We start from the raw sequence: 56,020 nt of genomic DNA on the forward strand, positions 1-56,020 counted from the left end.
CGAACCCCGGATAGTCCATCTTTCCACTTCCGTGGACGCCGCGCGGGCGTGAAAATGGGGCTGGGTGCCCGTGACGCCGGTGACACACTTTGGGACTGGAACCCGTCGGATAGTCTGGCGTTGGGCCTTGACCCTTCGGGTCGCGCACTGTTGCTACGAGCACGCCGGTTAGAGTTCAGCTTTTTACCTGACTTGGCCCCCTGGGCACCCGTTGTTGAGTGATTCGCTGCTGTTCAACGGAAGGGAGGGTGCGGCGATGATGGAGCCTGAGGAGTTCTCGGATGAGGATCATGAGCAGATCCTGGAGCGGGTGGCTGCTGTCGATGTTGGTAAGGCTTCGGGGATGGTGTGCCTACGGGTACCTGACCCGGTCAAACAGAAACGATCCAATCGCGTGTGGGAGGTGCCTGCCACGACCAACGCGGTGATCGAGATGTGTGACCGGTTGGTCCAGGAGCAGGTCATGAAGGTCACTTTGGAGGCCACCAGCGATTACTGGCGGATCTGGTTCTATCTGCTGGAGGCTGCCGGGTTGGATGTGCAGCTGGTCAGGGCCCATGACGTCAAACAGGCTCCTGGGCGTCCGAAGACCGACAAGTTGGACGCGGTGTGGTTAGCGAAGCTGACCGAGCGGGGAATGCTGAGGCCCTCGTTCGTGCCTCCTACTGAGATTCGGGTGCTGCGGGACTACTCCCGGATGCGGGTCGATCTGACCCATGAACGCACCCGCCACTATGCCCGGTTGGAGAAGTTGCTCGAGGATGCTCTGATCAAGGTATCGGCCGTGGCCAGTTCGATGGACACGCTCTCGGTACGCGACATGATTGAAGCGTTGATCGCTGGCGAGCGGGACCCGAAGGTGCTGGCTGGTTTGGCCAGGGGCCGGATGAAGGTCAAGCATGCTGAACTGGTCGAAGCTCTCACCGGCCGGTTCGATACCCATCATGGTGAACTTGCCCGGATCCTGCTCAACCAGATCGATTCCCTGACCCGTCAGATCGACCAGATCACCGGCCGGCTGACCGAGTTGATCGATCAGATCCCGGCAGCGCAGGGAACCGATCGAGATGGCGTCACCGGCCCGGGCATCGGCACCGGACCCGATGCCGTGGTCTCGCCTGCTGTTGAGCGTCTCAGCAAGATCCCTGGTATCGCCACTCGTAGCGCCCAGACCATCATCGCTGAGATCGGCCTCGACATGAGCCGGTTCCCCACTCCAGCCCATCTGGTGTCCTGGGCGAAACTGTCGCCTCGTACCATCCAATCCGGAGCGAAACGAACCAACGGTCGCACCGGCAAAGGTAACCCGTACCTCAAAGGGGTCCTCGGTGAAGCAGCCAGCTCGGCAGGTAGAACCCACACCTTCTACGGCCAACGGTACCGCCGTATTGTGAAACGCCGCGGCAAACTCAAAGCCCTGGTAGCGGTCGCCCGTTCGATCCTGGTCTCTATCTGGCACCTCCTGGCCAACCCCGAAACCCCGTACCAAGAACTCGGAGCAGACCACTACGCCACCCGCGTGGACGGTAACCGAAAGGTCCGAAACCACGTCAGAGACCTCCAAGCACTCGGCTACCAAGTCTCCCTACAACCCATGGCCTGACCCCTAACAACCCTCACACCCCGGAACCCACCCCCGGGGCGCAAGACCCTGCCCACCCCCAAGTCATTTTCCGGTTAGTGCTCATGGCTGAGCCAACCCCAGGACTCAGCCGTCCTCACCATCGTGCGTGTGGTAGGTGTCCTGTTCCTCGGTGAACTCCTTGACCGGCGCCACGAGGGCGATGCTCTGCCCGTCGTCGAACTCAAGCGTGCAGTTGAGTTCCTCCGAGCCCGCGGGCAACTCACGGGTCAGGTCCATCAGCATCACGTGCGGGCCGCCTGGGGCCAGGTGCTCGTGTTTGCCCGCCTTGACGGTGACGCCGTCCTCGGCCTTGCGCATCACCATCTGCCCGTCGACCTTGACCATCTCGTGGATCTCGACCTTGCCTGCGATATCGCCGCAATCGGCCGAGACCAGCACCCTGTCCTCGTCGCTGGGGTTGGTGAGGCTGACGAACAGGGCCGTCATCTCAGGCATCTTCGCCCCGTCGGTGGTGCGGACCCAGGGATCCGCGGCGAGCACTTTGGGAGCCTCAGCAGTGGAGGCTCCGGCGCATCCCGCCAGGGGCAGAAAGACGGCAAGCGCAACAGCATGTGGCAGTTTCACGCGACCGACCTTACCGCTGGACGACCCGCGCAGCAGCCGCCGAGCCTCCCGTGGACCCGGCTAGACTGACGCCCATGCCAACCTCACCCATCAGCCGCCGCGGCCTGTTCGGCTATGCCGGCGCTGCCGGGGTCGGTGGGGCAGCGGGGATCGTGGGCGGAAGGGCCTGGGGTCTTTCCGATGCCCCGACGCCGGAACCACCGAACCGGGTGCTCGGGCAGGACTACTCGCCCTACGGCGCACAGCAAGCAGGCATCTTCACACCACAGTCACAGGTCGCCGAACTCGTCGCGTTCGACCTGCTCCCCGCCACCGACGCTTCGGCCCTCGGACGTCTGATGCGCGTGTGGACAGGCGACATCGCGGCCCTGATGTCCGGTCGACCGGCCGCAGGCGACTTCGCCCCGGAACTGGCGCAGGCAAATGTCTCTTTGACGGCCCTGGTCGGCTTCGGCCCAGGCGTGTTCGAGCTGGAGGGGCTCGGCCCCAGCCTGCCTGCCGGGTTCCAGGAGATCCCGGCCATGACGCACGACCGCCTCGAAGACCGTTGGAACGGCGGCGACCTGCTGATCTGGGTGACGGCCGACGACGCCACCAGCGTCTCGCACGCCGTGCGTCGGCTCGTCTCCGACGCCCGCCCGTTCGCCTCGAGACGCTGGACCCAGCGAGGCTTCTGGCGCCCGACGGATGCCTCCGGCGCCGCGGTCACTGGTCGCAACCTGTTCGGCCAGGTCGACGGGTCGGCAAACCCGAAGGGGGACGTTCTCGAAGAGACGGTGCTCTCCACCGACGGTTGGCTCGCAGGCGGCACCCAACTGGTCGTGCGCCGCATCGAGATGAACCTCGACACCTGGGACGAAGCGACGCGCGACCGGCAGGAGGCGTCCATGGGGCGGCGGCTGAGCGACGGTGCCCCCCTGACCGGAGAATCCGAGGGAGACGATCTCGACCTTGCAGCCACCGCCGACGGCTCCACGGTGATCGCGCTGGACGCCCACGCCCGGCTCGCGCACCCCAGCCAGAACCGGGAGCGGCGGATGCTGCGCCGCGGCCTGAACTACACCCACGAGACCGTCGTTGACGGTGCCCCGGTGGACACCTCAGGCCTGATCTTCTGCGCGTTCCAGGCCAACATCGCCGACCAGTTCATCCCCGTCCAGCGCAGCCTCGACCAGGCCGACGCACTCAACGAGTGGACCACCGCGATCGGATCCGCGGTGTTCGTCATTCCCCCAGGTTTCTCCGAGGGCGGCTACGTCGGCGAGACGCTGCTCGGCTGACCGACGAGTTCAGCGATCGTCGAAGGCATCCTGGCCGACAACTCATCAGGCGTGTACGGCCCCGGGTTGCGCCCCGCGGTGATCGCCTGGATGCTCGCCCCCATGACGCCCGCCTTCCAGGCGGGCAGACCCGCCGCGAGCAGCGCGCCACAGATCCCCGCCAGCACGTCACCGGACCCGGCACGCGCCGTCCATGCCGGCCCCCGCACCGCCAGGGTCACCCGCCCCGACGGCTCTGCCACGTACTGGGTCGCCCCTTTCAGCAGCACAGCGGCGCCGCTCGTCCGGGAGACCTCACGCACGCAGGCGAGCGGCTCGGCCTCGACGTGGGCGCGGGTGCAACCCAGTAGCCGTGCCAGCTCACCGGCGTGCGGGGTCAGCAGCCAACCGTCGAGGCGACCACGCGGCAGGGAGTAGAGCGCGTCGGCGTCGACCACGGCCGGGAGGTTGTGGAGCTTGGCCCATTCGACTCTGGAAGCGGCGTTGTCGGTGTCACCCCAGCCGGAGCCGAGCACGGTCGCCTCGGCGCGGCCGTCCCCGATGACGACGCTCGGGAAGCGGGAGAGGATGAGCCCCGACGGCGCCCTACCGGTGTAGCGGACCATCCCTGCCCCCGCATGCAGCGCCCCCGCGCAGCTGAGCAGGGCGGCCCCTGGGTACGATTCAGAACCGGTGTCGAGGGTGACCACACCGCGCGAATACTTGTCCGACCCCTCGTCAGGAGACGGCCACCACCCCGCGATGTCGGCTTCCTCCGCGATCCGCTGGTTCGTCTCCTGGATGTCGAGGCCGATGTCTGCGATGTGGATCCGCCCGCAGCGCGCGGCGGCGGGCTGCTGCACATGGCATGGTTTCGGGGCGGCGAACGTGACCGTGTGCGTGGCTTGGAAGCTGGTCGAGACGCGACCGAGATCGGCGTCCAACCCGGACGGCAGGTCCACAGCTACCACCTGCACCGCCTGCGCCTCGCAGGCCGCCGCAAACGTCGCGACCTGGGGCGGCAGCCCCGGGCGGGAACCGAGACCGGTGAAAGCGTCGATCACCACCGCGCAGTCGGCCAGCGCACCGATGGCCGAGACAGCATCGACCTCCTGAGCACCGGCCACGACGGCGGCGATGAGGCCCTCCTCGTGCGCGCGTCCATTCACCAGCCACAGCAGCACCGGCCGGTGCTCCGCGAGCAGGGCTGCGGCGAACAGCCCATCTCCCCCGTTGTTGCCCGGCCCCACCGCCACGATCACCTTCCCCGTCGGCTCGACCAGATCGGTAACGCGGGCAACCTCCCGGGCTGCGAGGGACATGAGATCGACGTCGGGGCGGGTATCGAAGATGTGCCGTTCCGCGGCCCGCAACTGTGCCGAGGTGAGGATCTGCCTCATCTCTCGCACACCACCATGGTCGTGGCGAAACCACCGTCATGGCTGATGCTGAGATGGATCCGACCGATGCCGAGCTCCTCCACCCGCGACGCGACCGTGCCGACGTTGACGAATGAAGGGACACCACCTGCCGACTTGATTACCTCACAGTCGAGCCACCGCATCCCACCCGGGGAGCCGAGCGCCTTGGCCAGTGATTCCTTCGCGGAGAACCGCGCGGCCTGCGATTCCATGGAAAGCGCCAGCTCCCCCTCGGTCAGGAGCCGCTCCGCCAGGCCCGGTCGCCGTGCGAGCATCTCCCTGAACCGGTCGATGACCACCATGTCGGTACCGATGCCCACGATCATGGGGCCACACTACTGATTCAGGCGACTGCGGGGCACCGGTTCGCGATAGGTGGAGCTACTCGACGGTCACAGACTTCGCCAGGTTACGCGGCTGATCGACATCGTGGCCCTTCACCGTGGCCAGCTCGCAGGCGAAGAGTTGCAGGGGGATGATCGCCACCAGCGGCTGCAGCAGCGTTGACACCTTCGGCAGTTCGATCAGCGTCTCCGCGACTGCTCCGGCCTCCTCGTCATCTGCCTCGGCCAGCACGATCGTACGGGCGCCCCGTGCCCGCACTTCGGCGATGTTCGAGATCACCTTGTCCCGCAGCTGGTCACGCCCTTTCGGCGGCACCACGACAAAGACCGGCAGGTTCTCACTGATGAGCGCGATCGGGCCGTGCTTGAGCTCGCCCGCGGCGAACCCCTCCGCATGGATGTAGGCGAGTTCCTTCAGTTTGAGGGCACCTTCGAGCGCGCTGGGGTAGCCGACGTGGCGCCCCAGGAACAGCACCGAGTTGGCATCCACCAGATCCGCGGCAAGGTCGTAGACCGAAGCCTTTGCGTCGAGCATCCGCTGGATCGCTTCCGGCATTCGTTCAAGCTCGGAGAGCAGCGCAGCGATCTCATCGCCGTACTTCATGCCCCGAACCTGCGCCAGGTAGAGCCCCAGCAGGTAGCACGCGACCAACTGGGTGGTGAACCCCTTGGTCGAGGCGACCCCGATCTCGGGGCCTGCGTGGGTGTAGATGACGGCGTCCGATTCGCGCGGGATGGTGGCACCGTTGGTGTTGCAGATGGCGATCACCTTGGCGTGCTGTTCCCGTGCGTGCCGGATGGCCATCAGGGTGTCGGCCGTCTCCCCCGACTGTGAGATGGTGACCACCAACGTCATCGGATCGATGATCGGGTCCCGGTAGCGGAACTCGGAGGCCAACTCGACCTCGCACGGAATGCGGGTCCAATGCTCGATCGCATACTTGGCCACCAGCCCCGCATAGAACGCCGTGCCACAGGCGACCACCACGATCTTGTTCACGCGACGCAGCAGCTCGGGGCTCATCCGCAACTCGTCGAGCGTCAGTTCGCCCTTGTCGTTGAGGCGTCCAAGGAGCGTGTCTGCCACCGCCTTGGGCTGTTCGAAGATCTCCTTCCGCATGAACCAGTCGAACCCCTGCTTCTGCGCGGCCTCCAGGTCCCAGTCGACGTGGAACGGCTGCGTCTCTGCGGGGGCACCTTCGAAGGTCGTGACTGTGACGCCCTCGCGGCTGAGCTCGACGATCTGGTCCTGGCCGAGTTCGATGGCGTCGCGCGTGTACGCGATGAAGGCGGCGACGTCGGAGGCGAGGAAGTACTCGCCGTCGCCGACCCCTACGACCAGCGGCGAGTTGCGGCGGGCCGCGACGATCCGCCCGGGATCGGCCGCGTCGACCGCAACCAGCGTGAAGGCGCCTTCCAGCCGGGCGACGACGGCCCGTACCGCCTCGGTGAGCCCTTTGCCTGCCTCGACCTCGCGGCGCAGCAGGTGAGCGGCGACCTCAGAGTCGGTCTCGGAGGAGAACTCGTCCCCGGGCAGTTCGGCCCGCAGCTGGTCGTGGTTCTCGATGATGCCGTTGTGGACGATCGCGATCCGGCCTGCCACGTGGGGATGGGAGTTCCGATCCGTGGGGGCACCGTGGGTCGCCCACCTGGTGTGGCCGATGGCGATGTTGGTCGATGGCAAGGGTCGTGCCGCGATCTCAGCTTCGAGGTTGGCGATCTTCCCGGAGCGCTTGCGCCATTCGATCACGCCCCCGACGGGCATGGCCACACCTGCGGAGTCATATCCGCGGTACTCGAGCCGACGCAGCCCGGAGAGCACAACGTCGAGTCCGTCACGATTTCCTACATATCCAACGATTCCGCACACGGCAGGAAATGTACATCATGGATGAGCAGTTCTTGACATCGCCGCTCCGACGCCTCCGCATGTCGGGCGGGGCATGCAATCGCATCCGTTCATCATCGCACCGGCCACCGTCTCGGTTAGGCTTGCGCAGGTCAACGCACAGAAGGAGTCACGTGTCCGGACCTTACGTCACTCTGCAACGTCAGGCTTGGGCAGAGCTGTCCGATGCAACCGACATAGACCTGGACGAAGCGACCCTCACAAGATTGAGGGGCATCGGGGATCCCACCTCCGCCCAGGACATCGTCGAGGTCTACCGACCACTTTGCCAGTTGCTCCACCTCTACATGCTCAACACGGGAAGACTGCACGCGCAAAACAGCGACTTCCTGCGTCTGGACGTGAGACGCACCCCCTTCGTGATCGGTGTCGCCGGGTCCGTGGCCGTGGGAAAGTCGACGGTCTCACGAGTGCTTCAGGAGTTGCTGCGCAGGGCGCCGGGCCACCCGAAGGTGGACCTCATGACCACCGACGGCTTCCTGTACCCGAACGCCGAACTCGAACGGCGCGGGCTGCTGGGCAGAAAGGGATTCCCGGAGTCCTACAACCGCCGAGCTCTGCTCGGGTTCGTGATGGCGGTCAAGTCGGGTGAGGCGCACGTGTCTGCCCCCGTGTACAGCCATCTGGTCTACGACATCGTCGAGACCCAGCAGATCCTCGTGGAACGCCCGGACATCCTCATCGTCGAGGGACTCAACGTGCTGCAGCCCGCGCGCGTCGAGCCCGACGGCAGCCCGAGCCTAGCCGTGAGCGACTTCTTCGACTTCTCGGTGTTCGTCGACGCAGACGAGCAGCACGTCAAGAGGTGGTTCATCCACCGGTTCATGGAGTTGCGTCGCACCGCCTTCACCGACGAACGCAGCTACTTCAAGCCGTACACGTTGCTTTCCCACGACGATGCGCTGGCGATGGGGGCCCACGTCTGGGACACGATCAACGGTCCGAACCTGCGGCAGAACGTCGCCCCCACACGCGAGCGCGCCACGGCCATCCTCGCCAAGGGGCCCGACCACATCATCGACTCGATCCGGATCCGCAAGCTGTAGCCCCCGGAAACGCCGCCCACCCGGACCGACGCCGGTTCAGGGCCCGCGAATCCCGCGGCGTAGAGTTGCAGCCATGAGTGAGAAGCAGGACCGAAACGAGAACCGGCGAGACCCCTACTCGGAGGCTTTCAAGACCTTCATCGTCAGCGACTGGGCCCCCTACCCGGAGGCGTTGCCAGCACGCCTGCCTTCCGCACCGTACGCGGCCACCCGACGCGCCGCCCTTGGCGAGGCGTTCCCTGGCAAGACCCTTGTCATCCCCGCCGGTCCGCTCAAGACCCGCTCAAACGACACCGACTACCGGTTCCGCCCCCACAGCGCCTTCGCCTACTACACGGGTCTCGGAGAGGACCGCGAACCCGACGCGGTCCTGATCGTCCGCGACGACACCGCCAGCCTCTACTTCCGTCCCCGCGCCCCGCGCACCGACCGCGAGTTCTACGCCGACTCCCGCTACGGCGAGATGTGGGTGGGGCAGCGTGACTCCCTCGAAGAGATGTCGGCGGCCATCGACCTGCCGTGTCGAAGCATCCTCGACTTCGAGGCCGACCTGCCAACCTCCGACGTGCTGGTCATCCGCGAGGCGGACGACGACGTCACAGCACTGGTCGACAAGGCCCGGGGCGGCGAGAACAACGGGGATGGCGAACTCAGCCGCGCCGTGTCCGAGGCCCGGTTCTGCAAGGACGAGTTCGAGGTCGCAGAACTGCGCCGCGCCTGCGAGGCGACCAAGGTCGGCTTCGAGGCCGTCGTCGCCGAACTGCCAGCCGCGGTCAAGGCGGGCCGCGGTGAGCGTTGGGTCGAAGGCATCTTCGGACTGCACGCACGTCATCTCGGAAACGCCGTGGGCTACGACACCATCGCGGCCAGCGGCGATCACGCCAACACGCTGCACTGGGTCTTAAACGACGGCGCCCTGAACGACGGCGACCTGCTGCTGATGGACGCCGGCGTAGAGGTCAACTCGCTCTACACAGCGGATGTCACCCGCACGATGCCGATCAGCGGCCGGTTCACCCCGGCCCAGCGGCGCGTCTACGAGGTGGTGCTGGCCGCACAGAGCGCCGGCATCGAGGCCTGCCGCGCCGGCAACGCCTTCACAGACCCGCACCAGGCGGCCATCGCGGTGCTCGCAGACTTCTTCGAGGAACTCGGCATCCTCCCGGGCACCGCGGCCGAGTCGCTCGATCCCGAAATGGGCGGGTTCCACCGTCGATGGATGGTACACGGCACGTCGCACCACCTGGGCCTCGACGTACACGACTGCGCGCAGGCCCGTGCCGAGTTGTACCGCGAGGGCGCCCTCAAGGCGGGCATGGTGATCACCGTGGAACCGGGCATCTACTTCAAATCGACCGATCTTCTGGTGCCTGAGGAATACCGCGGCATCGGGATCCGGATCGAGGACGACATCCTGATCACCGACGGCGACCCGGTCAGCCTGTCCTCGTCGCTGCCCCGCGACCCCGACGAAGTAGAGTCGTGGATGGCCGACCTGATGGCCTGAACCTACTTCCTGTCCTCGCCGACCGGTCGGCGAGGACAGCAAGTAGTGGACGACCCGGCGACTAGTCGCTGGACTCGCTGACGACGCGGTTCCAACGTGGGCGCCCCAGCATCTGACGGATCAGCCCGGCCACCGCGACAGGGCGCATCACCGTCACCTGGTGCGCGGCCCCCTCGACGATGTGCAGCTCCCCGCGCGGGGCCGTCTCGGCCACGAGTTCGACGTTGGCGATCGGCGTCGAGGCGTCGCGCTCACCGGCGATCATCATGATCGGGGTCTGGATGTATGGCAGGTCGCCTCGCACGTCATGGATGGCCAAGGCGCGGCACAACTGAGCGTAGGAGTGGTCCTCGGTGGCGGAAAGGCCCTCCATGATGATGTCGACGGTGGCGCTCTGCTGCGCGCGGAAATCGGCGGTGAACCACCGCTTTACGGTCTCCTCGACCAACTGCTGGGTTCCGGTCGCCTCGACCTGGTCGGCGCGCACCAGCCATCTCGCAGGCTCCCCTACCGTCGCCGCCGAAGCCACCACCACCACCCCAGCGAACAGGTCATCGTAGTCGCGGGCCAGATGCAGGGCGATCGCTCCCGAGATCGACAGCCCCGCGAAGTAGACGGGTACGTCGCCGAGTTCCTCCTTCTGGCCGCGTGCGATGTCGGCGATGGCGGCCGCGACGGTGTCCAGGCTCGCCTCGTCGGCATCGTCCCAAGGCTCGCTCAGGCCAGAGCCCGGAAGGTCTACGAAGATCACCCGTGCCTCATCGATCAGCTCCGCGGCCACCTTGGTCCATTGATGCGCGGCGTTTCCGCCAAGGCTGGGGCCTACCAGCAGGACACGCTCCGCGGGGCGCGCACGGTTGTAGATCGTTGTGTTCAACTCCATGGGATGACTCCTCGGCTGACGGCTGTGACTCTGGGGAACCACTGAACCTCACGTCCTGGGCCCGGCCCGGCGAACCGGCCACGAACGACGACGATCAGCGCCTCTCTGGAAAACCTACCCGAAGCTCGCCGGGGTTGGGTCGACAGGTCGGCGCATTCCTATGGCCTGCACCACCGAACCGAGCCCCTGGTGTGCCATTCCCTCGAAGATCCTCCGCTCGACCAGCCGCACGTCGAGGTGCCATCCCCGCCATTCGGCCAGCAGGTCCTCGCGGGTAACCAGCACCTCCGGGTCCGTGGGGCCACCGCTGTGCAGCGCCGGCTGCGCCGGCGTGTAGGCCTCCAGGATGAGCTTCGCCCCGGGAGCGCACTGCCTCGTAGCGGTCTCCACAACGCGCCGCCGAAGCTGTGGTTCGAGGTGCACGAAGATCATCACCACCGCGTCCCATGGCCGGATGGGATCGGGTTCGTCCACCCAGTCGGCCAGATCGGCGAGTCTGGCCTCGATCGTGACACCGCGTTGCCCGGCCAGCGCCTCGGCCTTGGCCAGCGCGACCCGGGAGAAGTCGAGGCTGACCACGTCGTGCCCACGCTCGGCCAGCCACACCCCGTTCCTGCCTTCGCCGTCACCGAGGCACAGCACCCGGCCAGCCGACCTCAGAAACCCGGCCTGGGCCTTCAGGAAATCGTTGGGTCGGTAGCCGAACACGAAATTGGGGTGAGAGTAGCGCTCATCCCAGAACTCAGACGTCACTCGAACAACGCCGCCCGCGCGCCGGGTCGTTGGCTGAGCAGTTCACGGGCCTGGGCGGCGACCTTGTGCTCCGCAAGCACCTCGTAGCTCGTCGCGACGGTCTGCCTCGCCGAGTTGAAGTCGCGCTTACCCCCGCTGACCGCGTATCCGAGTCCCGAGGCGATCATGCCGAACACGATGCCGAGCCCGAGCCCGACGAACAGCATGTTCATGCCTCCCTCCGAAAAGAGCATCAGCATGAACCCGACGAGCATCCCGGTCGTGATGCCGGAGATCGCGCCCTGACCGAGGACGGTGCCCCAGGAGCGGCGACCCGTCACACGTTCGATCAGCTTGAGGTTCGTGCCGACGATCAGGAGATTCTGCACGGCGAACTTCTGGTCCGCGAGGTAGTCGACAGCGCCCTGCGCCTCCTCATAGGTACCGTACTCGGCCACGTGCTGGGGGTACTCCAGCCGGAACGACTTCGACGATGCGACGAACGGCTCACTCACGGATGCCTCCTGAACGGACGGGGACCGGGTCGTGGCAATTCTACGCTGACGGGAGCATACGACCGTCCGCGCCTGTAGCCGTTGCTCGGTCGATCCGGGTTAAATTGATCTCATGGTCGCGAAGGATTCTGAGGTCTTCATCTCCCGCATAATCGGGCTGCCCATCGTCGATGCGGTGGGCGACCAGATGGGTCGTGTGAAGGACGTGGTTTGCCACCTGCGCGCCGACGGGATGGCGCCACGGGTAAAGGGGCTGGTAGCGGAGCTGTTCGCCAGGGCCAGGATCTTCGTGCCGATGGTGCGGGTGCGCAGCATCTCCCCCTCGCAGGTCGCGATCCTCGGGCAGGTCGACACCAGACGTTTCCAACGGCGCGACACCGAACTTCTCGTCTCGGCTGACCTTCTCGACCGGAGCATCGGCCGTGAGCGGCGCACCCGGATCTTTGACATCTCCATGACACAGGTCCGAAACCGTGAATGGGAGCTCTCCTCGGTCGCGCTGCGCAGCTCGGGAGGGGCCGGCCGGTTCGGCTTCGGTGGCCGGAGCGAACCGCAGGTGGTGTCGTGGCGACAGATCCCGGATCTGATCCTCCGGACGGGCCGCACCCCCGCCCATCTGGTCGCCGAGTTCAGCGACATGTTGCCTGCCGACATCGCCCAGGAGTTGCACGACCTGGAACCGGACTCATTGGCCGCGGTGGTCCGGGCCCTCGACGACGAGACCTTGGCCGAGGCCATCGAGGAACTCCCCGAGGACGAGCAGATCGAACTGATCTCGGCGCTGGACACCGAACGCGCCGCGGATGTCCTCGCGGAGATGGACCCGGACGATGCCGCCGACCTGATCAAGGATCTGCCTGCCGAGGTGGCAGAGGACCTGCTGCAGCGGATGGAGCCGGACGAGGCGTCCGACGTGCGGCGCCTGCTGATGTATGAGGAGTTCACCGCTGGCGGCATGATGACGCCCGAGCCCGTCATCCTCGACACGGGCGCCAGCGTCGCGCAGGCCCTGGCAAACGTCCGCAACGAGTCCCTGACCCCCGCCCTCGCATCCATGGTTTTCGTGTGCCGTCCGCCGTTGGAGACACCGTCCGGTCGCTACGTCGGCGCGGTCCACACCCAGCGGCTGCTGCGGGAACCCCCGACGACGATGGTGGCCTCGTTGCTCGACGAGAACCTCGAACCGTTGACACCTGACGAACCGTTGACGCAGGTGAGCCGCTTTTTCGCGACCTACAATCTGGTGGTCGCCCCGGTGGTTGGCACCAAGGGCCAACTACTCGGGGCGGTGACGGTCGATGACGTGCTCGACCACATGCTGCCCGACGACTGGCGCGGAGATCAGATGGACGAGGCGGAGGCGATCGAGATGACAGATGCCTGAGCGTAACCCGCTCTCCGAGCCCGGAGAGCGCAGACGGCTGCCCAGAATCGCAGTTGACACCGAGACGTTCGGCCGCTTCGCCGAGGGCGTCGCCAACTTCATGGGCACCGCGAAGTTTCTCGTCTACATGACGGTGTTCGTGATCTTGTGGGTCACGTTCAACCTGGTCGGGATCTTCGGTTTCAAGTGGGACGAGTACCCGTTCATCCTGCTGAATCTGTTCTTCTCGACGCAGGCATCCTACTCGGCACCCCTGATCCTGCTCGCCCAGAACCGGCAGGAGATGCGCGACAAGCTGAGCTTCGATGAGGACCGCAGGATAGCCGCGCAGTCCCGGGCGGACATGGACTTCCTCGCCCGCGAGATCGCCGCGATCCGGATGCACCTCGGCGACCTCGCCACCCGTGACTTCGTGCGCGGCGAACTCCGCACCGAACTACGCGAACTCGGAGATCGCCTCGAACAGGTCGCAGGCGACGAGGAGAAGCCGTGAGCACACCCGAACCGGCGCCAACCGTGCGGCACCCCGGGTCCGAGAGCAGTGAAAGCGGTCTCCGCTGGTTCGCGGTAGCGCTGCTGATCGGCCACCTCTCGCTCCTGACGATCGGTGCCGTGGCGCTCTGGCGCATCGGGGACGGCTGGTGGCAGGGTGCAGTCGCTGCCGCCGCCGTCGCCCTGGCATATGCGGCGCTGTGGCGGTTCCTGCTCGCTCCGGGCGCCAAGCGCCATCTCGGCTACCGGGGACGTTTCACCGTGAACCTGGTCCTTGGGCCGATCATCGTCATTCTCGGCAGCCTCGCGGGGCTCTGGCTGCCGGGGCTCCTGGCCGCGAGCACCGTCCTGCTCTGCGACGCCCTGAACGAGCGAGGTTTGCACGGCTGAGTCGCGCGCGAGGGGAAGTCTGCGTCCCGGCCGGGGATCGTCGCGCACATTGGGTTCCTGGCAGAGGACGGTAGAGTCGGGAGCCGTGAGCGAACATCCCCTTCTGCCCCTCCTTCGCGCGGCCCTACATGAGGTCGAAGACCCCGAGATCCGCCGTCCCATCACCGACCTGGGCATGGTCGACGACCTGCGCGTCGACGACACCGGCGCGGTGTCCGTCCGGGTGCTGTTGACCGTCTCGGGCTGTCCCATGCGTTCCGAGATCACCACCAGGGTCACCGATGCGGTTGCGAAGGTCGAGGGCGTCACCGCTGTCGACGTCGAGCTAGGCGTGATGGACGATGAGCAGCGCCAGGCGATGCGCAACATGCTGCGCGGCGGCAAGGTCGAGCGCCTGATTCCGTTCGCACAGCCTGGCAACCTGACCCGGGTGATTGCGGTCGCCTCCGGCAAGGGAGGTGTCGGAAAGTCGTCTGTGACGGTGAACCTGGCGCTCGCGCTGGCGGCGCAGGGCCGTTCCGTCGGCATCCTGGACGCCGACATCTACGGCCACTCGGTCCCTGACCTGCTCGGTCTGGGCGATGCCCGCCCGACGGTCGTCGACGACATGATCCTCCCGGTGCCCGCCGCCCGCGGCCTCAAGGTGATCTCGGTCGGCATGCTGAAACCGTCCCGCGACCAGGTCGTGGCGTGGCGTGGCCCGATCCTGGACCGTGCACTGACCCAGCTGCTGGCCGACGTGTACTGGGGCGACCTCGACTATCTGCTGCTCGACCTTCCCCCCGGCACCGGCGACGTCGCAATGTCGCTCGGGCAGAAGATCCCCGACTCTGAGGTGATCGTCGTCACCACGCCGCAACCGGCCGCTTCAGAGGTGGCAGAACGCGCGGGCACCATGGCGCACATCCTTGAGCAGCGGGTGCTCGGCGTGGTCGAGAACATGAGCTGGCTCGAAAGCACCTGCCCGCACTGCGGCGGCACCCATCGCGTGGAGTTGTTCGGGGCGGGCGGTGGCCAGAGCGTCGCCGATGCACTCACCGACCGCCTGGTCTACGAAGTTCCGCTGCTGGCCCAGATCCCGTTCGACGAGGACCTCCTGGCTGGCGGCGACCGGGGAACACCGATCGTCGACGCACACCCGGAGCATCCCGCCTCCGAGGCCCTGACCGCTCTGGCGACGGAGGTCGCCGGGCGGAAGCGGGGCCTCGTCGGTCAGCGGCTGCCGCTGTCGACCCCCTGACGATGCTGGTGCTCGTCTGCTTCGTCCCGGCCAGCCACGCCGAAGCCGTCCGCGGGGCGCTGGCCGGGGCCGGGGCCGGCGCCGTCGGGGCGTACACCGCATGCAGTTTCACGGTCCCGGGAGAGGGCCGCTTCCGTCCCGGGGAGGGCGCCTCACCGTTTCTGGGGGAGGTAGGCGACCTGAGCGTGGTGCATGAGGTGCGCATCGAGTGCGTCTGCCCAAGGGGTGCCGCCCGCGCCGCCGTCGAAGCGATGCTGGCGGCGCATCCCTACGAGGAACCGGCCTGGCACTGTTACGAGGCGCTGACGTTGGACGACCTGACCTGACCGGTGCTCCGCTCAGGTTGCCTCGGGATCGAACGGGGAGTTCCTCGGTGAGGCCGGTTCCAGCGCCTCGGCGGTCGGCCTGTTCGTGTCCTTGAGGGCAGCCGTGGCCTCCTTGGTGGCCGAGGTGGCGTCCTTGATACCCGCTTTCGCCGTCTCCCCGGCCGCCTTGATCTCGCGTTTGGCTTCGTCGATCATCGCGACCTCGTTCTGCAACTGCTTCGCGATGAACGCCTTCGGATTCAGGTCCTTCAGCTCCAGGTCGGCATACTCCGGACCGAGTTCATTACCGAGGGTCGTCTTGGCGTTGTTTGCGATGTCGCGGAGGTAGACGAAGATGCGCGCGGCCTTCCTGGAGAACTGCGGGAGCTTCTCGGGGCCGAACATGATGACCCCGAGCACAAGCAGGAGGACAAGCTCTACCGCATCAATGCCGAACACAGGGACAGGTTACCCTCAAGGACGCCGGATCAGCGGACCGGGACCAACCGGTTGAGGCCGGCGGCCACCCGGTCGAGGAGCGATGAGGGGTATGGCGCCTCCTGTGGGAGTTCGTCCGCGATGTCGCAGAGCAACTCATATGAGCCGTTGGTCGTTGCCCAGACGACCGCTTCACCCGATTGCCAGTAGAGCGTTGGTAGGCCTGACGACTGGGCTGATGACACCGCCCCGTCCTCGGCCAGCAGCCCCTCGGTCCAGCCGACCACCGCCGACTCGAATCCGTCAGAGTAGACCAGCGTCATCGAACGGTGCGCCTCTCGGTTCGAGGAGGCGTATGCCACCAGCGGCAGCCCGCCGAGTTCCTGGGGGCATTCGGACAGCCCGACGCACCAGCCTTCGGTCTGACTTCCGGACGCGGGCTGCAAGGCGATCAACTGCGCGGCACCACCGTTCAGGTGCTGCTCCCCGAAGCTGAGCTGCTTGAACCCGGTCGCGATTGACACCGCGCCATACGCGTCGTAACGCTCCGCCCACAATTGGATGCCGGTCTCGGTGTCGAACCACCACCCGGCCACGGGACGCCCATCCTGGCTGGCCTGCAGCTGCGTTGCAGCGCGACCGCCCACCACCACCGGTTCCGATCCCTCGGCAAAGCTCCAACCCTCGGGAGCCGTCACTCGCTGGGGCGTCAGCGTCGGCAGGCTGGCCGACATGAAGCCGTCCCCACGTGAGTCGAGCACCTCCAGTTGGGTGCCCTCCCCGGGGCGCTTCGCAGTTCGGACCTGTGCGCTCCGGTAGCGTCCGGCATTGTCAGAAACCCAGACCCCTTGAACACCGCTGACGGTGACAGAAGCGTCGACCGCACGGGTCAGCAGATTTACCGCACGCTCGGCGGACACGGGTGTCAGCCCGACAACCTGATTGACCGGTTGATAGCTGACGGATTCGCCGAGGTCCGCGCCACGTTCGACGGCCAGCAGCACGGCGCCGATCGCCTCGTTGGTGCCGATCGACGCCGCCGACATCGAGAACTGCTGGCGGGCCGCACCAACCAGGTTTGTCAGGCGTGGCGGGTCTGGCGCGATCAGCACCGCAAGCACGACCACCGACACCATGGCGAGCAGTGTCACAACTGAGCCCTGTGCGACGCGTCGGCCCCTGTCCCGCCGGGCAGACGGCAGTTCCCCCTGCCCGCTGGCCATGTAGAGCGGCGCTTGTGCCTGCTCACCGGCGATGGCCTCGAGCCTGGCGGCCAGAGAGGTGGAAGGACCGCTGGCGCGGCACCTGTTGAGTTCGCCGCAGACGGCGTCGATGGCTGCCAGTTCCGCTCGGCAGTCGGCACATCCGGCGAGATGGTAGGAGACCTGCTCCCACCGTCGAGGTGTGAGAGTCTGGTCGGCGTAGGCCGACAGATCGGCGCGTATCCGGTCGCAGGGGGTAGCCGCCATCTAGTTGACCCCCGCGTAGCGGGTTCGACCGCCGGTCGGCGCCCGGTGCGCCAGCGCCTCACGGAGAGCGGCCCGTCCGCGGGCGATCCGGCTGCGGACCGTGCCGATCTTCACGTCCAGCACGCTGGCGATCTCCTCATAGGTAAGACCCTCGATGTCACACAGCACGACGGCGACCCGCTGCTCGGGGCTCAGTGCACGCAACGCGGCGGCGACATCGGCGTCCAGTTCAAGATCATCGTGCAGTTCCTCTGGCCCGGTCGAAGAGCCCCACACAGATTCGGGGGCCACGCTCAGCGCGTCCATCCTGATCCGCTGCCTGCGGCGCGCCTGATCGAGGAAGAGGTTCGTCGTGATGCGGTGCAGCCATCCTTCGAGGGTTCCTGGCTGGAAGGTGTGGATCGACCGGAAAACCTTCACGAAGACATCCTGCGTCAGGTCCTCAGCATCGTGCTGGTTGCCGGTCAGGCGGTAGGCCAGCCGGTACACCTGAGCGGAATGGTCACGGACGAGTTCCTGCCAGGTGGGCGCGGTCCAGGAGGTGTCCTGGGCGACCTTGGTCGCCCTGGTGCCTCGGAACATCGCTCGCCCTTCCATGTCGACAGCCTGCCAGGTCCCCCTGTGAGGAACCTGTGAACCCCAACATGGTTATAACGTCCGAGGGAACCGAAACGTTCCCGCCCGTCCGTCAGGCGGAGAATCCCAGGTTCTCCAGCAACTCGGCGAAGCGCTCGGCGACACCTTCGTGGACGCGTCCAAGTGGAGAGCGGCAGGGCCCCACGTCGAAGCCCCTCAGCGTGAGGGTCGCCTTGACCATCATGGCCCCCTGGGTCGCGAACACGCCCTTGAATGCGGGCAGGACGTGCCGGTTTGCCATGATCGCCTCCTCGGTACGACCCGCGAGGAAGTGTTCGACGATGTCGCGCACCGCCAGACCGGTGAAGTGTGTCGACGTACCGACGACCCCTACCCCTCCGACCGACAGCAGCGGCAGCAGCATCGCGTCGTCGCCCGCATAGTAGGCCAGTTCGGAGTTCGCCATCACGATCGAAGACGAGGCCACGTCTCCCTTTGCGTCCTTCACGGCACGGATGTTGGGGTGTGCCGACAGCGCGATGAGCATCTCCTCCGGGATGGCCGTACCCGTGCGGTGCGGAATGTCGTAGAGCATGACGGGAAGGTCGGTGGAGTCGGCCACCTCCACGAAGTGCGCCTCAAGTGAGTCCAGTGGGGGCCGGGAATAGTACGGCGTGACGACCAGCAGCCCGTCCACCCCGACCGACGCCGCTTGTCGGGCCAGCTCGACCGTGTGCCTGGTGGAGAAGGTTCCAACGCCCGCAACGATGCTGGCGCGGTCACCGACCGCGGTGACGACCGCGTCGAGCAGAGCCCGCTTCTCTTCATCGGTGGTGGTCGGGGACTCGCCCGTTGTGCCGTTCACGACCAAACCGTCGTGACCCAGATCGTCGACCAGGTGCGCGGCCAGGCGGGCGGCCTGCGCGTAGTCGACTCCTGAACCGTCGGGCGTCATTGGCGTAATCATGGCCGAGAGCACCCGTCCGAACACGGGCGACATATCGTCGTCGTTCATGCCCGACATCTTAGGTCAAGTCGGGGTTGGCGCTAGCCACATCTGGTGCGTGTACCGGATGTCCGCATCGGGTGCAGGTCGCCCGATCCGGTGCGCCGCAGCGAGGACATGATCGATCAGCGGTTCCTTGAGTAGGCTGGCCCATGTGAGTAACCCAGACCATTCCCCGAACGCGGCAACCCTGTCCTTCGCAGACGACTACGTCGCCCCCTCCCCCAATGTGGCAGAGGCCCGTGACGAAGCCACCGTAAACACCCTCATCCCGATCTCAAAAGGGGTGGCCGCCACTCTGAAGATGCTGACCCGTGCCATCGGCGCGAAGGCCGTCGTCGAGGTCGGCACCCTGATGGGCGCATCCGGCCTCACCTTCCTCGAAGGGATGGGCGGCGAAGGCGTACTGACCTCGATCGATGCCGAAGCGGACAATCAGATCGCGGCGAGGGAGCTGTTCCGACGCAGCGGCTTCACCTCATCCCGGTTCCGGTTGATCGCCGGCGCCCCGATCGAGATCATGCCGAAGCTGCGCGACGGCGCCTACGACATCGTCTTCATCAACGGCGACAAGCTCGAATACGTCGAATACGTTGCCAGCGCGCTTCGCCTGTTGCGCCACGGCGGCCTGCTGGTCGTCAATGACGTGCTCTGGCACAACCGGGTGGCCGATCCCGACGACGAGTCGGACGAGGCGATCATCATCCGGGAGGCCCTTGAGGCAATCAACTCCAGCGAGTCCTACACCCAGGCGCTGCTTCCCGTCGGTGACGGGATGCTGGTAGCCGTAAAGGACTGACGACGAGGGAGGACACTCCCCCCGGCTGCCCCGACCCGTGGGGATCGGGGCGCCGAAGGTTGCGGCATCAGTCCCGCGGGACGGTTACGCCCTTCCCGACCGTGACGATGCCACCGTCGGAGACGCTCAACCCCCGAGCCCGGTCGTGTTCGTGGTCTACGCCGATCTGGACACCGTCCGGAACAATGACGTTCTTGTCGAGGATCGCCCGCCGCACCACCGCGTCGCGGCCGATCGACACGTTGTCCATCAACACCGAATCGGAGACCTGCGCCCACTTCTCGACCCGGACATTCGGGCTCAGCACCGTCCGGTCGACCTCTCCGCCCGAGATGATGCATCCCGCCGTGACGATCGAATCCTCCGCGCGGCCACGCATCACGAACTTCGCACCGGGCGCCTGCACCTGGTCGGTGTAGATGGGCCAGTCCTTGTTGTACAGGTTGAACTCGGGTTCGACGCTGACGAGGTCCATGTGTGCCTCGTGGAACGCGTCGATGGTGCCCACGTCACGCCAGTAGTTGATGTCCTTCTCGGTGGCGCCCGGCACCCGGTTGTCCTTGAAGTCGTAGACCTGCGACTCGCCCTGCTCCGTGAACCACGGGATGATGTCCCCGCCCATGTCATGGCGTGCCGTCGGGTCGCTCGCGTCGGCACGCAGCGCCTCCAGGAGCGCGGCGCTGCTGAAGATGTAGTTACCCATGGATGCAAACGATTCGTCGGGGGAATCGGGCAGCCCCGGAGGGTCCGCAGGCTTCTCGAGGAAGCTCTTGATCCGGTGGTCGACCGCGGCGTCGATGATGCCGAACGCCGACGCTTCACTGCGCGGCACCCGGATCCCGGCGACGGTGGCCCCCAGACCGGAATCGATGTGGGCGTCCAGCATCTGGTCGATGTCCATGCGGTAGATGTTGTCCGCTCCGAACACGACGATGTAGTCGGGCTTCGCATCGATGATGAGATTCAGGCTCTGGTAGATCGCGTCGGCGCTTCCCTGGTACCACCTCGGCCCCAGGCGCTGCTGCGCCGGGACAGGAGCGACGTAGTTGCCGAGCATCGTCGAGAACCGCCACGTCTTTGAGATGTGCCGGTCGAGCGAATGCGACTTGTACTGGGTAAGGACCGCGATCTGACGAAGATTCGAGTTGGCCAGGTTGGATAACACGAAGTCGATCAGGCGGAAGGTGCCACCGAACGGCACCGCGGGCTTCGCCCGGTCCGCCGTAAGGGGCATCAGACGTTTACCCTCGCCACCGGCGAGGACGATGGATAGAATCTCGGGACGCTCGACCATAACCCGAACCTATTGCCTTTCGGGCTCGCGCATCAAGCAAATCCACGATTTCCCGGCACAACAACCGACCTTATTGTGCAACGATGCCGATATGACGATGAAACTGGCCCTCCTGACCCGCGAGTACCCACCGTCGATCTACGGTGGGGCAGGTGTCCATGTGGCACAACTCGTTCCCCAACTACGCAAGTTGATCGATGTCGAGGTGCACTGCATGGGTGAGGCGCGAGAAGGCGCCACCGCCCACGCCGAGGACTTCCCGCCCGGGGCCAACGCGGCGCTGCGGGTGCTCGGCGCGGACCTTTCGATGGCTGCCTCAGTCGGCAGTGATGTCGACATCGTCCATTCCCACACCTGGTACGCCAACATGGGTGGCCTGCTGGCCTCCCTGATGCTGGACGTGCCACACGTGGTCACCTCCCACTCTCTGGAACCGCACCGTCCCTGGAAGGCCGAACAGTTGGCTGGCGGGTACCGGGTGTCCTCCTGGGCGGAGAAGACCGCCTATGAGGCCGCTGACGCGGTGATCTCGGTCAGCGACGGGATGCGCCGCGACGTGCTGGCGAGCTATCCCGATCTGGACCCCGCCAAGGTGCACGTCGTCCGCAACGGGATCGACACCGAGGAGTTCCGCCCCGACCCGGGAACCGATGTGCTCCGTGGGCTGGGAGTCGACCTCGATCGCCCGTCGGTCGTGTTCGTCGGCCGGATCACGCGTCAGAAGGGCCTGGTTCACCTCGTGCGGGCCGCCAAGGACTTCGACCCGGACACACAGGTCGTGCTCCTCGCCGGGGCGCCAGACACCCCTGAGATCGCCGCCGAGTTCCAGGAGGCGTTCGCCGAGTTGGAGGCTCAGCGGAGTGCCCCGGTGATCTGGGTTCAGGAAATGCTGCCAAGGGCGTCGGTCCGGCAGGTCATGACCCAGGCGACGGTGTTCGCCTGCCCCTCGATCTACGAACCGCTCGGCATCGTGAACCTTGAGGCGATGGCCTGCGAGACACCCGTCGTCGCCAGCGCCGTCGGCGGGATCCCCGAGGTCGTCGTCGATGGTGAGACCGGATTCCTGGTCGCCTACGATCCCGCCCGGGCCGACGATCCGCAGTTCATCGCCGGCTTCGAGGCAGGGTTCGCCGAGAGAGTAAACGAGGTCACCCGCGACCCGGGATTGGCTCGCCGCTTCGGCCTCGCGGGCAGGCAGCGCTGCATCGACGAGTTCTCGTGGGAGAAGATCGCCCGGGAGACCGTAGCGGTCTACGAGGCCGCGATCGCGGCGCACGCGGCCCGCTGAGGGGGCTCTGGAGACGACTATGGGGCGGCCCTTGCAAGGGCCGCCCCATAGGGCTCAACAGATCCGAGCGGTCAGCCGACGACCTCGTTGAGCGCGTTGAGCAGGTCCGTGGCCTCGGTGGCGTTCATCTCGACGACCAGGCGACCCCCTCCGTCGACTGGAACGCGCATCACGATTCCGCGGCCCTCCTTTGTGACCTCCATCGGACCGTCACCCGTGCGGGGCTTCATCGCTGCCATCTGCCACCCTCAATCTTGATATCGCCGAACTGCGGTTGGCATCTATTATTGCCCATCGAGCCAACCACGACCTCTCCGGGCGGCGATTGGCTCGGTAAAACCGGGCCGTCAGAGGTCGTCCCCAGTCTCCGGATCGGCGTCTGAGACCACCGGTGGGGTTTCCTCCCGGGCAGATACCCGCTCGAGGATCTCGTCGACGACGGCCATGTTGTAGCCCCCGCGCACCACCGGGAATCTGACATCCCTGGAGGGCGGGGCCGTGCCCGCGACGACTGCGGCCAGGTGCTCGTCCACCCCGTCGGGCGCGTAACCGTTGAGTCTGGTCGGGATGATCAGACCCGCCAGGAAGGCCTCGTCCACCGCACCCTCGGGGACACGTCCCCTCGGGTCGTCAGTCACCGCCTCATCCGGCATCTCTCCCAGTCTCCCGGTCGCGGCATACGCCGCGATCCCGATGATGACGACGCCGACGGCCACGATCGCGATCCACATGGTTCAAACAGTATCGAACTGGCCGGGGATACCCATCGCCGCGACCGCCTCCTCGATGTCGTCGGTGATCGTGACGAGATCGAGGTCGGCCTCCCCGACGTAGCCGCTGCCCTGGGTCGAGGACCGCAGCCAGTCCACCAGCCCCGTCCAGTAGTCGCGGCCGAACAACACCACCGGGAAGTGCGTGACCTTCCCCGTCTGGATCAGAGTGAGTGCCTCGAACAACTCGTCGAGGGTGCCGAAACCTCCCGGCATCGTGATGAAACCCTGGCTGTACTTCAGGAACATCAGCTTACGGACGAAGAAGTAGCGGAAGTTGATCCCGATGGAGATGAAGTCGTTCATCCCCTGCTCATGCGGCAGTTCGATGCCGAGCCCAACGGAACAGCCATCCACTTCGAAGGCACCCTTGTTGCCCGCCTCCATGATGCCCGGCCCTCCACCGGTGATGACGGCGAAACCGCGATCGCCCAGGGAGCGGCCGATCTGCTCGGCTGCCTGATACATCGGGTCTTCCCGGCCGATTCTGGCCGAGCCGAAGATGGAGACGGCCGGGCTCAACTTGTGCAGAGCGTCGAATCCTTCTACGAACTCCGCTTGGATGCGCAGCACACGCCATGGATCGTGGTGGCTCCACTGGTCCGGTTCGCGCCGCTGGAGCAGGTTCTGGTCGGCCATCGGCTGGGCCTGTTCCCGGCCCCCGAGGACGACGGATCCCTGCGTCCGCTTCGGTGCTGGCATGTCGGATTCCTAACTCTGTTGGAAGAACCGGCGCAGCCCACCGGCACAGGTCTCAAGGTCTGCGACCGGGCAGAACTCGTCCGCCCGGTGGGCGTAACTCGGGTCGCCTGGCCCGAAGTTGACGGCGGGGACACCGAGTTCGCTGAATCTCGCGACGTCGGTCCAACCGTACTTGGGCCCTGCCCCCACCCCGACCGACGCGACGAACTCCCTCGCCAGGCTACGGTCCAGCCCGGGCCGGGCCGCTGGGGAGACGTCTGTGACCACCATCTCGAACCCATCGAACCAGTGGGCCAATCGGGCCAGCGCCTGCTCCGACGTCTTGTCGGGCGCGAAGCGGTAGTTGACGGTGAGCGTCGCCGAGGGCGGGATCATGTTGGTCGCCACTCCGCCGCTGACGCCGACCGCGTTCAGCCCCTCACGGAAGACGAGCCCCTCGACCTCAATCTCCTCCGAGGTGTAGCGGGCCAGCACGTCGAGCGCCGGCGCCAGATCGTGGATCGCGTTGTGCCCCATCCAGGCTCTCGCACTGTGTGCCGCTGTGCCCGAGGCGTGGAGCTCAACGCGGATCGTGCCCTGGCAACCACCCTCGATCCGGGCGGAGGTCGGCTCCATCAGGATCGCGAAGTCCGCCACGATCAACCCGGGGCGGTTGCGGGCGAGGCGACCCAACCCGTTGCGAGCCGCCTCAACCTCTTCATGGTCGTAGAAGATCCATGTGATGTCGCGGCTGGGGGCGGTCAGTTCCTCGGCCAGCGTCAACATCACGGCGACACCACCCTTCATGTCGCAGGCCCCCCGCCCCCAGACGACATCACCCTCGGGACGCGACACGAGACGCGACGGCAGATTGTCCAGCACCGGAACCGTGTCGAGGTGCCCGGCGATCACCACCCGTTCCGCGCGCCCCAGCCCGGTGCGGGCGACGATGCAGTCACCATCCCGGGTGAGGCTGAGGTGTGGCAATGCCGACAACCGGGCCTCGACGAGGTCCGCCAGGGCCTGTTCATTGCCGGACACCGATTCGATGTCGATGATCTCCTGCAGAAGATCCGCCAAGGCATTACTCATGCCCGTGAGCCTATCGGCCGACCTCAGGTCAGGCGCGTCATCTCCACGGACACATACATCTGGGAGCCAGCCGAGCCGGTGTAGATTCCCTTGAGCGGCGGCACGTCCGAGTAGTCACGCCCGAAGCCGACCTCGACGTGCGTGCCGCTCGGCACCGATTCGCTGGTCGGGTCGAACGCCAGCCACTCACCGTCGAAGTACTGCAGCCAGGCGTGCGACTCACCAACGAGCACCTCCCCGATGGGTGGCGTGGCGCGCTGGACCACGTAGCCGGAGACGTAGCGTGCCGGGATGCCCATCTCCCTGAGCCCACCGAGACACAGGTGGGCGATGTCCTGGCAGACGCCCGCCCCCTTGCCCCACACCTCGGATGCCTGCGTATGCACCTGTGTGACCCCCGGCAGGTAGCTGACGGTGCCCCTCAGCCGCCGGGTCAGCTCGGCGACGGCCTCCCTGGGGTTGGCGGACGAGCGGCGGACCTGATCGGCGATCCTGGCGACGTCCCGGTGTGGTCGCACGTAGTCCGTCTGGCTCAACAGTTCCCCGTACCGGTCCTGCAACGCGGGGTCGGCCAGGCCGTCCCAACCGATCGGATCGACTTGGTTGGTCATCTCATGGATGTCGACCGTCGAGGTGGCGACCACCTTCAGCTCGGAATGGCGTTCGTGTACCTCGAACGCGACCGCCGAGGTGCCCCAGTAGTCGCGGTAGTTGTAGGTCCAGGCGACCGGGCTGATGTCCAGGCGGCTCGACAACACGAGTTGACGCCGAGACGTCGACGGTGTCATCCGCGCCTCGTTGAACGAATCGGTGACGCCGCCGTCATAGCGGTAACCGGTGGTGTGCACGATGCGGTACTGGCTCACCACTCACCTCCAACCCACTCCGCCGCTGCGGAGCCCTCGAAGAATCGCACCGAGATGGCCTGTGTGGCCTCGGAACAGACCAACTGGAGTTTCGCCATCTCGCGTGGGAGATCACGCAGGATCTCGTCGGGAGGAAGATATTCCAGGGTGGCGCGGGCCGACCCGAGCAGGCGGAGCGCCGCGTCGTCGGGTCTGATCCGCAGGTTGCTCGGGCCGAGTTGGCCGAGTGCCAGGACCGCGGAGTTCAGCGTGTAGATCAGGCTGCGGGGAAACAGCCGGTCCAGGAGCAGGAACTCGGCGGCGTCCCGGTCGGAGGCGAGCGCGCCATAGCGCTGCACGAAGGCGTGGTGCGCGCCGCAGCCGCTGAGCACGTGGCCCCAGGCCCGCGGCGAGTTGCCCGCAACCGAGGGCGTCGACAAGAGTCGGGCGGTCATGTCGATTCGTTCGATGCTGCGTCCAAGGGTCAGGAACAGCCAGCCTTCGTCGTGGCTCATGGTCCCGTCGGCCAAGCCCGCGATGACGGCGCAGCGCTCGCGGACGAACTTGAACATCGACGCCGGCCGCATGCGCGACAGTCGGCCTCCACGGACCGCGAGCCAGGTGGTGTTGATCGACTCCCAGACCTCCGTCGACACCGTCTCGCGTGCCCTCCTGGCGGCCTCCCGCGCATGTCCGAGGGCCGACAGGAAACTGATAGGAGAGGTCTCGTCGTAGCAGAGCCGCGCCAGCACATCCGGTTTGTCCTCGGCCGGCAATCCCATGAGCAGCAGCAGGTCGTTTGCCGCCTGCACCTCGTCCAACGTCGGGTCGTCGAGGCTCTGATGCAGGTGGACCTCAACGATGCGGCAGGTGTCCTCGGCCCGCTCCAGGTAGCGGCCGATCCAGAAGAGTGCGTCCGCGATCCGGCTCAACATGGCGCCTCCCCAGGCCGGGCCTGCTGTTGCTGCTCGTGTTGATGCCGGATGACCCGGTCGATGATCTGGTTACTCAGCGGCACCGACGACGGGCGTTGCGGGGCCTGCACCTGCGATGGGTGGTGCAGCGCGCGGGAATCGGCCATCACCCACGTGTCCTTGGAGCCGCCGCCCTGCGAGGAGTTCACGATCAGTTCACCCTCCGGCAGCGCGACCCTCGTCAGGCCACCCGGCAGCACGAAGATGCCCTCGGCTCCGCCGTTGACGATGAACGGTCGTAGATCGACGTGTCTTGGGCGCAGGTGGCCGTCGATCATCGTCGGAACGGTCGACAGCTGGATGACCGGCTGGGCGATCCAGCCGCGGGCGTCCTTCAGGATCTGGCGCCGGAGCTTTTCGAGCTCCTCCTCGCTCGCCCTCGGGCCGATCACGATGCCCTTGCCGCCCGACCCGTCGACCGGTTTGACGACGAGTTCGTGCAGCCGGTCGAGCACCTCCTCGCGAGCTGTCGGCTCCTCAAGCCGCCAGGTGTCGACCTGTGCCAGGATCGGCTCCTCGCCCAGGTAGAAGCGCATCAGAGCCGGGAGATAGGTGTAGACGAGCTTGTCGTCGGCCACGCCGTTGCCGACTGCGTTGGCGATCGTGACATTGCCGGTCCTGGCCGCGTTGATCAGCCCGGCGCAGCCGAGCAGGGAGTCTGCCCTGAACACTGCAGGATCCAGAAACTCGTCGTCGATGCGACGGTAGACCACATGGACGGGACGCAACCCCCTGGTGGTGCGCAGCGAGACCCGCCCACCGTGCGCGACCAGGTCGCGCCCCTCGACCAGTTCGACGCCCATCATGCGGGCCAGCAGCGCGTGTTCGAAGTAGGCGGAGTTGTACACTCCAGGCGTCAACACCACGACGGTCGGATCCCCGACCCCCGACGGCGCCGCCGCCCGCAACGCCTTCAACAGCTCGGACGGATAATCCTCCACGCCCCTGATCCGGTGCTTCCCAGCAACCTCGGGGAGAGCGGAGTTGATCGCACGCCGGTTGGTCATCACGTAACTGACCCCTGAGGGGCTGCGGACGTTGTCTTCCAACACCCGGTGGACGCCATCGTCGCCCCGGATGAGATCGATGCCCGCGACGTGGATCCGCACCCCGTTGGCGGTGGTGAGCCCGGCCACGACCCGGTGGAAATGTGGCGAAGACGCAACCACGTGCCTGGGGATCACCCCCTCCCTGAAGCACCTGCCCTCGGTGTAGATGTCATCGAGGAACGCTTCCATCGCCCGGACCCGCTGCCGGCTGCCGGCCTCGATGTGCGCGAACTCGTCGGCCTGCATGACGCGGGGCACGATGTCGATCGGGAAGGGGCGTTCCTCTCCCCCGATGTCGAAGGTGACGCCCTGATCCAGGTAGGCGGATCTGAGATATTCGGCGCGGGCCCGGATCTCATCCAGCCCGAGCCGGTCGAGCTCATCGGCGACCGAGCGCAACGCCGGCCGCACGCCGCGTTCACCAACCATCTCGTCGTAAGCGGCCTGCCCACGCGGATACCCGTCAAACAACTCGTTCATGGCGCTGTGGCCTCACTCATCGATTCCTGGTCGGACCTTTGGGAGTGGTCCGTGCAACTCACCTTCCCAGTTGCGCATTGCGTACAGGTTACGAGTCGGATACGACAGACCGGTTCCCGGCAGTTCCTGAGACCGGAGGCGGCCGCGCCACAGCTGTGGCAGGTCCCGATCGGCGTGGCCCCGGCGGGCACGACCACCTCGCGGGCGTCGAACACGGTGAGCGCCCCCCGCCATCTCGACCGGCTGCCGAAGCGTTCGAGGTAACGCGCGATCCCACCATCGAGTTGGTACACCTCACCGAAGCCGCGTTGCCGCATGAGGACACTGAGTACCTCGCACCGCACCCCGCCAGTGCAGTACGTGACGACCGGTCGCGACCTGAGATCGTCGTATCTGCCGGAGTCCAGTTCGGCGATGAAGTCGTGGGTGTTGTCGACCTCCGGCACAACCGCACCGTCGAACCGCCCGACGGTCGCCTCGATGCGGTTTCGACCGTCGAACAACACGACGTCTTCACGATCGGCGACAAGCGCGTCCAACTCCTCCGGTGTCAGCCGCGCGCCGCCACCGATCACGCCGTCACCGTCGACGGCCAGCTCCGGCACACCGAACGCAACCAACTCGGGGCGGGTTTTGACGCTCAGCCGGGGAAAGTCGAGCGATCTGCCTGCAGCGTCGAGCCCGGTGCCGTCAGACCATGAGGCGTCGACATCGTGCAGCGGGCCATAGCGACGGATCGCTTTGAGATAGTCCTTGCAGGCTGCGACATCGCCGCCCAAAGTGGCGTTGATCCCGTGAGGTGCAACGATGACCCGCCCACGCAGGCCGAGGCGGCTGCAGAGTTCGAGTTGCCAGGCACGCACGGCCTCAGGATCGGCCAGCGGCACGAACTTGTAGAACAGCAGGATCTTCGCCACAGCCATGCCGGGCAGTCTAGGGAACCAGGCACGGCGTCGGGACACGTTGATGGAATCGACCGCCGCGAAAGGGACCCGGAGGGTTGCTCGGCACCGACGATCCGGATGAGGATGCGCTCCAGCCTCACGCCACCCGTCGGCACGAGACCCTAGACTGGACGCCATGACCAACGAGACCCGCACCGCCTGGGCCTGGGGCCTGGCAAGCGTGCACGCCACCGGAGCCGTCCTCGACACCTGGTACCCCGAACCGCACCTCGGCAGCGACTGCACCGACGAGCCGCCGTCGATGCTCGTGGAGGCCCAGCATGTGGACGAGATCCGTCAGGTGGAGACGAAGACGGTCAGGGTCCACATCGATCTGGACGCAGGGCCCGAATCGGTTGAAGATGCCTACCTCCGCCTGCACCTGCTGAGCACACGCCTGGTGCGACCCCACGGCCAGAACCTCGACGGGGTCTTCGGCGTGCTCCCCAACAACGCGTGGACCACGGTCGGCCCCGTCCGGGTAGGCGACGTCAACCGCGTCCGCACCCTGCTGCGGGCACGGGGAGAGCAGCTGACGGTCTACGGCATCGACAAGTTCCCCCGGATGGTCGACTACCACGTGCCCTCGGGGGTCCGGATCGCCGATGCCGACAGGGTCCGCCTCGGTGCGCATCTGGCTGAAGGCACCACGGTGATGCACGAGGGGTTCGTGAACTTCAACGCAGGCACCCTCGGTGTCTCGATGGTCGAGGGCCGCATCTCGGCCGGCGTCGTCGTCGGCGACGGCACCGACGTGGGAGGCGGAGCCTCCATCATGGGTACGCTGTCCGGCGGCGGCCAGCACGTCATCTCGCTCGGTGAGCGGTGCCTCCTCGGCGCCAACTCCGGCATCGGGATCCCGCTAGGCGACGACTGTGTCGTCGAGGCGGGGTTGTACGTGACGGCCGGCACCAAAGTGAAGTTGGACGACGACACCATCGTCAAGGCCAGGGAACTGAGCGGCCAGAACGACCTGCTGTTCCTGCGCGACTCCCAGTCGGGCAGCGTCGTGGTGCGTCACCGGAGGGGGTCTCGCGTGTCCCTCAACTCCGAGTTGCACTCCAACTGATGCTTAGACGCCTCACCGTCGTCCTCGTCGTGGTGGCGTTGTTGGGTGTGCTGGGATACGGCGGTTGGCGCGCTTACCAGTGGGCCTATCAACGTTTCACCCCCGAGCAGTGCCAGGTGCTCATCCCGGAAGGGGAGCCGACGACCCTCTCGCAGGAGCAGGCGCGCAACGCCTCGATAATCGTGGCTTCGTCGGTCGAGTTGGGTCTCCCCGAGCAGGCGGCGGTGATCGCGATCGCCACGGCCTACCAGGAGTCGGGGCTGCGGAACCTCGACTACGGCGACCGTGACTCGCTCGGCCTCTTCCAACAGCGACCCTCGTACGGCTGGGGCACGCAGGAGGAGATCATGGACCCCTGGTACTCCTCTGAACGTTTCTACGAGGAGCTCGTGAAGTTCGATGACTGGGAAACCACCGACATCAACGACATCGCCCAGAAGGTGCAGCGCAGCGGGCACCCCGATGCATACCGCAAGCACGAAACGAACGCCCGGGCCGTCGCCGGGGCGCTGCGTGGCTCGGCTCCCGCGTCGCTGTCGTGCGTCAGCTTCGACGAGGCGCCGACGGCGGATGCGGCTGCCTTCGAGCGGGTTCTCGGCACCTTCGGTGACAGCATCGACACCTCCACCGAGGATGCGACGCTGACGCTCACCGCCGCCGACGAGACGACGCTGTGGGCCGCGGCCCAGCAGGTGGTCGCTAACAGCTACGACGGGGGGGTGACGAGCGTGGTCGTCGGATCACAAGAGTGGAGCCACACCGCGAAGGGATGGGGGGACACCGACACCCCTGCCCCGGAACTGACCGCAGTGATCACCCTCGGCGCGGCGGCCTGAGGGCGACCAGACCAACCATCACCGGCCCGGACCAGCCCGATCTGCTGCGAGCAGTCAGCCGATCAGGCGCGCGGCCGCCGAGGCGATCCGCTCGTCGGTCGCCGTCAGGGCCAGCCGCACATGTCTGCCGGCCACCGGTCCGTAGAAATCACCGGGGGCCGCGAGAATCCCGCGCCGCGCGAGCCACGAGATCGTCTCGCGGCAAGGCTCGTCGCGGGTCGCCCATAGGTACAGCGACCCCTCCGAGTCGTCGATGCGGAAACCGGCCGATTCCAGCGCGTGGCGAAGCACTGCCCGACGTGCGAGGTAGCGGTCCCGTTGCTGCTCCACGTGGTGCTGGTCCCCGAGCATGGCGACCATGGCAGCCTGGACCGGGGCGGGCACCATCATCCCGAGGTGTTTGCGCACCGCGACGAGTTCCTGCACGAGTGACGGGTCGCCCGCCACGAAGCCGGCGCGGTAGCCGGCCGCGTTCGACCGCTTCGACAGTGAGTGCAGCGCAAGCAGACCCGTGAGGTCGCCGTCGTTCACCCTCGGGTCCAGCACTGAATAGGGTTCGGCGTCCCAGGCGAACTCTCCGTAGCACTCGTCGCTGGCCAGCACCGCTCCCCTGCTCCGTGCGGCCGCGACGAACGCCCTCAGCTCGTCGAGGCTGAGGATGCGACCGCTCGGGTTGGCGGGCGAGTTGATCCAGATCAGGCTTGCGTCTCCCGGCATGGCGGCCGGATCGTCACACGCGCACGGCTTGGCACCGGCGGTGACCGCCCCGACCTCGTAGGTCGGGTAGGCACACTCTGGGAACACCACCGTGTCCCCGTGCCCCAGCCCGAGCAGCGTCGGCAGCCAGGCGACCAGTTCCTTGGTGCCGACTACCGGCAGCACGGACTCATCGGTCAGTTCGACCGAACTCCACCGGTCTTCGAGGTAGCCGATGATGGCCCCACGAAGTTGCGCCGTGCCCCAAACCGTCGGATAGCCATGGGCATCGCCCGCCGCCGCAAGCGCCTCGACCGCGAGCCGGGGCGTCGGGTCGACGGGGGTGCCGACCGAAAGGTCAACGATGCCGTCAGGATGCGCCGCGGCGGTGGCTTTCGCCTCGCTGAGCGTGTCCCACGGAAAATCGGGCAGGCGGGAGCTCAGCCGCATCTCACTCGCCCTGAGGCGGCAGAGCCTCTACGAGCGGGTGGTCCTTGTCGATGACGCCGAGCTTGGCGGCACCGCCCGGGGAGCCGATATCGTCGAAGAACTGCACGTTGACGTCGTAGTATTCCGCCTGCTCCTCGGGCACGTCGTCCTCGTAGTAGATGGCCTCCACGGGGCAGACCGGCTCACAGGCGCCACAGTCAACGCATTCCTCCGGATGGATGTAGAGCATCCGGTTGCCCTCGTAGATGCAGTCCACGGGACACTCTTCGACGCAGGCCCGATCCTTCACGTCAACGCATGGCAGACCGATGATGTACGTCACTTTGATTCTCCTTGAGGGGTGATTGACCTTGGGTCAGCTTACCGCTTGCGGTCAGTCGCAGACGATCCGGTCACCGGCGTTGTACGTCCACGAATTCGGCTCTTCGCGAACGACTTCGCCGTCCAGGTAGAAGAGCCGCTTCCAGGTGGCGGTGAACCCCTGGATCGGCGCCTGCGGCTCGCAGGTCGGGTCACCGGTGATGGTGCGGGTGGTGCCGGAGTAGAAGCCGGACTTCACGATGTCGGTCGAGACGATCTTGTCGTAGGTCGGTTTGGACCAGATCTCGAACGTCAGCGACCCCTTGTTGCCTGACGATGACGGGTTGATGTAGCCGCGGATGATCGCCGGGAACTCGGTGTCGTTCTGGAAGCGCATGTCGAGCGAACCGTAGTAGATCGTCGACTCACGGCCCGCGGGGTACCGATCGAAGTACAGGCTGTGCGGCTTGTGTTCGATGTCCTTGAACCCGGCGAAGAACGCGGCATTGAACAGCGTGGTGGCGGCCTGAGAGATGCCCCCGCCCGATTCCTTCACCAACCTGCCACCGTTGATCACGTAGCCGTCGGTGAACCCGTTGGCCGCGGTGCGTTCCCCAAGCGCATCGTTGAGTGAGAAGATCTCGTCCGGCATCAGAACCGTGCCGTTTACGAGTTCGGAGGCGCGGCCGAGGTTCTTGTTGCGGTACGCGGCGTGGGGGTAGCTCGTGGTGAACGACCCGATCTTGGTGAACGTTCCGAGGCTCTCGGCCTGTTCGGTGGTGAACTCGGGCTCGCCCTTGACGACCTCGACGGGTGCGGTGCGCCCGTCGCCCGTCGCAGTGGCGGCCTTCTCCACCCCAGCGGCGAAGGAGTCCTTGTCAAGGGCCTCTCCAACGACAGCTGGGACCACTACGACCTCCGAACCGGAGAACGCGAAGCTGGCGTCCTTGGTCGGGGTCAGCTTCAGCGCCTTCTGCGCCTCGGCGGTCGACTCGAACAGTGCGTCGGCGTCGAGTCGGCCGACGAGGGCGCCGTCGACCTTCTCGAACGTGGCCGCCTCAGCCAGCTGCTCGGCGGTGATCTGCATCGAGGTGTCGTTGTGGGTCAGAGTCACGGGACCGCTGACGAGCGGCTCTGCGAATGTGCTGACGACCTCGTCGACCATCGCATCGGTCACATCGGGATCGGTTGAGTCAATGGTTGCTTCGGCCTCGACAGCTCCCTCTCTGAACGCGTCCGACACGGCCGTCGATGTTGCCTCAACGTTCAGCGCCTCCGCCTGCGCGGCCGGGGTACGCACCACTTTGCCCGCCTCGAACCCGACGGTGGCCGGGGTGCCGGGGACGGCGAACGTGGAGGCCTGCGCCACCACAGCGTCGTTGAGGGACGACTCGTCGACGTTTCGCACCAGGTCGACCGGCCCGCCGCCCAGGAGCGAGTGGACGATCAGGGCCGGGTTCCAGCTCGATCCGCCACCGGCGTCGGCAACGGTGGCATCGAAGTCGGCGGTCAGTCCGGACTGGGACGGGATGATGCTGACGGACCGGTCACCGGCACTGACGGTGATCGGCTCGTCGACCTTCGGCCCCAACTCGGACCGGAGCTTCTCGACCGCCTGGTCAGGGGCGAGCCCCCCGATCATGACGCCGTCGACCTCTGCCCTTGCGGGGACCTGCTCACCTGCCACGAAGTGTGCGGTGAGGTATGCCCCACCGAGAACGACGACGGTGCCACCGATCGCCGCGATTGCGATCCTGCTGCGCTTCTTCACTTGCCTCCCTCGTCGGCCGGCGGGCCGAAAACCTCTCCCATGCTACGGAATCCGTGGCGCCTACCCCAAAACACGTCCGTCAGGAAAGTGCCGATCAATGCCGTTCTCGGCGATCAGTGGTTCCCTAACCGAGGCTGATCCGCCAGGGCATCGTGAGCACCCCCGTCGTGCTGATCCCGAGGCGGGCCGCGAGGCTGACCAGCGTCGATTCGACACCTGGCAGGTTGGCGCCTCCCGCCGTCGATTCCGATGAGGTGGCGGGTTTCAGCAACGCGACGAAACCCGGGTCGCCGATGTGGGTCAGCTTCGCCCTGCGGGCTGGGAGCCCAGCCAGCACACACGCCCGCTCGACTGCGAGGTTCCTTCCGCCGATGTGGTCGATGAGGCCGCGCCCCAGCGCATCGGCCCCCGTCCAGACGCGGCCACGGGCGACGCGTTCGAGGTCCTCGAGGGGCATGTCCCGGTCGTGGGCCGCGAAGGTGGTGAAGTCGCGGTAGACCCGGTCGAGGAACCTGTTAAGGCGCTCCCAGTCGGAGTCGGTGAAACCGTGGGCGCTCGAGAAGGTGCCGGCGGCCGCGCCGATGGCGACGGTTTCCCGGATCAGGCCGAGTCTGTCGTAAAGGTCGGCTGTGACCATCTTTCCGCCGAGTACCCCGATCGAACCGGTGAGGGTGGATGCCTGCGCGACGATCTCGTTGCAGGGCATTGCGGCGTAGTAGCCGCCCGAGGCGGCCACGGTCTCCATGTGCGCGACGACGGGTTTGCCTGCCTCCCGAAGCCGCAACACCGAACGCCGGATGAAGTCCGAGGCGACCGCAGAGCCCCCTGGCGAGTCGATCGTCAGGACCACCGCCTTGACGTCGTCGTCCCTTCCTGCGGCACGAAGTTGTTCGTCGACAACATCGGCACCGGCCTGCTGCCCGCCACCCAACGATGAACCGCCACGGCCCGTGACGATGGCGCCACGTAACTGGACCACAGCGACCTTCGGCTGCCGGGGTCGGAACTTTCTGGCCAGTTCGGCCTTGTTGGAATAGCGGTGCGCGAACAGCAGCGCCTCCGTGTCGACGCCCCAGTCCTGCAGCACCGTCGAGTACGCCTGATCGCGGTAGCCGATGTGGTCGATCAGCCCCAGCTCCAACGCCCTCTCCGGGTCGATCGGTGCGGCGTTGACCGCTTCCCAGACCTGGACGGTCGTGAGTCGACGACGACGCGCGATGTCGGAGACGATCGAATCCACGATCGACTGCCCCAGCCGGGTCGTCATCTCGCGTTGGGGCTCGGTGACATGATCTGCCGCGTACGTATTCGCCGCGGTCTTGTACTCGTGTCGTTGGCCGAACTGCGGCTCGACGCCCACCTTGTCCAGGAGGCCCTTGAGCAGCGTCATGCTGAGCTCGATGCCCTCGACGCAGAGCATTCCGGTGGGTTGCAGCCAGATCTCCTGCGCAGCGGTGGCGAGATGGTAGGACCCGAGGCCTTGCATGAGTTCCCCGAACGACTCGGCCCATGCCATGGTCTTCTTCCTGGTCCCGAACTCCTCGACGAGGCCGGCGATCTCCTCGACGTGTGCCAGCGCCGTCCCGGACGCGGCGGCGTGCACGATCAGCCCGACGACACGGTCGTCGTCGGCCGCGACCCGGAGATGCTCTCGAAGGGCTGAGAGGCTGGGTGAGTTGATCAGTTGGATGGCCTGCAACGGGTTGGTCGGCCTGGCGGTGAGGACACCCCTTGCCATGTCGAGCTCAAGGACGATCGGCTTGTCCCCGGTGACCCTGCTCACAATGTCGCTGATTCCCATTGGCCCAGCTTACGGACCGGCCCAACCCCTGCCGCGGCCTACCCAGCCACAGCAAGAAGCCCTCCCCCTGAGGGGAGGGCTTTCGCGATTGGGTCAGGGCAGCAGAGCTCTGACGGCGGAGGCGACGTTCTCGCCGGTGAAGCCGTACTCCTCGAACAGCTTCCCTCCGGCGGCCGAGGCGCCGAAATGCTCGATGCTCACAGAGGCACCATCCGAGCCGACGTACTTTGCCCAGCCGAGCGCGATGCCCGCCTCGACGCTGACGCGCACCGTGACGGCCTTGGGCAGCACCGACTCCCGGTATTCCGCGCTCTGCGCGTCGAACCACTCCTGGCAGGGCATCGAGACGACCCTCGTCGACACGCCTTCAGCCTCCAGCTCCTCCTGCGCGTCGAGCGCCACGGAGACCTCGGAGCCTGACGCGATCAGGATGGCCTGCACGTCACCCGACGCCTCGCTGACCACGTAGGCGCCTTGCGCGACGCCCTCCGCAGAAGCGAACTTGTCGCCGCGCGGGATGGTACGCAGGTCCTGGCGCGACAGGATCAGGCCCGCCGGGCCTTCGGTGCGACGCAGGATCTCGCCCCATGCGACCGAGGTCTCATTCGCGTCGGCAGGCCGGACGATCGCAAGCCCTGGGATCGCCCGCATCGCCGCCAGGTGCTCGATCGGCTGGTGCGTCGGGCCATCCTCCCCGACCCCGACGGAGTCGTGGGTCCATACGAAGATGGAGTCCAGATTCATCAACGCTGCGAGCCGCACCGCGGGGCGCATGTAGTCGGTGAACACGAAGAACGTGCCGCCGTAGGCGCGGGTCAACCCCGACAGGTTGATGCCGTTGACGATGCCGCCCATGGCGTGCTCACGGATGCCGAAGTGCAGGGTGCGGCCGAATGGGTTGCCCGGCCAGTCCTTGGTCACGCGGTCGGCGGGGAGGAAACTCGGCTGCCCCTTCATCGTGGTGTTGTTCGAGCCCGCAAGGTCGGCTGAACCGCCCCACAGCTCGGGCAGTTGATCGGCCAGTTCGGTGAGAACCTCACCGGACGCTGCGCGGGTCGACTTCTTCCCTTCCTCGAACACGGGGAGCGTGAGGTCCTCGGGGAGCTTGCGGGCCCTTACCCGCTTCAGGAGCGCTGCACCTTCCGGGTTGGCGTCCTCCCAGGCGGTGAACCTGGTGTCCCACGCCTCACGCGCCGCCCGGCCACGGGCTGCGACGTGCGCGCGCGCGGCGTCGACGACGTTCTGGTCGATGGCGAACGGCCGTTGCTCGAACGAGAGGAGATCCTTGAACGCCGCGATCTCATCGCCACCGATCTTCGAGCCGTGGATCGAGTGGTGCCCCTGCTTGTTCGGGAGAGGCCAACCGATGACGGTGGTCAGCCGGATGAGGCTCGGCTTGTCGGTGACGGCCTTGGCCGCCTCGATCGCGTCGTAGAGGGCCTGAACATCTTCCTTGTACTCCGTGCCACCGTTGGTCCAGTCGACGTGGGCCACGTCCCAGCCGTAGGCGGCGTAGCGGGCCTCGACGTCTTCGTTGAAGGAGATGTTCGTGTCACCCTCGATGGAGATGCGGTTGTCGTCGTAGATCAGGACGAGGTTGCCGAGCTTCTGGGTGCCCGCCAGGGATGACGCCTCCGAAGCGACACCCTCCTGAAGGCAGCCGTCGCCTGCGATGGCGTAGACGAAGTGGTCGAAGACCGAATCACCAACTGGTGTCTCGGGGTCGTAGACGCCGTGCTCACGGCGGGCGGCCATCGCCATGCCTACGGCGTTCGAGATGCCGGCGCCGAGCGGGCCGGTGGTGCACTCCACGAAGTCGGTGTGGCCGTACTCTGGGTGGCCGGGCGTCTTGGAACCCCAGGTCCGCAGCGACGCGATGTCGGTGAGCTCCAGCCCCAACCCCGCCAGGTAGAGCTGCGCGTACTGCACCATCGAGGCATGGCCTGCGGAGAGGACGAACCGGTCGCGGCCGATCCAGGCAGGATCGTTGGCGTCGGTGTTCATCACCTTCTGGTAGAGCAGGTAAGCAACCGGCGCAAGCGAGACCGGTGTACCCGGGTGCCCGTTGCCCGTCTTCTCGACAGCGTCGACGGCGAGAATCCTGGCCGTGTCGACGGCGCGAGAGTCCTGTTCGGTCCACTCAAGAGTCACAGTTTGTCCTAACTACTTTGTTTGCAGTCTGCTGATGCTGCGGCGCGTAGCCCAGAGCTTACCTTCAAGCGGATGTGAACGGTCACACAGGTCCACTCAACGAACTCCGTCAGGGCCCTCACCGTAATAGAGGAAGGAATCGGAAGAAGCGAAACTGGTTACGGCAGTCTCCGTCTCCGGCTCGACCGGAAGCGGCTCGACGGGGACGGACGCGCCGGGCGGATGGGGCAGGACGGTGTCCCCGATCTGTTCCCGAACGAGCCGCTGCAGCTCATCGCCGCCCTTCTCGTCGAACTTGCGGACCTCTGCCATCTCACTGTCCTTTCTTGACCGGCGCCTCGGCCGACCAGGGGAAGACGATCCACCGGTCGGTGCCCTTCCAGGCGAAGTCCGGCGCCACGACGCTGCGCGGCTTGGAGTAGAGCACCGCGGAACGCACCTCAGCCCCGAACCCGCGCAGCAGCTTGAGGACTAGACCCAGCGTGCGTCCCGAGTCGGCGACATCGTCGACCACCAGTATCCGTTGACCGGCGACGGACTCGGTGTCGAGCATCGGCGCAAGCAGAACAGGGTCGGCCAGTGTCTCGTTGACGTCGGTGTAGAACTCGACGTTGATGGCATCGGACAGCTTGACGCCCAGGGCGTAGGTCATGGCCCCGGCCAGGGTCAGCCCCCCGCGGGCGACGGCGATGACGATCTGGGGCTCGAAACCGGAGTCGACGACCGCTTGGGACAGTTCCCGCGAAGCGGAACCGAACCTCTCCCAAGTGAGGATTTCACGGTCTTCGAGTCCGGATGCGTCCGCGTGGTAAGCCATGCGCGTCATCGTAGTGCTCAAGGCCAATCCGGGCACAGTGCCTCAGCTGAGTACCCGTGTCACGAACACGACATCGAGCCAGCGGTCGAACTTGCGGCCCACCTCCGGGAGCTGGCTGGAGGCGACGAACCCCAGCCGTTCGTGGAACGCGATCGACTCCTGATTTGCGCCGTCGACCACTCCGACCATGGCGTGCACGTTGTTGCCGCGGGCCACATCGACCAACGCGTTCATGAGCATTCGCCCGAGGCCACCGGTCCTGTGCCCTGATGCGATGTAGATGCTGTGCTCGACCGTGTGACGGTAGGCACCCTGGGACCGGAACTGGCCGTAGCTCGCATAGCCTGCGACGACGCCGTCGTCCTCCACGACGAGCACCGGGAAGCCCTCGGCCGTCAGCCGCTCGAACCAGGCACGCCGATCCGCAACAGAGACCGGCTCGAGCGTGTACGAAGCAGTCGTGCCGACGCCCGCCTCGTTGAAGATTTCCGTGATTGCCGGGATGTCGTTGTGTGTGGCGGGTCGAATCGTCGGCATGGCCCCAATCCTAACGAGGTCTGACCTCGTGCGGCGCCACGCACGCTACCGTTACCGCATGAACAAGAAGGCCGGGGATGGACTGATCTCACTTTCGGGCGACTGGGGCTCGATTTCGGTGCACGAACTCGGGGCGACGGTCACCTCCTGGCGGCCGGGTGGCCGCGAGGCGCTGTTCACCGCCTCCAACGAGACGCCGGGGGCGGCCCCGATGTGGCATGGCGGAATCCCGGTCTGCGCGCCGTGGTTCGGCGCCGGCCCCGGCGACTGGAAGGTGCCGTTCTCCCACGGGCTGGTCTCCCGGGTCCGGTGGAAGGTCATCTCCACAGCTGGCGACGACGACCGGGCGCACCTGACGCTGGCCACAGACGCCGCCGCCACGCGTGACCTGCCCGGCGCAAACCACTTCCCCTCGGACCTTCGCTATGTGCTGGACATCGTGGCGGATGCATCCAGACTGACACTCGGGTTGACGATCGTGTCCCCGACGCGCGACGCCGTCGTCGAGTTGGCGTTCCACCCCTACCTGCTCACCGATGCGCCCACGGCTTCGGTCGCAGGCCTCGAATCGGTGGGGTTCACCGACTACGCGGTCTCCGCCGTCGGCTCGGAGGACTCGCCGGTGGCCGTTGGCCGATACCTGGACCGGGTCTACGAGCAGGCCCGTCCGACGAAGGTCACGTCGCAGTCGGGATCGCTGCGGTTGGCCGCACAGGGGGCGAGTTCGGTGATCGTGTGGAATCCCGGCCCGGCAGGCACGCAGGTTCCCGATGGTGAATGGGAACGCTTCGTCTGTGTCGAGTACGGCTGCGTGAAACGCAACCAGACGCTCATCCCCGCCGGGGGTACACATCTGCTCAGGATGACCATCACGGTCGACTGATCCGTCGTCGGCCGACAGGGGCCGGCTACGGACGCTCCCGCCCATCACCCGGCGCCGAGCAGCCGCCGCTCATCGCCTATGGTGGTGTCGTCACCGTGGCCGGTGTGGACCACCGTCTCGTCCGGCAGGACGAACAACCGGGCCCTGATCGACTCCTCGATCAGGGGTCGGCTGCTGAACGACCTCCCGGTCGCCCCGGGCCCTCCCTTGAAGAGGGTGTCGCCGGTGAAAACGCAGTCGAGCGAGGGCGCGTAGAGGCAAACCGCACCGGGGGCGTGCCCGGGGGTATGGAGCACCTGGAGCGTCACCGACCCGACGAAGAACTCCTTCCCGTCCACCAGGTCACGGTCCCAACGCCGGTCCGGATGCGTCAATTGCCACAGCGGCTCGTCTGCCGGATGCAGCCAGATGGGCGCGCCCGTCCGGTCGGACAACTCCGGCGCGACCCTCACATGATCGTCGTGCGCGTGGGTACAGACGATCGCCTGAACCCGTCGACCATCGACGGCGGCCAGGATGGCCTCAACGTCGTGTGGCGCGTCGATCACGATCACCTCCTGATCGTCGCCCACCAGCCATACGTTGTTGTCGACCTCGAAGGTCTGCCCGTCGAGCGAGAACGTGCCGCTGGTCACCGCATGCGTGACGCTCACAGGATCACCACGGAGCGGAGCACGTCGCCGTCGCTCATCTTCTGGAATGCGGCTTCGACGTCGTCGATGCCGATCCGCTCACTTACGAACGCATCCAGGTCGAGCCGACCCTGCAGATACAGGTCGATCAGCATCGGGAAGTCGCGGGACGGCAGGCAGTCGCCGTACCAGCTCGACTTGAGCGAACCGCCGCGCCCGAACACGTCGAGCAACGGGATCTCGGGGACCTTCGCGTCGGGGTGCGGCACACCGACCAGGACGACGGTCCCGGCCAGGTCGCGGGCGTAGAACGCCTGTTTCCACGTCTCCGGGATGCCGACGGCGTCGATGACGACGTCGGCACCGAACCCCCCGGTCAATTCATGGATCGCCTCCACCGCATCGCGCCCGCGGGAGTTGACGGTGTGCGTGGCGCCGAGACCGCTGGCCCATTCGAGCTTCCGGTCGTCGACATCGACGGCGATGATCGTGCCTGCCCCTGCCAGCGCCGATCCGGCGACCGCGGCGCAGCCGACGCCGCCGCAGCCGATCACAGCGACAGACTTGCCCCGGCCTACAGCACCGGTGTTGATCGCGGCCCCGATGCCCGCCATGACGCCGCAACCCAGCAGCCCAGCGGCAGCAGGGCTCGCGGCCGGATCGACCGGGGTGCACTGCCCGGCGTGGACGAGGGTCTTCTCGATGAACGCCCCGATCCCGAGCGCAGGGGTCAGCTCGGTGCCGTCGGAAAGCGTCATCTTCTGCGTGGCGTTGAAGGTGCTGAAGCAGTACCAGGGCTCACCTCGTCGGCAGGCCCGGCAGTCGCCGCACACTGCGCGCCAGTTGAGGATGACGTAGTCGCCTGGCTTGACGTTGGTGACGCCCTCGCCGACCGCCTCGACCACCCCCGCGGCTTCATGGCCGAGGAGGAACGGGAAATCATCGTTGATGCCGCCGTCACGGTAGTGGAGGTCCGTGTGGCAGACGCCACAGGCCTGAATCTCGACCACCGCCTCCCCCGGACCAGGGTCGGGCACGTTGATCTCCTCAAGAGTGACCGGACGTCCTTTGGCTCGGGCGACGATGCCCTTCACTGTCTGCATGATCTCACCCTACCCAGTGACCCCCGAGCCTTGGCGCGATCGATTCCACGAACAGTGGGGCGAGCGTCGGGTCGCCCAACTCGTCTGGTGTGACCCAACGCACCGCCTCGATCTCCGCCGCAGGCCTGAGCGACACCGGAACCGCGTCGGGCCACAGGAAACAGAGCGAGACCACCGTGTGTCCCGGTTCGTTGGCGGCCGGGGCGCTGAACTGACCGAGGAACACCAACCGGTCGCGCTCGAGTTCCAACCGCAGTTCCTCGGCGACCTCGCGGGCGGCGCAGTCCGAGCCCGACTCCCCCGGCTCCGGCTTGCCGCCCGGGTTCATCCACATCCCGGTCCCCCGCTTGCGGACCATCAGGACACGGCCCGCAGTGTCGTTCAGGACGACGGCGGAGACATGGATCATTGGGGTCACGGGGCGACGATACCCGGAACCGTTCACCTCGTTATTGATAATCATTCCCATTTCCATTTATGCTGTCTGGCATGACACCGAAACACCTCCTTCCTCCCCTGGCCGCCATCGCTCTGCTCGCAGGGTGCGCTGTTCCGACGGCACCCGCGGTTCCGACTGCCTCACCCGAGCCGACCCTCACGGAGGTCAGCGCCGCTCACCCGCGTGCGGTCATCGCCCACGACGGCGGGCTGACCACGATCGACACCGCCACCGGCGAGACGGTGGGCACCACGGCACTGGACGGGTTCCTGCGACTCAACGACGCTGGCGATGGGCGCCACGTGCTCGTCACCCGCGGCGACGAGTTCCTGGTCTTCGACGCGGCTCTGAGCGTCGAGGCACACGGCGACCACTCCCACTACTTCGCCGGTGACCCACGGCTGACGGATGTCGGTTACGCGGCCGCCAAGGCGGGCCACGTGGTCGTCCACGACGGCCACACCGTGCTGTTCGGCGATGGGGACGGCTCGATCCAGGTGGTCGACTCGTTGCAGGTGGCCAGGCCGGGCGCGACGGTGTGGCGGACCTCCACCGACGCGCCCCATCACGGCGTCGCCGTCCAACTCTTAGACGGTTCGCTGCTGCTGACCCAAGGCACCGAGGAGGCGCGAAACACGGTCCAGGTCAAGCGTGGCGCCGACGTGCTCGCAGAGACCGAGGACTGCCCAGGCAGCCACGGGGAGGCGGCCGCCGAGCCAACCGAGGGTGGCGACGTCTTCGTCATCGGCTGCACCACCGGGCCGGTCATCTACCGGGACGCCACCTTCCACAAGGTTCCGGTAACTGACGCCTACGCCCGCACCGGCAACCTTGCAGGCTCCCCCGACTCGTCGATCGTGCTGGCCGACTACAAGAGCGACGAGACGGCCGAGCATGAGCGGCCGACCCGCGTCGCGCTGATCGACACGGTCAACGACTCGCTCCGTCTGGTCGACCTCGGCTCGTCGTACTGGTTCCGCTCACTGGGCCGCGGTCCCCACGGCGAGGGCCTCGTGCTGACCTACGACGGATCGCTCCAGGTGATCGACCCGGATACGGGCGAGGTGACCGCGAAGATCCCGGCCATCGGAGCGTGGGAAGAGAAGGATGACTGGCAGGAGCCGGGCCCGATCCTGCGCGTCGCGGGCGGGAAGGCCTTCGTGACGGACGCCGAGGGTGCCGAATTGGTGGTCATCGACCTGGACGGCGGCAAGGTCGTCGGCCGACACGCGTTGGGGATCACCCCGGTGGAGATGGCGATCGTCACCGGAGAGCCGGCAGCCGGGAACGACCACTGACGAACTAGGCTTGGGGAATCCGTTGTTGGAGGTATCACCGTGGGCAAGGCACTGATCGTCGTCGACGTGCAGGTCGACTTCTGCGAGGGTGGGGCGCTCGGCGTCGCCGGAGGCAACAAGGTCGCCGCCGACGTCGCGGCCCTCCTTTCTGATGCGCAGGGCTACGACGCCATCGTCGCGACCCGGGACCACCACATCGACCCCGGCCCGCATTTCTCGGATGACCCGGACTTCGTGGACTCCTGGCCCCCGCACTGCGTGGTCGGCACCCCGGGCCAGGAGCTTCACCCCGATCTCACGGGCTTCGGTTTCGATGCCGTCTTCGACAAGGGGTCGTATGAGGCGGCCTATTCGGGGTTCGAGGGCAGCACGTCAGCGGGCGTCCCCCTCGCCCGCTGGCTCGGGCTGCACGGCGTCACCGCTGTGGATGTCTGCGGCATCGCAACCGATTTCTGCGTCCTCGCGACGGCCCTCGACGCGGCGGCCGAAGGATTCGACACCGCGGTCCTCGGCGGGTTGACGGCCGCGGTGCATCCGGGCGACGTTGCGGAGGTGCGCACCCGTCTGGAACGAAAGGGCGTCACCTGGGCGACCGGGCCCCTCAGCTGAGGTCGCCCGCCCCGCCAGATCGGACGGCCTGAGGGGCGAGGCACGCCTTCAACACGGAGAATCGCATTGTCTCGATTAGGTAACCTTCGCGCCTCAACTCCTTGTGCTGGTGCTTAGATGGCCCCATCGCCACGCACGCGTGTGGCCACGACCGCCCGAACAACCCTCTGGGAGACTGACATGAATTTCAGCCGTCGCACACTTCTCGGCGCCAGCGCCGCGGTTGCCGCCGTCGCAGCAACCTCGGCCTGCTCCGCAACGCCGGGCGGAGGCGGCGGTCAGGCCGTCGGCGACACGATCAAACTCGGACTCAACTACGAACTCTCCGGCGCGGTGGCCACCTACGGGCAGGCCTCGGTCGACGGCATCACCATGGCCATCGATGAGGTCAACGCGGCAGGTGGCGTGGCCGACAAGCAGATCGAGCTGATCAAGTACGACAACAAGTCCGATGCAGCCGAGGCGACCACGCTAGCCAACAAGTTGATGACGCAGGACGGCGTGCTCGCCTGCATGGGGCCGGCGACTTCCGGCAACTTCAAGGCAACCATCCCCGTCGCGAACAAGAACCAGGTGCCGGTGGTATCCGGTTCCGCCACCGCCGACGACGTCACCTGGAACGGGACAGAGCTGCAGGAGTACGCCTTCCGCATCTGCTTCAACGACTCGTTCCAAGGCACGATCATGGCGAAGTTCGCCGCGGAGAACCTGGGCGCCAAGACCGCCGTCATCATCAAGGACAACTCGAACGACTACTCGAAGGGTCTGGCCGCCGCCTTCACCGAGGAGTTCGGCAACCTTGGTGGTTCGATCGCCGGCGAGGAAGCCTTCGTCGCAGGCGACACCGATTTCAACACCATCCTGACCCGCATCAAGGGCCAGAGCTTCGACGTCGTCTACCTGCCCGGGTACTACTCGGAGGCTGGGCTGATCATCAAGCAGGCCCGTGAGCTCGGCATCACCGCCCCCATCCTCGGAGGCGACGGCTTCGATTCGCCGAAGCTCCTTGAGCTCGGGGGCGCCGCAGCCCTCAACGACATCTACTTCACCAACCACTACTCCTCGATCGACCAGGACCCGAAGGTCATCGAGTTCATCGCCGCGTTCAAGGAGAAGCACGGAGAGGAACCAAGCGCCTTCAACGCACTCGGCTACGACCTTGGCCACTTCGTCGCCGACGCCGTCGGCCGTGCATCCGAGCTGACTGGCAGCGCCATCCAGCAGGCCATGGCCTCGACAAAGGGATTCGTCGGGGTCACCGGCACGTTCGACATGGACGAGCACCACAACCCAGTCAAGACGATCGTCGTGATCGGTCTGAAGGACGGCGTCCAGGACACCAGCGAGAAGATCGGCTGATCAAGCCACCCGTTGGGGCGCGGCTCGGCAGACGCCAGCCGCGCCCCAGGCATGAAAGGGGTGAACGGTTGTGACGGAGTTCCTGCAACAGCTCATCAACAGTTTGTCGCTCGGCAGCATCTATGCGCTGATCGCGCTGGGCTACACGATGGTCTACGGCATCATCAAACTCATCAACTTCGCCCACGGTGACGTGTACATGGTCGGCGCCTATGTCGGGTACGCGAGCATGTCGATCCTCAGGCTCGGATTCTTCGAATCGCTGATCCTCGCCATGCTGGTGTGTACCGTGCTCGGCGTGGTGATCGAACGCGTCGCCTACCGGCCGCTGCGCAACTCCACGCGTATCGCCGCCCTCATCACGGCGATCGGTGTGTCGCTGTTGATCGAGTACACGATGATGTTCTTCGTCGGCGCCGATCCACGTGCCTATCCCGCGATGCCCGCCTTCATGAACGGCTCAGTCAATCTCGGTGGCGTGATCATCAAGAACCAACAGATGCTGATCATCGGGGTATCGGTGGCCTTGATGATCCTGCTCCAGTTCATCGTCAAGAAGACAAAGATGGGCAAGGCCATGCGCGCGGTTTCGCAGGACCCCGACGCCGCCCAGCTGATGGGAATCAGCGTCGATCGGACGATCTCGTTCACGTTCGCGATCGGCTCGGCCCTGGCCGGGGCCGCAGGCGTGCTGGTCGGTGTCTACTACAACTCGATCAACCCGCTCATGGGCATCATTCCTGGCCTGAAGGCGTTCGTGGCGGCCGTCTTCGGCGGTATCGGCATCATCCCCGGCGCCCTGATCGGCGGTTACGTCATCGGTGGGGCCGAGACCCTCGTCTCAAGCCTCGGGTTCTCGCTGTTCAAAGACGGAGTCGTGTTCGCGATCCTCATCCTGATCCTGATCGTCAAACCGGCGGGCCTGCTCGGCAAGAACCGGAAGGAGAAGGTGTGATGGCAACCTTCAAACGGGTCGGGCTACGGGCTCTACCTTTCGTAGCCTCGTACCTGATCGTCCTGGGCCTGATGAATGCGGGCGTGATCAACGATTACGTGTTCTCGATCATCGTGACGATCTGCGTCAACATCATCCTGGCCTCCAGCCTGAACCTGGTCACGGGTTTCACCGGACAGTTCTCCTTGGGTCATGCCGGTTTCATGGCGGTCGGCGCCTACACCTGTGCGTTGATCTGCATCAACCTCGGGCCGGTCGTCGGCGAGGTGCCAGCCTTCCTGATCGGCATGTTCGCGGGCGCTCTGGCCGCCGCGGTCATCGGAACCCTGGTCGGCCTCCCGACGCTGCGGCTGCGCGGAGACTACCTCGCCATCGCCACCCTCGGCATGGCCGAGATCATCCGCGTCGTGATGCTCAACCTGCACATCACCAATGGCGCCGCCGGCCTTTCAGGTATCCCGCAGGTGGTCGACTGGAACTGGGTATTCCTTTTCACCGCGCTGACGCTGGTCGTGTTGTGGAACTACATCCGCAGCTCGCAGGGGCGCCGCGCCATCGCGGTGCGGGAAGATGAGATCGCGGCCGAGGCGATCGGCGTCAACACCACCGCCGCGAAGGTGCAGGCCTTCACCATCGGCGCCTTCTTCGCCGGCATCGGCGGGGGGCTGTACGCGTCCTACTTCTTCCTGATCAAGCCGGATCAGTTCGGCTTCCTGAAGTCGATCGACATCCTCGTCATCGTGGTGTTGGGTGGACTCGGGTCACTTTCGGGGACGGTGATCGCCGCGATCTTGCTCGCGATCGTCTCCACCGTGCTCGCGGAGTTCTCCGACGTGCGGATGATCATCTACTCGCTGGTACTGGTCCTGATCATGATCTTCCGGCCGGGCGGCCTGATGGGCTCAAGGGAGATCAGCGACACCATCCTCGGCAGGGTGTTCAAACGCGGCAAGGCGACAGAGGGGGCGCTGTGAGCCTCCTCAATGTCTCCAAACTGACCCGCAACTTCGGTGGGCTCACCGCGGTGTTCGAGGCGAGCCTGCACATCGACAAGGGCGAACTGATCGGCCTGATCGGCCCGAACGGCGCAGGCAAGACCACGCTGTTCAACGTCCTGACGGGGGTCTATCCCCCGTCCTCCGGCACCATCGAGCTCGAAATCGACGGCCACGTCACCTCGCTGGGCGGCAAGTCACCCCACCGGATCTGCGCCGCCGGCGTCGGTAGGACGTTCCAGAACATCCGCCTGTTCAAGGACCTGACGGTGCTCGAAAACGTCGCCATCGCGCTCCAGCAGAACGTGCCGTACAACCTGTTCGCAGCGCTGTTCCATCTGCCGCCCTACGGTGCCAGCGAACGACGCATCGCAGAGGAGAGCCGCCAACTGCTCGACCGAGTGGGCCTGGGCGCCAAGGCGGGCGACCTGGCCCGCAACCTGTCCTACGGCGAGCAGCGCCACTTGGAGATCGCCCGCGCGCTGGCCACGAAGCCGTCGCTGCTCCTGCTCGACGAGCCGGCCGCCGGTATGAACCCTGCCGAGACGGCAGAGCTGACCGGTCTGATCGCACAGCTGCGCGAGGAGTTCGGTCTGACGATCCTGTTGATCGAACACGACATGAGTCTCGTGATGAAGATCTGCGAACGGATCTACGTGTTGGATCACGGCATCGTGATCGCCTCGGGCACCCCCTCCGAGGTGCGCAACAATCCGAAAGTGATCGAGGCCTATCTGGGAGAGGAAGTCCCCCGTGCTTGAGGTCAGGGACCTTGCGGTCCACTTCGGCGTCATCAACGCCATCAAGAGCATCTCCTTCGAGGTCAACGAGGGCGAGATCGTGACTTTGATCGGCGCCAACGGGGCCGGGAAGACGACCACGCTGCGAGCGCTGTCCGGCTTGAAGACGCCCAGCGCGGGAACGATCACCCTTGAGGGCAGGGACATCACGGCGCTCTCGGCCCAGGATCGGGTCCGCCGCGGCATGTCGCACGTGCCGGAAGGCCGTCGCATCTTCCCGGACATGACCGTGCTGGAGAACCTGGAGCTCGGCGCGTTCCTACGCAAAGACGTGGTCGCCGGTGACTACGACGAGGTCTACCAGCGGTTCCCGATCCTTTCGGAGCGCCGAAGACAGCTCGCGGGAACGCTTTCGGGAGGCGAGCAGCAGATGCTCGCCATGGGCAGGGCATTGATGGCCAAACCGAAGGTGCTGCTCCTCGACGAGCCGTCCATGGGGCTGGCTCCGCTGCTGGTCCAAGAGATCTTCGACATCATCGTCTCGATCAACAAGGCAGGGACGACGGTGCTTCTGGTCGAGCAGAACGCCAACATCGCGCTGCAGATCGCCAACCGCGCCTACGTGCTGGAAACCGGTTCCGTGGTGTTGTCTGGACCGGCCTCGGAGTTGGCGGAAACGGAAGAGGTCAGGCGCGCCTACCTGGGCGGCTGAACAACCGTCGGCCGGGCACACCGTCGGCGCCTGGCCAAGTAGGGTGGATTCACAGGTGTCGACCGATGGGGCTCGGCGCAGAGGAGGATGACATGTTCGTCAAGCACAAGATGACAACCAACCCGTTTACGGTCACGGCCGACCGGTCGATACCCGACGCCCTGTCGGTGATGAACGAACATGGGGTCCGTCACCTCCCTGTGGTCGACGGCAGACGCGTGGTCGGCGTGATCTCCCGCAACGACATCGCGGCCGCCTCGCCGTCGAAGGCGACTACCCTGAGCGCACAGGAGGCCACCTACCTCCTCGCGAAACTGACGGTCGCGAAGGTCATGAGCAGGCCGCCGGTCGTGGTGTCGCCGGATGCGCTGCTCGAAGAGGCTGCCGTGATGCTACGCGACCGCAAGATCGAGATGCTGCCGGTGGTCGAGGGCGATGAACTAAACGGTGTGATCACCGAAAGCGACATCCTCGACGCCTTCATCGACCTGCTCGGCTTCCGCGATCAGGGCACCCGGCTCACGATTGAAGCCAAAGACGAGCCTGGGGTGCTCAGCAGGCTGACGGCGATCACGGCCGACCACCAGGCCAACATCCAGCACGTCGCCGTCCACCGGGGCTTCCTTGACAAGAGCGTCGTGGTGGTGGGGCTCAACACCCCCAACACCGAGGCGATCGAGGAGGATCTCAGCTCGGCAGGCATGCGGATCCTCGCCCGCCGCGTCAACCGGATCTGAACCCGATCAGTTTCTCAGGACGGCGCCGACCCTCGCTCAGGCAGGCCGCGTCATGGCCGACGTGGTGTGCTTCGGCACGAACCCCAACCGCTCGTAGAGGCGGTCCGCGCCGGTCGGGCTCTCGGAATCTACCTCGAGCCCTAACACGCGCACTCCCTGCACCCGGCCGGCCAGCGTGATGCTGCGCGAAAGGACTGCCTCGGCCAGGCCCCTGCCCCGCGCCCTGGGAACGGTGCCCACGAGGTCGATGAACAGCTCATCTGGCAGATACTGCGAGACCAGGGCATAGGACGTGACCCCGGATTCGTCTCGCGCGATCGTGGAGAACTGGGGCCGGGCCGGGCGACCCGCGTAGAAATCGTGCCACCGCTCAGGCGTCATGGGCGCCGACCCCCAATGGTCTGCGAAGGCCGCGTTGTGGGCAACTCGCACATCTTCGCTGTCGCCAGGGGTCGGCGACGGCAGCCCGTTCGGCTGCCCCGGCAGGGCATCACCGGGCAACGGGCGCTCCATCAAGGTGAAGTAGCGGGCGATCTGGTAGCCGCGTGCCTCGAGCATGGCGCTGGCCGATGAGCCGATGCGGCCTCCCGAGGCACGAAACGTCCCGGGGGCCCCGGCATTGCGCCACGCATTGACCTCACCCGCGCGCCACTCCATCTCGTCCATCATCCGACGGCCGATTCCGCGGCCCCGCCATTCGGGAAGCACCCCTCCTGCCAGGTCGCAGCGGAACGTGCCGTCGGAGGACGCCGTGAAACCGACCCTGAGTTGGCCGTAGGCGACCAACTTGTCGCCGTCCCACACCGCCCAGGTATCGTGCTCCGGTGTCATCCCGGTCTCGGTCAGCTCTTCTGCCAGGTCGGCCGCGTCGTAGAACTCCCCGGTCTCGTCCACCCTGGCCAGTTCATTGGTGAGCGCCGCCCACTGCCCGGCCACATCGGCGTTGAGGCGCCCCCAATAGAGCCCACTCATGCCCTCCGCCTGCACCTCAGCCATGGAGATAGTTGACCAGATGCTCCTGCTCGCTCTGCAGCTGATCGATGCGATTCTTGACGAGGTCACCGATCGACACGATCGCGGTGAGCCGCCCGTCGACAAGCACCGGGAAATGACGGATGCGATGTTCCGTCATCGCGGCGGCCACCTCGGCGAGGTCGTCGTCCATGCCGCACGTGAAGACGTCGGGCGTCATCAGCGACGAGATGGGTTCGTCGAGGGCTCCGGCCCCGGACCTGTCGAGCGCGCGCACGATGTCGCGTTCCCCGGCGATCCCGACGACGGCACCGTCGGCGTCTGCGATGACCACCGCGCCGATGTTTCGCGAACTGAGGAGGCCCACCAGGTGAGCCACGTTGTCGTCAGGTCGTGCGGTGACGACCTCGCTGCCCTTGTGGTTGATGACGTCTGAGATGCGCATGGTTCACGCTATCGCCTGCGTCGCTCCCGTTGGTCGGTTTGAGTGAATCAGAGGGCCGCGACCAAGCGATCTGCCACGCCAGGGAGCCGGGGTGCGCCCGCGGCTTCCCGTACCCGAGCGGCGTTGGCTTCGCCTCGTCAGATGCACGGGTCGAACGCGTCCATCGCCTCGAAGTCCTGGTTCATGTCGAAGGCCGGCAGCGAGGTCGCGGGGACGTTGACGACCTTTGCGGGCACCCCGGCGACCGTCGTGTGGTCGGGAACGTCCTTCAAGACGACGGATCCGGCACCTATCTTGGCGCAGTCTCCGATCCGGATGTTGCCGAGGATCTTGGCTCCGGCACCGATCATGACGCCGCGCCCGACCTTCGGATGCCGGTCGCCACCCTCCTTGCCTGATCCGCCGAGCGTGACCTCGTGCAGCATCGAGAAATCGTCTTCGACCACCGCGGTCTCGCCGATCACGACGCTCGTGGCATGGTCGAACATGATGCCTTTGCCCAGCCTCGCCCCGGGATGGATGTCTACGGCCCAGACCTCCGAAATGCGGCTCTGGAGGTACCAGGCGAGCGGTTTGCGGCCCTCCAGCCAGTAGTGGTGGGCGACGCGGTAGGCCTGGATGGCCTGGAATCCCTTGAAGTAGAGGAGGGGGTTGGCGTAGCCGGGGCAGGCCGGGTCACGCGAGACGACCGCTTGAAGGTCCGCCAACACCGAACGTTGGACGCACTCGTCCTCCTGCAACACGTCGAAGAAGATATCCCGCAACCCGAGGGCGGGGAGGGTCGAGTTCTCCAACTTGCTCGCCAGCAGGTAGCTGAGCGACTCCTCGAGGTCGGGCTGGCTCAAGATCGTGGCGTGTAGGAAGCCTGCCAGCAGCGGCTCATTCGCGGCCTCCTGGGCGCACTCGGCCTTGATCGAGTCCCAAACCTGATCATCCGGGACGATGAGCGCGGGATCCATTATTGCCCTCCTTGGCGTGTGTCGCTCTCAGGCTACCGACCCACGGGCGCGCACCCCACCCCAGTCCGCCGTCAGCGAACCAGCCATTCCGGTTAGGTGGGCACTGACCGCGCTCAGGTCTGCGATACGACGCAGGTGGCGTCCTCCGCATGGAATGTCGGCCCCTCCAACTGAAACGTTGTGTGCGCCAACGCGAAGTGAGTTGACGCGCACTCCTGCACCGATCGCAGGATCTGCTGCGCGTGGCCGTCGTGGAAGCAGGCGTCCGCCACGACGACGTGCGCGGTGAGCACCGGGAGCCCGGTGGCCACCGTCGACGCGTGGAGGTCGTGCACCTCCACCACGTGTTCGACGCGGGTCAGATGCTCTCGCACCTCGTCCAGGTCGAGCCCTTCCGGGGTGTACTCCATCAACACGCGGACGGTGTCCCGGAGGATCACCAGAGCCCTCGGGAGGATGAGCGCCGCAATGAAGAGGCCAGCAAGCGCGTCGGCGCGTTGGAAACCCGTCGTTGCGATCACGACCGCGGCGACGATCACGCCGAGAGAACCCAGCGCATCGTTTACCACCTCCAGGAAGGCGGCCCTCATGTTGAGGTTGGCCTGGCGACCACCGCTCAGCACGAGGATCCCGATCAGGTTCGCAGCCAACCCGACGACCCCGAACGCCAACAACTCGGCGGCAGGCACCTCCGGCGGCGTGAACAGCCGTTTCACCCCCTCGACCACCGCATAGGCGCCGACGGCGAGAAGCAGGGTCGCCTGCGCCAACGCGGCGATGACCTCGACACGACGGAATCCCCAGGTACGGCGGTCGCTGGCGGGCTTGCGCATCAGGGTCGCTGCCACCAGCGCGATGACCAAGCCAGAGGCATCGGTGAGCGCATGGACGGTGTCGGTGAGGAGCGCCAGGCTGCCCGTGATGAAGGAGCCGACGAACTGCGCAACGACGACCAGCGAGGTCAGGACGACCACGATCAGGAGTCGTCCCCGCTGATCAACCGGCCCGGAGTGCGGGTGTGAATGGCCCGTCATGCCTGGCCCTCGGGCCGCATCAGCCGGGTGCAGAGCGAGACCCGCGCGCCGGTGGCCTCGAGCAGATGCTCGGCGGCACCCAGCAGGGCTGCGATATCGCTGGCGTCGGAGAGCGAGTAGAAGGACGAGCGGCCCGCGGTACGTAGCGAGACCAGCCCGCACTCGAGCAGGCAGCTCAGGTGTTTACTTACCGTTGACTGGGCGAAACCGAGATGTTCGACCAGGTCACGGACACGGTGCTCCCCCGAGGCGAGGTGTTGCAGGATAGCAAGCCGGTTGGGATCCGAAAGGGCGTGGAACAGCCTTGCGAAGGTACCTGTGGCGTGAGGGTCAACAACCACCGCATTCATCGTCATGCAGCGATATTATCACCGACTAGCGATGTCCGTCCGCTGAGGGGGTCCGCACTATCACGCTGGTTTGTGCGCTGCTCTGTGGGTCGGGACGATCCGATTCCTTGTCCATCGTGAACACCGCCACGAGCATGCCGACCGAGACGAGTACCCCGATGAGCATGATCAGCACCAGGGTCCACCGGTCCCCGCGACGCGGCCCTTTGGAATCATCATGTTGCTGCATTTTGGCGCCCCCGTCGATATCGCACAATCACTTCGCACACTACAACCCAGACGGGCTGGCATGCCCCGAATCGGCGTCTGAACGACGCATCTGCAACATGGGATATGGCCGGCCGGCGTCGTCGACCGCGCTTCGACCCACGACCTCGAAACCGCGCGCACGGTAGAACTCGACCGAGTCCGGGTTGTCCTCGTTGACTTCCAACTCGGTGACGCCATCGGAGAGGACTCGGGACAACAGCTGAGTTCCCACGCCCTTCCCTCTGAAATCATCGTGGACGAACATCATCGCAAGGCGGGCGCCTGCGGTGCCCGCGAAACCGACCAGCCGTCCGTCGACCGAGGCGACCGTCAGATCCAGGCCGGGCAGGAATGCGGGGATCAGTTCGCGCTCGATCTCGAGCAGGTCCTCAGGGGACACGAACCCGTACGTGGCGTCGACGGAACTGCGCCACACCTCGACGATCGCCGGGAAGTCGTCGATTCGTGCGGCCCGCAGGACTACGTCGTCACTCATGGTGCAAGGCTATCCCGGTGAAGCCGGGCCGGCGCCGGGTAGACCGTAGAACTGGCGTCGATCCGCATAGGGACGATCACAGACCACCGGGACGGTGTCGCCACGGCCTACGGCCCCGGGCCGGGATGGCCCGAGGACGCAGGCACGAGACACTGGCTGGAGAACAGCGGAGACGAGCAGGCCGTCGAGATCTCCGTGGGACTTTGTCGCCAGTGGCTGATCCTGTCAGGAGACCAGCGCGAACACGCCCCAGGTCAATAGGAACCCGGTGACCCCGTAGACGGTGGACAGGACGGTCCAGCTCCGCAGCCCGTCCTTGACGCTCAGCCCCAGGTACTTGGTCACGATCCAGAAGCCCGAATCGTTGATGTGCGACAACCCGAGCCCGCCGAAGGCGATCGCGAGCGTGACGAGGGTCATCTGGGTACTGTTGTAGCCCGCGTCGATGATCGGCTGTGCCAACAGGCCTGCGGCGGTGAGGATGGCCACCGTCGCGGAGCCCTGTGACGCACGGAGCGCCGCTGAGATCAGGAAGCCTGCCAGGATGATCGGCATGTGGATGCTGATCAGCGCCTCCGAGAAGGCCGCACCGATCCCGGAGGTCACCAGCACGTTCGCGAACACCCCACCTGCGCCGGTCACGAAGACGATCACGGCGACGTCGGGCAACGCGGAGTCGAGCACGGCGCCACGTCGGTCGAGCGACCACCCCTGGTTGTGACCGACCACCAGGTAGCCGACGATCACTGCGGTGAGCAGCGCCACCGGAGAGGCACCCAGCATCCCGAGGAGCCCCCGCATGGGGGTGCCCTCTTCGAGCACCATGTTGCCGACGGTCCCGAGCATGATCTGCAGGATGGGCAGCAGGATCAGGAAGACGACCGAGCCCGCCCCCAGGGCCGGCCTTCCGGGCTCTCCCTCGCCGACGAGGCTGGCCTGCTTCGTGGCAGGTGAGTCGAGCAGCTTGAAGGTGTCGATCTTGATGAGCTTGGCGGCGAAGAAGCCGACGACGGCGGTCACGGCCGCGATCGGAAGCCCCCAGAGGAGCATCATGCCGACATCCGTGCCGGTGATGCCCGCGGCGGCCACGGGGCCGGGGTGGGGCGGCAACGCCACGTGCACCGTCAACATGGCTCCAGCCACGGGCAGTCCCAGCTTGAGCGGGTTGAGTTTCGCGACGCGGGCGAAGCCGAACACGATGGGGGCGAGGATGATGAATCCGACGTCGAAGAACACCGGGATGCCGAGCACGAAGGCGGCAGCGGTGACGGCCGCCACGATCCG

General features: G+C 66.3%; 61 protein-coding genes (1 of these 61 cut by a window edge). 22 read left to right on the forward strand and 39 right to left on the reverse strand.

The genetic code is table 11. The features are described from left to right. Positions 1-214 precede the first annotated feature (214 nt). Positions 215-1,603, forward strand: a complete 1,389-nt coding sequence (locus BUC15_RS06430) for an IS110 family RNA-guided transposase (RefSeq protein WP_217652067.1) — start codon at positions 215-217, stop codon at positions 1,601-1,603. Positions 1,604-1,708: 105 nt separating this feature from the next. Here BUC15_RS06430 and BUC15_RS06435 read toward each other — a convergent pair whose 3' ends face one another. Then, on the reverse strand, positions 1,709-2,209 hold the full coding sequence (locus BUC15_RS06435; RefSeq protein ID WP_245787912.1) for a copper chaperone PCu(A)C: 501 nt from the start codon (positions 2,207-2,209) through the stop codon (positions 1,709-1,711). Between the two features lie 74 nt (positions 2,210-2,283). On the opposite strand from BUC15_RS06435, the gene BUC15_RS06440 reads away from it, so the two are divergent. Further along, positions 2,284-3,489 (forward strand): Dyp-type peroxidase, encoded by a 1,206-nt coding sequence (locus BUC15_RS06440; RefSeq protein ID WP_073186715.1) that lies wholly within the window; start codon positions 2,284-2,286, stop codon positions 3,487-3,489. On the opposite strand, the gene BUC15_RS06445 is transcribed toward BUC15_RS06440, so the two are convergent. Genes BUC15_RS06445 through glmS form a run of 3 tightly spaced genes read right to left on the reverse strand, consistent with a single transcriptional unit; the run spans position 3,462 to position 7,103 of the window. Beyond that, a complete protein-coding gene (locus BUC15_RS06445) occupies positions 3,462-4,868 on the reverse strand; it encodes an NAD(P)H-hydrate epimerase (protein WP_073186716.1) in 1,407 nt (468 codons plus the stop codon). The genes BUC15_RS06440 and BUC15_RS06445 overlap by 28 nt on opposite strands. Continuing rightward, on the reverse strand, positions 4,865-5,215 hold the full coding sequence (locus tag BUC15_RS06450; RefSeq protein ID WP_073186717.1) for a holo-ACP synthase: 351 nt from the start codon (positions 5,213-5,215) through the stop codon (positions 4,865-4,867). Before BUC15_RS06450 ends, BUC15_RS06445 begins: the two co-directional genes overlap by 4 nt. Positions 5,216-5,270: 55 nt before the next feature. Next, positions 5,271-7,103, reverse strand: a complete 1,833-nt coding sequence (gene glmS, locus BUC15_RS06455; RefSeq protein WP_073186718.1) for a glutamine--fructose-6-phosphate transaminase (isomerizing) — start codon at positions 7,101-7,103, stop codon at positions 5,271-5,273. A 122-nt stretch (positions 7,104-7,225) separates the two neighbouring features. On the opposite strand from glmS, the gene coaA reads away from it, so the two are divergent. Together coaA and BUC15_RS06465 are read left to right on the forward strand one after the other, a co-directional pair. Then, positions 7,226-8,188, forward strand: a complete 963-nt coding sequence (gene coaA / locus BUC15_RS06460) for a type I pantothenate kinase (protein ID WP_073186719.1) — start codon at positions 7,226-7,228, stop codon at positions 8,186-8,188. 73 nt (positions 8,189-8,261) lie between these two features. Continuing rightward, positions 8,262-9,695, forward strand: a complete 1,434-nt coding sequence (locus tag BUC15_RS06465; protein ID WP_073186720.1) for an aminopeptidase P family protein — start codon at positions 8,262-8,264, stop codon at positions 9,693-9,695. A gap of 61 nt (positions 9,696-9,756) precedes the next feature. Here BUC15_RS06465 and BUC15_RS06470 read toward each other — a convergent pair whose 3' ends face one another. The 3 genes from BUC15_RS06470 to BUC15_RS06480 all read right to left on the reverse strand — a co-directional run bounded on the left by BUC15_RS06470 (position 9,757) and on the right by BUC15_RS06480 (position 11,825). After that, complete coding sequence (locus BUC15_RS06470) at positions 9,757-10,578, reverse strand: alpha/beta fold hydrolase (protein ID WP_073186721.1); 822 nt, start codon at positions 10,576-10,578, stop codon at positions 9,757-9,759. A 114-nt stretch (positions 10,579-10,692) separates the two neighbouring features. After that, positions 10,693-11,331: a class I SAM-dependent methyltransferase gene (locus tag BUC15_RS06475; RefSeq protein WP_073186722.1), complete on the reverse strand. Its 639-nt coding sequence runs from the start codon at positions 11,329-11,331 to the stop codon at positions 10,693-10,695. Next, positions 11,328-11,825 carry a YflT domain-containing protein gene (locus BUC15_RS06480; RefSeq protein ID WP_073186723.1) on the reverse strand — a complete coding sequence of 166 codons (498 nt, stop codon included), beginning with the start codon at positions 11,823-11,825 and terminating at the stop codon, positions 11,328-11,330. The genes BUC15_RS06475 and BUC15_RS06480 overlap by 4 nt, the downstream gene beginning before the upstream one ends. Before the next feature lie 112 nt (positions 11,826-11,937). On the opposite strand from BUC15_RS06480, the gene BUC15_RS06485 reads away from it, so the two are divergent. The 5 genes from BUC15_RS06485 to BUC15_RS06505 all read left to right on the forward strand — a co-directional run bounded on the left by BUC15_RS06485 (position 11,938) and on the right by BUC15_RS06505 (position 15,657). Continuing rightward, on the forward strand, positions 11,938-13,209 hold the full coding sequence (locus tag BUC15_RS06485; RefSeq protein ID WP_073186724.1) for a magnesium transporter MgtE N-terminal domain-containing protein: 1,272 nt from the start codon (positions 11,938-11,940) through the stop codon (positions 13,207-13,209). Beyond that, positions 13,202-13,702 carry a DUF1003 domain-containing protein gene (locus tag BUC15_RS06490; RefSeq protein ID WP_073186725.1) on the forward strand — a complete coding sequence of 167 codons (501 nt, stop codon included), beginning with the start codon at positions 13,202-13,204 and terminating at the stop codon, positions 13,700-13,702. Before BUC15_RS06485 ends, BUC15_RS06490 begins: the two co-directional genes overlap by 8 nt. After that, positions 13,699-14,091 (forward strand): hypothetical protein, encoded by a 393-nt coding sequence (locus tag BUC15_RS06495; RefSeq protein ID WP_073186726.1) that lies wholly within the window; start codon positions 13,699-13,701, stop codon positions 14,089-14,091. Before BUC15_RS06490 ends, BUC15_RS06495 begins: the two co-directional genes overlap by 4 nt. A gap of 85 nt (positions 14,092-14,176) precedes the next feature. Beyond that, on the forward strand, positions 14,177-15,331 hold the full coding sequence (locus BUC15_RS06500; RefSeq protein ID WP_073186727.1) for an Mrp/NBP35 family ATP-binding protein: 1,155 nt from the start codon (positions 14,177-14,179) through the stop codon (positions 15,329-15,331). A gap of 2 nt (positions 15,332-15,333) precedes the next feature. Beyond that, complete coding sequence (locus BUC15_RS06505; protein ID WP_073186728.1) at positions 15,334-15,657, forward strand: YqfO family protein; 324 nt, start codon at positions 15,334-15,336, stop codon at positions 15,655-15,657. 12 nt (positions 15,658-15,669) lie between these two features. On the opposite strand, the gene BUC15_RS06510 is transcribed toward BUC15_RS06505, so the two are convergent. The 4 genes from BUC15_RS06510 to dapA form a co-directional block, all read right to left on the reverse strand. Continuing rightward, entirely contained in the window at positions 15,670-16,095 is a 426-nt protein-coding gene (locus BUC15_RS06510) for a Sec-independent protein translocase subunit TatB (RefSeq protein ID WP_073186729.1), read from the reverse strand. 29 nt (positions 16,096-16,124) lie between these two features. After that, the gene (locus tag BUC15_RS06515) at positions 16,125-17,543 is read right to left on the reverse strand and encodes an anti-sigma factor family protein (RefSeq protein ID WP_073186730.1); all 1,419 of its coding nucleotides are present in this window, start codon (positions 17,541-17,543) and stop codon (positions 16,125-16,127) included. Then, positions 17,544-18,125 carry an RNA polymerase sigma factor SigE gene (gene sigE / locus BUC15_RS06520; protein ID WP_073186731.1) on the reverse strand — a complete coding sequence of 194 codons (582 nt, stop codon included), beginning with the start codon at positions 18,123-18,125 and terminating at the stop codon, positions 17,544-17,546. A gap of 106 nt (positions 18,126-18,231) precedes the next feature. Then, complete coding sequence (dapA, locus tag BUC15_RS06525; RefSeq protein ID WP_425443335.1) at positions 18,232-19,134, reverse strand: 4-hydroxy-tetrahydrodipicolinate synthase; 903 nt, start codon at positions 19,132-19,134, stop codon at positions 18,232-18,234. Positions 19,135-19,279: 145 nt separating this feature from the next. Between dapA and BUC15_RS06530 the strand changes: the two genes are divergently transcribed. Next, complete coding sequence (locus BUC15_RS06530) at positions 19,280-19,924, forward strand: O-methyltransferase (RefSeq protein ID WP_073186732.1); 645 nt, start codon at positions 19,280-19,282, stop codon at positions 19,922-19,924. Positions 19,925-19,991: 67 nt separating this feature from the next. Here BUC15_RS06530 and glgC read toward each other — a convergent pair whose 3' ends face one another. Continuing rightward, positions 19,992-21,218 carry a glucose-1-phosphate adenylyltransferase gene (gene glgC / locus BUC15_RS06535; RefSeq protein WP_073186733.1) on the reverse strand — a complete coding sequence of 409 codons (1,227 nt, stop codon included), beginning with the start codon at positions 21,216-21,218 and terminating at the stop codon, positions 19,992-19,994. A 97-nt stretch (positions 21,219-21,315) separates the two neighbouring features. Here glgC and glgA point away from each other — a divergent pair, with 97 nt between their 5' ends. Further along, positions 21,316-22,506, forward strand: coding sequence for a glycogen synthase (glgA, locus tag BUC15_RS06540; protein WP_073186768.1), 1,191 nt, complete (start codon positions 21,316-21,318; stop codon positions 22,504-22,506). Positions 22,507-22,577: 71 nt separating this feature from the next. On the opposite strand, the gene BUC15_RS06545 is transcribed toward glgA, so the two are convergent. The 8 genes from BUC15_RS06545 to trhO all read right to left on the reverse strand — a co-directional run bounded on the left by BUC15_RS06545 (position 22,578) and on the right by trhO (position 29,320). Beyond that, positions 22,578-22,745, reverse strand: a complete 168-nt coding sequence (locus BUC15_RS06545) for a DUF3117 domain-containing protein (protein WP_073186734.1) — start codon at positions 22,743-22,745, stop codon at positions 22,578-22,580. A 108-nt stretch (positions 22,746-22,853) separates the two neighbouring features. Further along, positions 22,854-23,237, reverse strand: coding sequence for a hypothetical protein (locus tag BUC15_RS06550; RefSeq protein WP_073186735.1), 384 nt, complete (start codon positions 23,235-23,237; stop codon positions 22,854-22,856). Between the two features lie 3 nt (positions 23,238-23,240). Next, positions 23,241-23,978: an LOG family protein gene (locus BUC15_RS06555; protein WP_073186736.1), complete on the reverse strand. Its 738-nt coding sequence runs from the start codon at positions 23,976-23,978 to the stop codon at positions 23,241-23,243. Positions 23,979-23,987: 9 nt separating this feature from the next. After that, a complete protein-coding gene (gene dapE, locus BUC15_RS06560) occupies positions 23,988-25,049 on the reverse strand; it encodes a succinyl-diaminopimelate desuccinylase (protein WP_073186737.1) in 1,062 nt (353 codons plus the stop codon). A 23-nt stretch (positions 25,050-25,072) separates the two neighbouring features. Beyond that, positions 25,073-25,915, reverse strand: a complete 843-nt coding sequence (locus BUC15_RS06565; protein ID WP_073186738.1) for a transglutaminase family protein — start codon at positions 25,913-25,915, stop codon at positions 25,073-25,075. Beyond that, positions 25,912-26,829: an alpha-E domain-containing protein gene (locus tag BUC15_RS06570; RefSeq protein ID WP_073186739.1), complete on the reverse strand. Its 918-nt coding sequence runs from the start codon at positions 26,827-26,829 to the stop codon at positions 25,912-25,914. Before BUC15_RS06570 ends, BUC15_RS06565 begins: the two co-directional genes overlap by 4 nt. Further along, positions 26,823-28,397 carry a circularly permuted type 2 ATP-grasp protein gene (locus tag BUC15_RS06575; RefSeq protein WP_073186740.1) on the reverse strand — a complete coding sequence of 525 codons (1,575 nt, stop codon included), beginning with the start codon at positions 28,395-28,397 and terminating at the stop codon, positions 26,823-26,825. Before BUC15_RS06575 ends, BUC15_RS06570 begins: the two co-directional genes overlap by 7 nt. Continuing rightward, a complete protein-coding gene (gene trhO / locus BUC15_RS06580) occupies positions 28,394-29,320 on the reverse strand; it encodes an oxygen-dependent tRNA uridine(34) hydroxylase TrhO (RefSeq protein ID WP_073186741.1) in 927 nt (308 codons plus the stop codon). Before trhO ends, BUC15_RS06575 begins: the two co-directional genes overlap by 4 nt. 157 nt (positions 29,321-29,477) lie before the next feature. Here trhO and dapD point away from each other — a divergent pair, with 157 nt between their 5' ends. Together dapD and BUC15_RS06590 are read left to right on the forward strand one after the other, a co-directional pair. After that, positions 29,478-30,410: a 2,3,4,5-tetrahydropyridine-2,6-dicarboxylate N-succinyltransferase gene (gene dapD, locus BUC15_RS06585; RefSeq protein WP_073186742.1), complete on the forward strand. Its 933-nt coding sequence runs from the start codon at positions 29,478-29,480 to the stop codon at positions 30,408-30,410. Next, positions 30,410-31,246, forward strand: coding sequence for a hypothetical protein (locus BUC15_RS06590; protein ID WP_073186743.1), 837 nt, complete (start codon positions 30,410-30,412; stop codon positions 31,244-31,246). Before dapD ends, BUC15_RS06590 begins: the two co-directional genes overlap by 1 nt. A gap of 54 nt (positions 31,247-31,300) precedes the next feature. Here BUC15_RS06590 and dapC read toward each other — a convergent pair whose 3' ends face one another. The 8 genes from dapC to BUC15_RS06630 form a co-directional block, all read right to left on the reverse strand. Further along, positions 31,301-32,392 carry a succinyldiaminopimelate transaminase gene (dapC, locus tag BUC15_RS06595; RefSeq protein ID WP_073186744.1) on the reverse strand — a complete coding sequence of 364 codons (1,092 nt, stop codon included), beginning with the start codon at positions 32,390-32,392 and terminating at the stop codon, positions 31,301-31,303. Between the two features lies 1 nt (position 32,393). Next, entirely contained in the window at positions 32,394-32,714 is a 321-nt protein-coding gene (gene fdxA / locus BUC15_RS06600) for a ferredoxin (RefSeq protein WP_073186745.1), read from the reverse strand. 51 nt (positions 32,715-32,765) lie between these two features. Continuing rightward, positions 32,766-34,463: a VanW family protein gene (locus BUC15_RS06605; RefSeq protein ID WP_073186746.1), complete on the reverse strand. Its 1,698-nt coding sequence runs from the start codon at positions 34,461-34,463 to the stop codon at positions 32,766-32,768. Between the two features lie 124 nt (positions 34,464-34,587). Then, complete coding sequence (locus BUC15_RS06610; RefSeq protein ID WP_073186747.1) at positions 34,588-36,264, reverse strand: S49 family peptidase; 1,677 nt, start codon at positions 36,262-36,264, stop codon at positions 34,588-34,590. 93 nt (positions 36,265-36,357) lie between these two features. Further along, positions 36,358-38,415 (reverse strand): transketolase, encoded by a 2,058-nt coding sequence (gene tkt, locus BUC15_RS06615; RefSeq protein WP_073186748.1) that lies wholly within the window; start codon positions 38,413-38,415, stop codon positions 36,358-36,360. A 96-nt stretch (positions 38,416-38,511) separates the two neighbouring features. After that, positions 38,512-38,727, reverse strand: coding sequence for a hypothetical protein (locus tag BUC15_RS06620; protein WP_073186749.1), 216 nt, complete (start codon positions 38,725-38,727; stop codon positions 38,512-38,514). Between the two features lies 1 nt (position 38,728). Beyond that, positions 38,729-39,232: a phosphoribosyltransferase gene (locus BUC15_RS06625; RefSeq protein WP_073186769.1), complete on the reverse strand. Its 504-nt coding sequence runs from the start codon at positions 39,230-39,232 to the stop codon at positions 38,729-38,731. A 42-nt stretch (positions 39,233-39,274) separates the two neighbouring features. Further along, on the reverse strand, positions 39,275-39,769 hold the full coding sequence (locus tag BUC15_RS06630; RefSeq protein WP_073186750.1) for a GNAT family N-acetyltransferase: 495 nt from the start codon (positions 39,767-39,769) through the stop codon (positions 39,275-39,277). 58 nt (positions 39,770-39,827) lie between these two features. Between BUC15_RS06630 and BUC15_RS06635 the strand changes: the two genes are divergently transcribed. Continuing rightward, a complete protein-coding gene (locus tag BUC15_RS06635) occupies positions 39,828-40,652 on the forward strand; it encodes an aldose epimerase family protein (protein WP_175558261.1) in 825 nt (274 codons plus the stop codon). Positions 40,653-40,696: 44 nt separating this feature from the next. Here BUC15_RS06635 and BUC15_RS06640 read toward each other — a convergent pair whose 3' ends face one another. The 3 genes from BUC15_RS06640 to BUC15_RS06650 are packed head-to-tail and all read right to left on the reverse strand — an operon-like array spanning position 40,697 to position 42,796. Beyond that, the gene (locus tag BUC15_RS06640) at positions 40,697-41,305 is read right to left on the reverse strand and encodes an MBL fold metallo-hydrolase (protein WP_073186752.1); all 609 of its coding nucleotides are present in this window, start codon (positions 41,303-41,305) and stop codon (positions 40,697-40,699) included. Then, on the reverse strand, positions 41,302-42,387 hold the full coding sequence (locus tag BUC15_RS06645; RefSeq protein ID WP_073186753.1) for an S-(hydroxymethyl)mycothiol dehydrogenase: 1,086 nt from the start codon (positions 42,385-42,387) through the stop codon (positions 41,302-41,304). Before BUC15_RS06645 ends, BUC15_RS06640 begins: the two co-directional genes overlap by 4 nt. 4 nt (positions 42,388-42,391) lie before the next feature. Continuing rightward, a complete protein-coding gene (locus BUC15_RS06650; RefSeq protein WP_084189420.1) occupies positions 42,392-42,796 on the reverse strand; it encodes an NUDIX hydrolase in 405 nt (134 codons plus the stop codon). A gap of 80 nt (positions 42,797-42,876) precedes the next feature. Here BUC15_RS06650 and BUC15_RS06655 point away from each other — a divergent pair, with 80 nt between their 5' ends. From BUC15_RS06655 to BUC15_RS06690, 8 genes are all read left to right on the forward strand, one after another. Next, on the forward strand, positions 42,877-44,124 hold the full coding sequence (locus BUC15_RS06655; protein ID WP_217652138.1) for a YncE family protein: 1,248 nt from the start codon (positions 42,877-42,879) through the stop codon (positions 44,122-44,124). A gap of 39 nt (positions 44,125-44,163) precedes the next feature. Next, positions 44,164-44,733: an isochorismatase family protein gene (locus tag BUC15_RS06660; protein ID WP_084189416.1), complete on the forward strand. Its 570-nt coding sequence runs from the start codon at positions 44,164-44,166 to the stop codon at positions 44,731-44,733. A gap of 180 nt (positions 44,734-44,913) precedes the next feature. Next, positions 44,914-46,092 carry an ABC transporter substrate-binding protein gene (locus tag BUC15_RS06665; RefSeq protein WP_073186772.1) on the forward strand — a complete coding sequence of 393 codons (1,179 nt, stop codon included), beginning with the start codon at positions 44,914-44,916 and terminating at the stop codon, positions 46,090-46,092. A gap of 70 nt (positions 46,093-46,162) precedes the next feature. After that, positions 46,163-47,047, forward strand: a complete 885-nt coding sequence (locus tag BUC15_RS06670; RefSeq protein WP_073186755.1) for a branched-chain amino acid ABC transporter permease — start codon at positions 46,163-46,165, stop codon at positions 47,045-47,047. Beyond that, entirely contained in the window at positions 47,047-48,021 is a 975-nt protein-coding gene (locus BUC15_RS06675) for a branched-chain amino acid ABC transporter permease (RefSeq protein ID WP_073186756.1), read from the forward strand. Before BUC15_RS06670 ends, BUC15_RS06675 begins: the two co-directional genes overlap by 1 nt. Next, positions 48,018-48,803, forward strand: coding sequence for an ABC transporter ATP-binding protein (locus BUC15_RS06680; protein WP_073186757.1), 786 nt, complete (start codon positions 48,018-48,020; stop codon positions 48,801-48,803). The genes BUC15_RS06675 and BUC15_RS06680 overlap by 4 nt, the downstream gene beginning before the upstream one ends. Then, positions 48,796-49,494 (forward strand): ABC transporter ATP-binding protein, encoded by a 699-nt coding sequence (locus tag BUC15_RS06685; protein WP_073186758.1) that lies wholly within the window; start codon positions 48,796-48,798, stop codon positions 49,492-49,494. The genes BUC15_RS06680 and BUC15_RS06685 overlap by 8 nt, the downstream gene beginning before the upstream one ends. Positions 49,495-49,586: 92 nt before the next feature. Continuing rightward, positions 49,587-50,231 (forward strand): CBS and ACT domain-containing protein, encoded by a 645-nt coding sequence (locus BUC15_RS06690; RefSeq protein WP_073186773.1) that lies wholly within the window; start codon positions 49,587-49,589, stop codon positions 50,229-50,231. A 36-nt stretch (positions 50,232-50,267) separates the two neighbouring features. On the opposite strand, the gene BUC15_RS06695 is transcribed toward BUC15_RS06690, so the two are convergent. The 8 genes from BUC15_RS06695 to BUC15_RS06735 form a co-directional block, all read right to left on the reverse strand. Beyond that, a complete protein-coding gene (locus tag BUC15_RS06695; protein ID WP_073186759.1) occupies positions 50,268-51,227 on the reverse strand; it encodes a GNAT family N-acetyltransferase in 960 nt (319 codons plus the stop codon). Beyond that, the gene (locus BUC15_RS06700) at positions 51,220-51,648 is read right to left on the reverse strand and encodes a CBS domain-containing protein (RefSeq protein ID WP_073186760.1); all 429 of its coding nucleotides are present in this window, start codon (positions 51,646-51,648) and stop codon (positions 51,220-51,222) included. Before BUC15_RS06700 ends, BUC15_RS06695 begins: the two co-directional genes overlap by 8 nt. A gap of 137 nt (positions 51,649-51,785) precedes the next feature. Further along, positions 51,786-52,607 carry a serine O-acetyltransferase gene (gene cysE, locus BUC15_RS20970; protein WP_073186761.1) on the reverse strand — a complete coding sequence of 274 codons (822 nt, stop codon included), beginning with the start codon at positions 52,605-52,607 and terminating at the stop codon, positions 51,786-51,788. A 113-nt stretch (positions 52,608-52,720) separates the two neighbouring features. After that, the gene (locus BUC15_RS06710; RefSeq protein WP_073186762.1) at positions 52,721-53,641 is read right to left on the reverse strand and encodes a cation diffusion facilitator family transporter; all 921 of its coding nucleotides are present in this window, start codon (positions 53,639-53,641) and stop codon (positions 52,721-52,723) included. Further along, positions 53,638-53,997 (reverse strand): ArsR/SmtB family transcription factor, encoded by a 360-nt coding sequence (locus BUC15_RS06715; protein ID WP_073186763.1) that lies wholly within the window; start codon positions 53,995-53,997, stop codon positions 53,638-53,640. Before BUC15_RS06715 ends, BUC15_RS06710 begins: the two co-directional genes overlap by 4 nt. A gap of 19 nt (positions 53,998-54,016) precedes the next feature. Beyond that, positions 54,017-54,220: a hypothetical protein gene (locus tag BUC15_RS06720; protein ID WP_073186764.1), complete on the reverse strand. Its 204-nt coding sequence runs from the start codon at positions 54,218-54,220 to the stop codon at positions 54,017-54,019. Positions 54,221-54,259: 39 nt separating this feature from the next. Further along, entirely contained in the window at positions 54,260-54,736 is a 477-nt protein-coding gene (locus BUC15_RS06725; protein ID WP_073186765.1) for a GNAT family N-acetyltransferase, read from the reverse strand. Positions 54,737-54,961: 225 nt separating this feature from the next. Further along, positions 54,962-56,020, reverse strand: the 3' portion of a protein-coding gene (locus BUC15_RS06735) for a GntP family transporter (RefSeq protein WP_073186766.1). Its footprint extends 297 nt past the window's final position; only the last 1,059 of its 1,356 coding nucleotides appear in the window; its start codon lies beyond the right edge, outside the window; the stop codon is at positions 54,962-54,964.

Source organism: Tessaracoccus bendigoensis DSM 12906, assembly GCF_900141915.1.
In the GTDB taxonomy this organism is placed as follows: Bacteria; Actinomycetota; Actinomycetes; order Propionibacteriales; family Propionibacteriaceae; genus Arachnia; species Arachnia bendigoensis.

Coding starts and splice junctions, on each gene's coding strand:
- BUC15_RS06620 (WP_073186749.1), bottom strand. CDS start 38,727: ATGGCAGAGGTCCGCAAGTTCGACGAGAAGGGCGGCGATGAGCTGCAG.
- glgC (WP_073186733.1), bottom strand. CDS start 21,218: ATGGTCGAGCGTCCCGAGATTCTATCCATCGTCCTCGCCGGTGGCGAG.
- BUC15_RS06545 (WP_073186734.1), bottom strand. CDS start 22,745: ATGGCAGCGATGAAGCCCCGCACGGGTGACGGTCCGATGGAGGTCACA.
- BUC15_RS06490 (WP_073186725.1), top strand. CDS start 13,202: ATGCCTGAGCGTAACCCGCTCTCCGAGCCCGGAGAGCGCAGACGGCTG.
- BUC15_RS06465 (WP_073186720.1), top strand. CDS start 8,262: ATGAGTGAGAAGCAGGACCGAAACGAGAACCGGCGAGACCCCTACTCG.
- BUC15_RS06715 (WP_073186763.1), bottom strand. CDS start 53,997: ATGACGATGAATGCGGTGGTTGTTGACCCTCACGCCACAGGTACCTTC.
- dapA (WP_425443335.1), bottom strand. CDS start 19,134: ATGAACGACGACGATATGTCGCCCGTGTTCGGACGGGTGCTCTCGGCC.
- BUC15_RS06590 (WP_073186743.1), top strand. CDS start 30,410: ATGCTTAGACGCCTCACCGTCGTCCTCGTCGTGGTGGCGTTGTTGGGT.
- BUC15_RS06695 (WP_073186759.1), bottom strand. CDS start 51,227: ATGGCTGAGGTGCAGGCGGAGGGCATGAGTGGGCTCTATTGGGGGCGC.
- BUC15_RS06610 (WP_073186747.1), bottom strand. CDS start 36,264: ATGGGAATCAGCGACATTGTGAGCAGGGTCACCGGGGACAAGCCGATC.
- sigE (WP_073186731.1), bottom strand. CDS start 18,125: ATGTTCCGAGGCACCAGGGCGACCAAGGTCGCCCAGGACACCTCCTGG.
- BUC15_RS06645 (WP_073186753.1), bottom strand. CDS start 42,387: ATGCAGACAGTGAAGGGCATCGTCGCCCGAGCCAAAGGACGTCCGGTC.
- BUC15_RS06470 (WP_073186721.1), bottom strand. CDS start 10,578: ATGGAGTTGAACACAACGATCTACAACCGTGCGCGCCCCGCGGAGCGT.
- glgA (WP_073186768.1), top strand. CDS start 21,316: ATGAAACTGGCCCTCCTGACCCGCGAGTACCCACCGTCGATCTACGGT.
- BUC15_RS06700 (WP_073186760.1), bottom strand. CDS start 51,648: ATGCGCATCTCAGACGTCATCAACCACAAGGGCAGCGAGGTCGTCACC.
- BUC15_RS06625 (WP_073186769.1), bottom strand. CDS start 39,232: ATGGCTTACCACGCGGACGCATCCGGACTCGAAGACCGTGAAATCCTC.
- BUC15_RS06515 (WP_073186730.1), bottom strand. CDS start 17,543: ATGGCGGCTACCCCCTGCGACCGGATACGCGCCGATCTGTCGGCCTAC.
- BUC15_RS06570 (WP_073186739.1), bottom strand. CDS start 26,829: ATGTTGAGCCGGATCGCGGACGCACTCTTCTGGATCGGCCGCTACCTG.
- cysE (WP_073186761.1), bottom strand. CDS start 52,607: ATGGATCCCGCGCTCATCGTCCCGGATGATCAGGTTTGGGACTCGATC.
- BUC15_RS06665 (WP_073186772.1), top strand. CDS start 44,914: ATGAATTTCAGCCGTCGCACACTTCTCGGCGCCAGCGCCGCGGTTGCC.
- BUC15_RS06485 (WP_073186724.1), top strand. CDS start 11,938: ATGGTCGCGAAGGATTCTGAGGTCTTCATCTCCCGCATAATCGGGCTG.
- dapC (WP_073186744.1), bottom strand. CDS start 32,392: ATGCGGCTGAGCTCCCGCCTGCCCGATTTTCCGTGGGACACGCTCAGC.
- BUC15_RS06575 (WP_073186740.1), bottom strand. CDS start 28,397: ATGAACGAGTTGTTTGACGGGTATCCGCGTGGGCAGGCCGCTTACGAC.
- BUC15_RS06655 (WP_217652138.1), top strand. CDS start 42,877: ATGACACCGAAACACCTCCTTCCTCCCCTGGCCGCCATCGCTCTGCTC.
- trhO (WP_073186741.1), bottom strand. CDS start 29,320: ATGGCTGTGGCGAAGATCCTGCTGTTCTACAAGTTCGTGCCGCTGGCC.
- BUC15_RS06635 (WP_175558261.1), top strand. CDS start 39,828: ATGAACAAGAAGGCCGGGGATGGACTGATCTCACTTTCGGGCGACTGG.
- BUC15_RS06450 (WP_073186717.1), bottom strand. CDS start 5,215: ATGATCGTGGGCATCGGTACCGACATGGTGGTCATCGACCGGTTCAGG.
- BUC15_RS06555 (WP_073186736.1), bottom strand. CDS start 23,978: ATGCCAGCACCGAAGCGGACGCAGGGATCCGTCGTCCTCGGGGGCCGG.
- BUC15_RS06445 (WP_073186716.1), bottom strand. CDS start 4,868: ATGAGGCAGATCCTCACCTCGGCACAGTTGCGGGCCGCGGAACGGCAC.
- BUC15_RS06630 (WP_073186750.1), bottom strand. CDS start 39,769: ATGCCGACGATTCGACCCGCCACACACAACGACATCCCGGCAATCACG.
- dapE (WP_073186737.1), bottom strand. CDS start 25,049: ATGAGTAATGCCTTGGCGGATCTTCTGCAGGAGATCATCGACATCGAA.
- BUC15_RS06720 (WP_073186764.1), bottom strand. CDS start 54,220: ATGCAGCAACATGATGATTCCAAAGGGCCGCGTCGCGGGGACCGGTGG.
- BUC15_RS06650 (WP_084189420.1), bottom strand. CDS start 42,796: ATGATCCATGTCTCCGCCGTCGTCCTGAACGACACTGCGGGCCGTGTC.
- BUC15_RS06710 (WP_073186762.1), bottom strand. CDS start 53,641: ATGACGGGCCATTCACACCCGCACTCCGGGCCGGTTGATCAGCGGGGA.
- BUC15_RS06675 (WP_073186756.1), top strand. CDS start 47,047: ATGGCAACCTTCAAACGGGTCGGGCTACGGGCTCTACCTTTCGTAGCC.
- BUC15_RS06725 (WP_073186765.1), bottom strand. CDS start 54,736: ATGAGTGACGACGTAGTCCTGCGGGCCGCACGAATCGACGACTTCCCG.
- BUC15_RS06440 (WP_073186715.1), top strand. CDS start 2,284: ATGCCAACCTCACCCATCAGCCGCCGCGGCCTGTTCGGCTATGCCGGC.
- BUC15_RS06550 (WP_073186735.1), bottom strand. CDS start 23,237: ATGTGGATCGCGATCGTGGCCGTCGGCGTCGTCATCATCGGGATCGCG.
- BUC15_RS06690 (WP_073186773.1), top strand. CDS start 49,587: ATGTTCGTCAAGCACAAGATGACAACCAACCCGTTTACGGTCACGGCC.
- BUC15_RS06505 (WP_073186728.1), top strand. CDS start 15,334: ATGCTGGTGCTCGTCTGCTTCGTCCCGGCCAGCCACGCCGAAGCCGTC.
- dapD (WP_073186742.1), top strand. CDS start 29,478: ATGACCAACGAGACCCGCACCGCCTGGGCCTGGGGCCTGGCAAGCGTG.